Below are 47257 nucleotides of genomic sequence, written 5' to 3'. Positions count from 1 at the left end.
TATTTATTTATTTATTTATTGAAAACTAAAAAAAATACCAGTCGCACCTTTATAAAAATTAGGTTGTCAAGTGCTCAAAATAATCAAACGGTATGGAATAACTCAAAAGATCGTATTTTTTTATGAAAAAAGGAAAAATAGCCTTGGCATCGAGTAAAACGCAACCAATGGCTGTTACCATGCATGTTAATGAGTTCGTAATTGGCGGCAAGGATGTACTAAATTTACAGACGATTATTCTGCGAATTTGACAGAGCCTAAATTTAGAGACCATATTTCTCTCTTGTTGAACTGTCTGTACTCAATCAGATTAGAAATTTCTCCTTTTTTAACTGATTAAATAATAAATTCTCGCTGTCAATTGACATAAATCAGCAGCTATACTAAGTGTAACGACTTCTAAATCGGACATTTTTTCCTTTCAGCCACCATGAGATTTGTATTCGAAATCACGATTCAAAAAACTTATAAATTCAAAAAACTCTTAAATAATTTTTAACTATATTTGCCACAGATATTAATTTGTATAGTGATTTTAATTTATTAAATTTCAACATATTGATCGATAAGTAATCAATATTTTTTTTACTTTAAATATTCTAACTAATGTTTTTGCTTGAGCCTAAAAATTAAGTAATTGAAAATCCTAAATCTTATGGTTTTAGATTGATTTTCGAAACTTGTTTTCGAATTCGTTTTACAATTCCTAGTTTTCTTTTCTCATCCAAATATAAGTAGTGTTTTTGGATTATGATACGGAATGTTTTTGACCAGTATATTATTCCAAATGATTATTCTTAAGTTTTCGAACTGTAGTACTTATTGTTGCTACTTTTCCTTTTCTGAAATTTATTATACAAGAAAAATCTCTCAAAGGAGTCAATTCCTTTAAATTTCCTATTTCATTTGCGGAATTTCTTAGAGCTATTTTTAAATGATTACTTCCTTTAAGGACTCTAATACTCACCTCTCCATATTTTTTTTGCTTGGAGCAAGACAAAGCCAACTAGCAAAACATTTTATCATCGGATTTTTCATACTCCTTTTAAGCCTGCTTCGACCTAGTGTTTTTTGTTGATTCTTTTTGTGTACTTTTTGATCAATATAATACTGTTTTTTATTATTGCCATTGTTAATGGTTTCATCAAGTATTGTTAAGATTTCTTGGTCACACTTTTCGATTTTATCTTGTAATTGATTGTAAATTCCAAATTCTTCTTTTATAAGGAAAAAGATAATCTTTTTTATCATTGATTTGAAATGCTTTTATAATTTCATCCTCAGATTTTTTTTGCAATTACGTTTCTAAGAGCTGCTAACTTTTCAGAATTGATCTCTCACTCACAAATCGTTTCTATGATATTAAAACCTGTGAGTTCACATATCTTTTACAACAACGTCTAGTCGAAGATTAATCAGATGCAAATATTGTTGCATTTTTTCTAAAGTATCGGCTGCAGCACCAGACTAAACTGCTTCTGTAGCGGCAATAAGTTGAAGTTAATCAGTTTGGAAATCGGACCAAAAACTTCCAGATAACAATCCAATGCTATGCTGTTTTTGAATCCATTGACAACCTTGAAGATCCGTTTTTCATTCTTTTCATATTCTTAGTGAATTCCCCATTGCAATTGTTCTCATTTGTCTATACGTTTGATTTTTCAAATTAATAAATACGCTCTAAAAGGAAATTCTTTCGGATAAACAAAATATTCTAAACTGGGTCCAATAAACGCCTCCACAAGTATCATCATACATCTCTCAACCAGAATCACACTCGTGCTATTATGCAACAGTTTACGAATCGGCCTTGCAAAGAGCGGATCTAATTTACACATTTTTCATGTGTTGTAATCGTTAGCTAAAGGAGTCAATTTGGGCGTGAATATGGGGAATTACACCCAACGTGTTAAAATAATTCTTATTAAGACAAGCCACTTACTGTCAAATAATCCCACCTACTGCCACTTTATTATAACACTTCAATTTCTAAAACACCTTTGTCAAGAAAACCCACATGATGTGGGAAAAGAACAACAATTAAAAGTGTTTAATCATGGAGAAACAAAGAAAAAAAAGTTTGCTGGCAGCATTGGTAATGCTGTCGACTTGTGGAGCTTTTGCTCAAGGTAACGGTACGGCAGGTATTAATGAAGCTACTCAAATGGTCACATCTTATTTCGATCCCGCTACCCAGCTTATTTATGCCATTGGAGCCGTCGTGGGTCTCATCGGCGGGGTAAAAGTATATAATAAATTCAGCAGTGGCGATCCCGATACCAGTAAAACCGCAGCGAGTTGGTTTGGGGCATGTATTTTCCTTATTGTCGCTGCCACCATTCTTCGTTCATTCTTCCTTTAATAATTGATATATGAACAATTATAATATCAATAAAGGGATTGGAAACACAGTCGAATTTAAAGGGCTCAAAGCTCAATATTTATTCATTTTTGCAGGCGGTTTGTTAGGTATTCTTGTCCTGGTAATGATCCTGTATATCTTTGGGATCAGTTCGTACATCTGTTTGGGGCTTGGTTTCGGCGGTACATCATTTATTATCTGGCAGACTTTTTCACTAAATAATAAGTATGGAGAACACGGACTGATGAAAGTGGGTGCACGAAAAAGACACCCTAGCTATATTCTATGTCGTAAACCAATCTACCGTTACGTTTCATCTGTAAAAAACAAGCAAATATGAGAAATACCTCCAAAGCCACCACATTGGAAAGTAAATTTCCTTTACTGGCAGTTGAAAATCATTGTATCCTTTCCAAAGATGCAGATATAACAGCTTGTTTTCAGGTGCATTTGCCGGAGCTTTTTACAGTAGCTTCAGCGGAATATGAAGCCATCCATTCTGCTTGGCACAAAGCAATCAAAACACTTCCGGATTATACAGTAGTGCATAAACAAGACTGGTTCATAAAAGAAGATTATGCTCCAAAAATAGATCAAGAAGAACTGAGCTTTTTAGGAAAATCTTATCAACAACATTTCAACGAACGTTCGTTTTTGAATCATTACTGCTATCTTTTTTTGACCAAGACCACAAAAGAAAGAATGCGCACGCAGAGTAATTTTTCTTCTTTATGTAAAGGATCATTAATACCTAAAGAAATTCGGGATAAAGAAACCATTCATCGCTTTATGGAAGCCGTATCTCAATTTGAAAGAATCCTTAATGATTCAGTATTTGTAAAATTGAGCCGCCTGAATGAAGAAGAAATCATAGGAACAGATCAGAAACAGGGATTGTTGGAGCAGTACTTTACGCTGTCAAGGGAAGCAGGAACACCTATGCAGGATTTAGCATTAGGAGCTGAAGAAGTTCGTATTGGAAACAAACGACTGTGCCTGCATACGCTTTCTGATACAAACGACCTACCCAGTAGTGTATCCGCAGACACACGCTATGAAAAGCTATCAACAGACCGCAGCGACTGCCGCTTGTCTTTTGCAGCACCAGCCGGATTATTATTGAATTGCAACCACATTTACAACCAATACCTGTTTTTAGATAACAGTGATGAGAACCTAATAAAATTTGAAAAGTCTGCAAGGAATATGCATTCCCTGGCTCGCTACAGCCGAAGCAATCAAATAAACAAAGAGTGGATTGAGCGTTACCTGAACGAGGCGCATTCCTTCGGACTTTCTTCAATACGCGCTCATTTCAATGTCATGACATGGTCAGACGACCACATTGAATTAAAACAACTTAAGAATGATACTGGTAGCGCTCTGGCGCTTATGGAATGTAAGCCAAGACATAACACTGTCGATGTAGCAACATTGTATTGGGCTGGAATTCCTGGCAATGCAGCAGATTTTCCAAGTGAAGAAAGTTTTTACACCTTCATCGAACCCGCTTTATGCTTTTTCACCCAAGAAACCAATTATCAGAATTCACCATCGCCTTTCGGGATCAAGATGGCTGACCGTCTGACTGGTAATCCAATCCATTTGGATATTTCTGATCTGCCGATGAAAAAGGGAATTATTACCAATCGTAACAAATTCATATTAGGTCCTTCTGGCAGCGGGAAATCTTTCTTTACCAACCATATGGTGCGACAGTATTACGAACAGGGTGCGCATGTGCTTTTAGTTGATACCGGAAATAGCTATCAGGGATTATGTGAACTTATCAACGGTAAAACCAAAGGCGAAGATGGGGTATATTTTACGTACACAGAAGATAATCCTATTGCTTTTAACCCTTTCTATACTGATGATGGTGTATTTGATATTGAAAAAAGAGAAAGTATCAAAACACTGATCTTAACGCTCTGGAAAAGGGATGACGAGCCGCCAACACGTTCGGAAGAAGTAGCACTTTCCAATGCCGTAAGTGGTTATATCGAAAGAATCAAACTGGAGAATGTCCAGCCCTCATTCAATAGTTTCTATGATTATGTACGAACCGATTACCGCAAGGTATTGGAAGAAAAAAAGGTCAGAGAAAAAGATTTTGATTTAGCAAATTTTCTAAACGTACTCGAACCTTACTACAAAGGAGGTGAATACGATTACTTGCTCAATTCAGAAAAACAGCTTGACTTATTGTCCAAACGTTTTATCGTGTTTGAGATTGATGCTATTAAGGACCACAAAATCCTTTTTCCAATAGTAACCATCATCATTATGGAGGTTTTCATCAATAAAATGCGAAGACTAAAAGGTATCCGAAAACTAATATTGATTGAAGAAGCTTGGAAGGCGATTGCAAAAGAAGGTATGGCTGAATACATTAAATACCTCTTCAAAACAGTCCGTAAATTTTTTGGGGAAGCAATCGTAGTTACTCAGGAAGTTGATGATATCATTCAGTCACCGATTGTCAAGGAAAGTATCATCAACAATTCAGATTGCAAGATACTACTGGATCAACGCAAGTACATGAACAAGTTTGACGATATACAGGCAATGCTTGGCCTAACTGAAAAGGAAAAAGCGCAGGTATTATCCATCAATATGAACAATGACCCTTCGCGAATGTACAAAGAAGTCTGGATTGGACTCGGTGGAACCCACTCTGCCGTCTATGCCACTGAAGTTTCTCTTAAGGAATATTTGGCTTATACTACTGAAGAAACTGAAAAACTTGAAGTAATGCAGCTTGCCCAAGAGTTAGGCGGTAATGTAGAACAAGCGATTAAACGCATTGCATCTCAAAGAAGGGAAAAAGAAAAATAATTAGTAATCCTTAAAATTTAAAAAACAATGAAACAATTAATGCAATTGGTGTGTGTGACTATGTTATTGGTCGTTGCACCGGCAAAAGCCCAATTTGTGGTTACCGATCCTGTTAACTTGGCACAAAGTATTCTCAATACAGCGCAGGAAATAGTACAGACTTCCTCAACAGTGTCCAATGTGATCAAAAACTTCAAGGAAGTAGAGAAAGTTTATAAGCAAGGAAAAGAATATTATGACAAACTAAAGGCGGTAAACAATTTGGTCAAAGATGCTCGTAAAGTACAACAGACGGTATTATTGGTTGGTGATATTTCTGAGATGTATGTTTCCAATTTTAACAAGATGATGAACGATCCCAATTTCTCATCGCAGGAACTTACATCCATTGCCTTTGGCTATTCCAAACTGCTCAATGAAAGTTCAGAACTATTAAAAGAGCTTAAACAGATTGTAAATACTTCAACTCTTTCGCTCAACGATAAGGAACGTATGGAAATCATAGACAGGGTTTACAAAGAGGTAAAAGACTATCATAATCTGGTACGCTACTATACCAACAAAAATATTTCTGTGAGTTTTCTTAGAGCAAAAAAGCAAAACGATGCCCAGCGTGTACTGCAACTCTATGGAACTGCTAATCAAAAATACTGGTAAAACGAACGCTTATGTTATTAGTTGAATTTAATAATCTTCATGAGGTATTACGCTCGTTGTATGACGAAATGTTACCACTATCTGCTGATATGGCTGGTGTAGCTAAAGGTGTTGCCGGACTCGGGGCTCTGTTTTATGTAGCATTAAAAGTCTGGCAAGCCCTTGGCCACGCAGAACCGATTGATATGTATCCGCTATTACGCCCGTTTGCCGTAGGTCTCTGTATCATGTTCTTTCCCACCATCGTACTGGGAACTATCAACGGGGTATTAAGTCCTGTTGTAACCGGTACACACAGTATATTGGAAGGACAGGTAATGGATCTAAATGTGCTGCAACAACAAAAGGATCTTTTGGAACGTGAAGCCATGCTTCGGAATCCTGAAACAGCTTATCTCGCAACAAACGAAGCCTTCGATGAAAAACTAGAAGAACTGGGCTGGTCACCTGCAGACCTGGCAACGATGTCAGGAATGTACATCGAACGGGGAATGTACCAATTGGAAAAAAGTATGAAAGATTCCTTTAGGGAACTATTGGAAATCCTCTTTCGGGCAGCAGCGCTGGTTGTTGATACTATAAGAACCTTTTTTCTAATTGTTCTTTCCATTCTGGGGCCTATCGCCTTTGCAATTTCAGTCTGGGATGGCTTCCAATCGACATTAACCCAGTGGCTCACTCGATATGTAAGTGTGTACCTATGGCTCCCTGTTGCCGATCTGTTCAGTTCTATGCTAGCAAAAATCCAATCACTCATTTTAGAAAAGGATATTGAAAGCTTATCTGACCCAAATTTCATTCCCGACAGTTCCAATACGGTGTATATCATTTTTATGATTATAGGAATCATTGGTTATTTCACCATTCCAACGGTAACAGGATGGATCATCCAAACCGGCGGTATTGGCAATTTTAACCGTAATGTAAATCAGACGGCACAAAAAGCAGGAAATATTGCTGGTGCTGGTACAGGTTCCACTGTGGGAAATATTGGCGGACAGCTTTTAAAGAAATAATTAACCTTAAAGATAAAAAATAATGGAATTTAAGACCCTCCGAAATATCGAAAACAGTTTTAAGCAGATCAGACTCTTCACTATACTATTTATAGTATTGTGCGCTGGAATCACAGGGTATTCTCTTTGGAAATCCTACTCATTTGCCGAAAAACAAAGAGAGAAAGTATATGTATTGGACAATGGTAAGTCGTTAATGCTTGCCCTTTCTCAAGATGCTTCTATAAACAGACCTGTAGAAGCCCGTGAACATGTGCGCCGTTTTCATGAACTCTTTTTCACACTGGCACCGGACAAAAATGCAATCGAGAGCAATATGAAAAGGGCATTTAATCTAGCTGATAGAAGCGCATTCGATTATTATAAAGACTTATCTGAAAAAGGATATTACAACCGTATCATTTCAGGTAATGTACAACAGCGCATTGAAGTGGATAGCGTGCAATGCAACTTTGACCACTATCCATATGCAGTTCAAACCTATGCAAAACAATTTATCATACGCTCGAGTAATGTAACACAAAGAAACCTTGTGACCTCTTGTTTTCTACTTAATTCGGTCCGTTCAGACAATAATCCCCAAGGGTTTAATATTGAGAAATTCAGTGTACTTGAAAACAAGGATATAGAAATTATCGAACGCTAAAGAAAGTAGTAGAGATGAAAAACATAAGAACATCAATAAGCAATTGGGAAGAGCGATTAGAAGATCGTTGGGTTGCAACCCCACGCAAAGGTCAAAGGAAAATTATCCTGTATTCCTTTATTGTCTATATCCTGATAACGATAGCTGCAATTGTTCAGGTATGGTATGAGGTACGTAAATCTGCAAAGGATATTCAAATTGAACATATAAGCCCGTTGCCAAAAAAGAAAAGACCTATTACAGTTCCGACAAATAAAATAATAAACAATTTTAAAACCAAAGTATTATGAAAGAAAATGAAAAAAAGAAGCCTGATGTTTTGATTACAGAAAGTAGTCATAAATCAGACCTCGACACGCTAAATGATAATTCCACTATTAGAATGGAGCGTTTTAAAAAACCGCTTATCTTCTCACTATTAGGTATCGTCTTTTTAGGATCTATGTACTTAATTTTTACTCCATCTTCCTCCAATAAGGTAAAAAAAGAAGATTTCGGGCTTAATGAAGATGTTCCACAGGCTAGTGATAAAGGGCTGCAATCCGATAAGCAAAAAGCCTATGAGGAGGAGATTTTAAAAGAAAAAGAGCAAGAAAAACAGACCGCTCTTACATCGCTATCTGATTACTGGAATGCTGAAAATAGTGGCTCAAAACCTTCCGATACTCTTAAAGGAGAAGAAGAAATGACAAATAATACCGGTAGTCCTGCACAAGCAAAAACAAATCCGGCACTAACCAGTTACCGTAATATCCAAAGTACATTAGGTGGATTTTATCAGGACAACAATAGTCAAAGTAGTACTCTTCGTAAGGAGTTGGAAGAATTAAAAAAACAGTTGGCAATGAAAGAATCCGTCCCTGTAAATCCGGTGGAAACACAATTAGCATTAATGGAGAAATCTTACCAAATGGCATCGCGATATTTTCCAAAACCATCTCAAGATGATTCATCTCAAAAGGAATCAAAACAAAAAAGTGCGACTGCAAGCCCGAAGCAAAAATCTTTTGTTGCTTTTCTCCCTTTAAAAAAGGATGTAGTATCGGAACTGTACAGAGAACCAACTGATGCTGAGTTTTTGAAGAATTGGAGGGAAAAGAGAAACAGGGGATTTATAGACTCCGACACGATAAGTGAAGTAATTCAACCCAAAAACAGTATCCGTGCCTGTATACACGAAACACAGACAGTTACCTTGGAAAGTAATGTCCGTTTACGATTACTGGAAGATGCAACTACGCCAGATAGAACAATTCCCAAAGGAACGCTATTAACAGCAATGGTTAAATTTAAAGAGGGGCGCCTACAGCTTCAGGTAATTTCTATGGAATTGGAGGGCAATATTATTCCTGTGGATATTACAGTGTATGATCTGGATGGACAGCAAGGTCTTTATGTGCCTTATTCAGCAGAGATGAGTGCCTTAACAGAAATGGCAGCCAATATGGGCACTACAACCGGAACGAATCTGATGCTCACTTCTTCTGCCGGTCAGCAAATAGCAGCAGATATGAGTAAAGGGGTAATTCAAGGGGTTTCAAGCTATTTTTCGAAGAAAGTGAAAACTCCTAAAATAACGCTAAAAGCAGACCATCTATTATTTCTGGTGTCCAAAAAATAAATCAATTAATCTCAAAAAATAAATACAATATGAAACACTTTTTAAAATCAATCCTAGCCTTAGCCTTAATTACAGGTTTTTCCATTAAATCTTATGCCCAAGACAATGATTCTATCCCACTGGCATTGGGAAAAATAAATCCTTATCAGATGGTAGTTACCTATGATAAAACCTCCCATCTGATTTTTCCTTCAGCTATCCGTTATGTGGATTTGGGGAGCAGCTATCTGATTGCAGGTAAAGCAGAAGATGCAGGAAATGTATTGCGTATAAAAGCGGCTGTACGTGATTTTGAGCCGGAAACAAATTTTTCAGTTATTACTGATGACGGTAGTTTCTATAATTTTAACGTCTTATATGATTCTTGTCCCAATACCCTGAATTACGACTTGCTAAAGATGCAGAAGTCTATAGAAAGGGAAAATGCAAACGATGTCCTGTTTGAAGAACTTGGTGGCAGTACGCCAACCCTAACCACATTGCTGCTCGAAACAATTTATAAGAAAGATAAAAGGATTGTTAAGCATATCGGCTCAAAAAGCTTTGGCATTGAATTTTTACTCAAAGGGATTTATATCCATAATGGGAAATATTATTTCCATACACAGCTCCGAAATAGCAGTAACGTTCCGTTTCAAATTGATTTTGTGAATTTCAAGGTAGTGGATAAAAAAGTTGCCAAACGTACAGTGTCACAGGAAAGATTACTGATTCCTCTAAGAATGTACAAGTCACTGGATGCCATAATTGAAAATACAAACGAGCAGAATGTCTTTCTACTGAATCAGTTTACCATAGCTGATGACAAAGTACTTCAGATCGAAATCTTCGAACAAAACGGTGGCAGGCATCAGATTCTAAAGGTAGAAAATAGCGATTTGATAAATGCAAAGCTTGTAAATAATATGCTTTTAAAAATATAGTAATTCAAATAAAACAGTAAATGAAAAAATATCTATTTACAGTGATGTTTGTGTTAACTGGCATCACTATTCTACAGGCACAACGAATGCTCCCAAAGCAAAAGGGACTGGAAATAAATACAGGAACCTTATTCAGTGACAGTCCGGTCAGGAATTCTTACCTCAACATAGGTTTAATTATAAATGGCAGAAACGGCAATTACCAATTATGGTCACTGGAATATACGCATCAGTATTCAGAATATAAAGAACTGAGAATACCGGAGGAAACCTACAGTATTGAAACAGGTTACAGTTTCTGCCTGTTGGGTGATAGAAATAAAACTATTTCCCTCAATACAGCCATCATTGGGCTTATCGGTTATGAAACGATCAACCGTGGAAATGATGTACTATATGACGGAGCAAAGATCCTTAATAAAGAGAGCTTTATCTATGGTGCAGGAGGAAAACTGTCTTTGGAAACCTATTTATCGGATCATTTTGTATTTCTGGTTCATGCAAGAGCAAAAGTATTATGGGGAACATCACTGGAACAACTTCGATCGTCTGCAGGTCTAGGTTTGAGATATAACTTTTAAAAACATGAATTATGAAACCATTAATCAATTATAACAACATCTGTTTTACAGCACATTTTAAATATATATGGACACTTCTTGCTACGATAGCAAGTCTATGCCTGCTTTCTTCGTGTGATAAGGATAATTTAGAAATTCAAAAGGGCTTTCCATTTGAGGTGAGTGTAATGCCAGTTCCTAAGGAAATTTCTAATAGACAAACCATTGAAATAAGGCTTATGATTAAAAGAGCAGAAAACTACATTGGTACTCAGTATTTTATACGTTATTTTCAATATGACGGTCAGGGTACACTGCAATATTATAATGAGTTGCCTTATCTTCCCAATGACCTGTATCCATTACCAGCTGAGCAGTTCCGGTTGTATTATACTTCACAGGCAAATGTGACACATTCTTTCACTATTTGGATTTCTGATAACTTTGGCAACGAGAAACAACTGAATTTTCAAATAAACACCATAAATCGATAAAATTAGTAACGATTACTATAAAGTAAATTGACCTGCTAAAATATAGCAGGTCAATTTTTTATGATTTGGTTTTTCTGTTTTAAATCTTTAATTTTCAGACTAAAATACTACGATATGGATTATACATTACTTATAATGGGGATTCTGACACTGTCAACAGGACTGTTTTTATGGCATTGGATCAATAAAAAACAATTCAACAGACGTAACTCCAATGGTGTTGAAGGCTTTACAAGCTATGAAAAAGCAGTAGTTATTCGTTTTTTGGAACGAATCGGCCGCTGGCTGGCTTTTATATTAATTATAGCCGGACTGGTATTCTTATGGGGTTTTTCCAAAGAAAAAAAGAAGATTGAACAGCAGGCTGTGACAGATAAGCAATAATTGACTGATAGAAAATAAACTTTTGAAAAAATAATCATATAACTTAAGTAGCTGACACTATTGGAACAAGTTCTATATTCTAAAACTAAATTCAGTTACACTATTAAAATCAAATTTACTACATACAATGGATATAACAACAATAGCAGATTTACTTAATGAATTTGTTTCTGCTGAAACAGAAATTCTCAATAAACAGGATATTAAACATCCGACAACTATCGGAACGATGTTTGAAGGACTTACAGAAACTGTATTGAAAAAATCAGTTTTTAAAGGTCTAAATTTGCGAGTAATCAAAAATAGTTTTATCTCTGGTTGTGACACGGAGTTCGATGTTATGTTAGTTGAAGGCGATGGAGAACAAATTCCATATACTGACAGATATAAATATATGCCAGAACAAATAATAGCAGTTATTCAGGTAAAAAAAAATTTATATTCAAAAGATATAAAAGAAGGCTTCAGTAATTTACAATTTCTAATAGATAATTTTGAACCAAAAACTTCAGAAAAATTTATAGGAAGGTTATTTAGAGATGGATTTAGGGCTACTTGCAGAAAAGACATTACAGCTGACAAAGCAGGTGAGCTCACAGAAAATGAAGATTGTATTTTCCATACTTTGAGAATTGAAGCATTCCTGCCTGTTAGAATAATTTGGGGATATAACGGTTTTGCAAGTGAATTTAGTTTTAGAGAATCATTTTTTGAATATTTGAAAGCAAATCTGACCACTGACTTGAACAATAAAATTCCTGGATTTGGGCCACATAATTTTCCAAACTTAATTTTTTGTGGACAGTATTCTATGATAAAGCAAAACGGTATGCCGTTTAGCTGTCCCATACAAATAGAAAATTGGTGGCCATTTTATACTTCATCTTCTTATAACCCAACAAAGTTTTTTCTTGAAGCAATTTGGACAAGACTATCATATAAGTTTGAACAACTTCCAATGGACATATTTGGGGAAGACCTAACGATGGAGCCTGTAAATCGATTTCTGGATTGCCGAATAAAAGAATATGAAGGAAATTATGGCTGGGAATACAATTATTTTACAATGAGTAAGAAATCATTAAAAGAACATATTGACGCAGCTGAATGGCAACCAGTAGAATTAGATATGATACAAAACGTAATTGTTAGCGTTTTATGCAAGAAGGAAGAAATTGATTTGACTACAGACACAAAACTTGAGTCATTTGTAATGGAAGAAGGTTTATACAAATCACTCTCTGACTTTGTAGAAAAACTAAAAAGTACCGGGCTTGTATTTGTTGAAAACAACAAGTTAAAATTGCTGACTGACCAATGTCAATGTGCTATTTTGCCAAATGGAAAATTTGTAGCCGGAGAAAATAAAAGTGGGCGGTTTACAAATTGGTTTATGAGGGAAATTGCAAAGTCCAAGAATAAAAAAACGGAACCTTCAAATGAAACTTTATAAGTGCTTAATCAACAATTCCATAAGAAACATTAAAGAATTTATAACGAAGATAAAAAAGGCCTAACTCATTCATTTTATGCGACAGATATTGAATATGTTCATATTGACTTATCAGACTATGAAAATTAAACGGTATAAAACTAAATTGTTTACTATTCAATATAAAAATTTAAACCTGCATAAATTAGAATAATTAAATACAAAACATTTGAACAGACTTCTTTGTTACTTTCTTTCTCGATAAACTCAAGAAAAAGAAAGAAAGAAAGAAAGAAAGAAAGAAAGAAAGAAAGAAAGAAAGAAAAATGATACCTCCAAAGCGACCTTCTTTTGCTTCTTTTCTTTGGTCGCCTGACAGAAGAAAGAAAAGAAGTCCACAATTTATTTTAGGGATGTGTATTCCTAACGAAATTATGGCAGCCTTTTTGGTAAAATATAAGAAAGAAATTTATTGATTGACATGTTTTACCAATGTGACTGCTCCGATTTTAAGCAAAAAGACTGTCCCGACCATCGGAAGGGTCTGTCTTTTTGCCGCCCGAAATTGATTTTCATACTATTTTTATAGGCTGTGCACGAAAATCCTTCAGATTGAGAAAAAATCCCCTTGTATTAGTCATTCCATTACGAAACACCCCCCATAATAAAGAACAACCCATTTGTGCCAATGCAGAATTAATAAACAAATCCTGTTTTCCCAACGCTTCAGCCAAAGAACAGCTTGGCGTATCATCAGTAGATTCGCTTTCTTTAAGCAATTCGCCAAATTCTTCGGTAATAAATGGCAGGCTTGCTACCGTTTCATATTTTTCAGAATTGGGTTGCCTGATATTACTGATAGTAGATAATATGACTTGTCCCATATGCTGACTGTTACCGAAATCGAGCCAGTATTTAGGCTCATTTCTGTTTCCCTTGCCGTTGTTTAGTTCTTTAAGTATCCCTGCAATTTCAAACCTTGCTCCTACACTGTCCACGCATGAAACATAAATACTTGCTTGTGCGTCTTTAGGCAATTTTTTCAATTCGTTTTTTTCAAATTTGATACTTTCCGCTTTCCAATTTGTCCCAAAGAAACGGTTTACTCGATTGATTAAAGTAACAGATTTATACAGTCCCAATTCACACTCGGCAAATAGCTGTCTGCCTAAATTGGCTTGTGTTACGGTGTCATCATCCCAAAGCCTTACGGTTACTCCTGCGTGGTTGAGTTCGTTTAATGCGTGGTTCATCCGTGCTAAAGCGCTCAGCACCTGAGAGCCTGTGCCACCTGCACCGATAAGATTAACTTCAATGGGATTGGTTGGACTTATCAAATAATTATCTGTAAAATGAACTTTCATTTTTTCGGTATTCATGGTAGTAAGTTTTTAAGTTTTTTGTTGTTTTTAATTAGTACTTCACTAGGAAAGGCTTCATGGGTAGTAACGAGTTTTTTCCAAAGGGTTACACAGTTTTCTTTTACAGGGTTATGCCCCTGCATTAAATGGCTGAAATAAGAATTAAAGAAATAGTTTTCCCATGCTGATATAAATTCTTCTAATGATGTGGATTTTTTGATATTGACATCTACCGTTCCCATACACACATTGCCATTTTCATATACGTTGAAAAATGGTGCGTGATAAAGAAAGCTCTGTTCTTTTGGTCTTCCGTTATTGGCAAGGGCAAATAAATACAAGTGTTGTTTATCAGCATGCCATAACAAAGTTGGTATTTTTGCCTTTGCGCTTGGGATCCCTAATGTTTTAACAAAAAACAGTTCTTTTTCCTGTGCTTTGCTGTACCATAATACTTTGCCGTTTTCAGACGGATTAAAGTGCAATATATTGGTGGGGACAATTCCCTTGGGGCTTAAAAATGCTTTATCTACTACCCTTTCGGTCTGCAATGACTTTGCCAATGCATTGGCTTCCCGTTCTGTCAGTGGATGGGCATTGACAGGATTGCCGTTTTTGTCCATATCAAAATGCTCCACGTATACATCGTTATCCGTTCTGGCTTGATAGAAAACCAAAGCGGATTTTGGGTAGTACAAAGTCCCAAAACTTGCGGTTATATCGTTTGTGTTTTTCATTTTCTCGTCGTTTCATAGTTATACAATAAACTGCATATATCGTCCAATAGGGTAAATAATCGGTTCTCAAAATCAAGATTGGTATTCGTTACATCTTTGCCGCCAAAGCATTTGCAAATGGTCGGTTCGTTCATTCCTCCATACTCGTTAAACTCGTTGTTGATGCTATCGGAAATACTCTCGTACAGCCATCCTTTGGTGTGCGATATAAAAGAAATGTACTTTTCCATACCAATGGTTTCGTTTCCGTCCTCTTCATTGTCGGGGTCATCGTTTATTTGTGCGTTTCGGAAAATGCTTTCTTGTGGGTACTCCGTGTATAAAGCCAAGGCAGTACAAGCTACCTTCCAACACTCATGGTCGAAAGTACCACGGTTTTTAAAAGCATTTAAACGCTGTTCAAATACCTGTAGATTAATACGGCTAAAAATCTTTTGTCCTATGCAATCCCCAATCAATTCCGCTTTGCTAAATTCAGATTGATACGTTTCTGCTTCGTCTGTTTCATCGTCCTGTTCTGCCCATTCCCTGTGCATTTCATACATCCAATACAGATAACTGTCTTCCCGTCTGTAATAGGGAATATCCGCAATGTGATATAGGTAAGAGCAAACGGAAATAAGCAGTTGGGCATTCCTTTTCTGTTTGGGGTCGTGTAACATCTGGTAAAGCGGTTCAATCGGAATATAATACAGGGTTGTGCCTGTGTTGTATTTTTCCTTGCTGATAAAATAGGTTTTCTTACTGTCCTGTAGCAAACGTATTTCCTGCCAATTTAAAACACGCTGTTTTAGCTTTTCCTCCATATCCCATATAGCTAATACCATATTGTAGGGATAGTCAAATTGGCTCGTCTGTATTGGTTCTATTTTATAATGTTCAGCAAGTTTGGAAAGCGAGGTATAAAAATCCTTTTCCGTTTTTGCTGTATTCTCACAAGCCTGTAACGTTTTCGTTTCTTTGAGTTTAGGTAGAAAAGAAGTCTTTAGAAAACCATTGGCAACATTTGCGTTGGTACTGATTTGCGTTTGTCTTTCTGAACCTCGTTTGCATCTTTGGTTTTTTGCATCCAATGAGTGAACTCGCCGAGCCGTTGGTACAACTGCCTTTGTCTTTTGTGTTCGGAAGGACTGATTGTTCCCGATATGATATGTTTGTGCATAGTTCATCGCTTTAAGATTTAGTTTAACCTTTAGTACCCATTACACTCTCAAATCGTTACTCGACCGCATCATCCCTGATGGCGGATGCAGATATTTTAGCGGTGGTCAATATGGGGTATGTATTGGCGTAAAAATTCAATACCGCTTCCACGCTCCAACGTGGTTCGGGGTCGGTCAGTCTGATGTCCTGTCCCTTATCTTTGAGTACAAACACTCGTTCCAATTGCGTTGCTAATAACATGATTTCTGAATTTTGTGGTTATACATTCTGATGATGCTCAGTTCCAAAAAGGCTTGGGGCGGAAAACTTATCGGATAGTTCTGTTTTGCGTCTGCGTATCTCTTCTGCCTTTTCGGGAAAATCTGCTATCTCGGGTACCTTCATCCATGCCTCACGGAATTTGCTCTCTTTTTCTAATTCATCCGCTTTTGCCATGCCGTCTTTAAACTTCTTGTCTTTAGCTTCCTGTTCTTTCTTCTTACTATCCGCTTTTTCTTTCTCCATTGAGGATTGTTTTTTGGCTTCTTCCAATTGCTTCATAAACCCTTCCATATCCACCATTAAGCCCGAAGCGGTCTGTATAGGCATAGTTATTTTTTCAAAAAAACCGTTGTCGAGTTCTTCTGCTGTTCCCCGAAGAGTAAGGGGTGGTATGCTATTCTTTGCGTTATCTCCACACTGTTCGTTTTGGAGCATAACTGATACGATTAGGTTGTTTTCTGCTCCCTTTGCGATTGTCAGATGCAAATCACCTACAACTTGCATTTGTGCTATCTGATTGAAAAAATTTGTGTTCATCGTTCTAAAATTTTAAAGTACTATTTAATCGTTCTTTTTTAAGATTACCTACGGTCAACGAAAGACTCAATTTTCAAACCTGCCCTTCTGTTTTGCCAATAGACATATTCAAGAGCTCTTTTCTTGATTCTGAACTTTGCACCGTTTACGTTCCAACGCACCTTTATCCTACGGATAGTCGATGGTGTTCTGAATGCGTCATACGTAATTCCCGTAATTTCTTTCTCTTTTTCAATCTTAACGACTTTTATGTATACTCCCTTTTGTTCTACATGGGGATAGTGTGTTGACAGTAATAGGCTATTGTTTTTGTCAAAGATTTCAAAGTGGAGAAAATCTTTATCATTCAATATAATGTTGAACAGTTCTAATAAGTTGAAATTCCAATTTAGCAGTATCCTTTCCTCGTATTTCCTGTATGTTATAATTCCTATATTCATAGCTGTAGTTGTTAAAGGCTACCACCATTTAAGACGGTAGCCTATGATTATTTAATTGAGGTTTAAGATTTCCGCTCCGTCTGTTGTAAAAGTGGTACACAGTTCAAAAGCCTTTTGGGACTTTAGCTGTGCCGTACCGCCCATTACAATACTCTGTAGCTTGGCTTCGTTGTCTTTATAACTGCGTATATTCTGATAGTAGCCCGTAACAGCATTATAAGCCCCGAATAATGTGCCTTTAGTGGTTTCCATCTGTTGCGTATCGCTTATCATTGCATAGGAAAAGGCATCTTCCACGGTGTTTTTGAACACAGTTGAAATTTCGTCATGGTTTCCTTTTTGGAGATGCTGTAGGGTTTCCTTATTAGGGCATAATGCTAATTCGATAAGTTTTTTAACCTCTTTATCCGTTACTTTCACTTTTGCCCACTCGTTAAAAATGCCTTCCAATTGGGTGCTTAATTGGTTTGCTAATCCCATAACTTTATGAGCATCTTCCAAGCGTTGTTTTGCTCCCGAAGTATGTCGGATACGCACTACATTGGACATCGAACGGAGCGAAGCATTAAGCGTATTTTGACATACTATGCGTATGGGCGTAAATGCCGCTGTTATACTTCCGCTACCATCATGTGAAGTGGTCAGGAAAATATATTTTTCCGTTACATCATCGCCTTTACCTACTCGGATATAATCGGGCAATTTTGCAGTGATAAAAATACGTTCCCCATTACCCAAAGCCCCTGCCGTTTCATAAAGAATACCCTCGCCACCACCTACAATAGTATCAAAAAATGAAAAGGCTTCCTTATTTTGTACAATTTGATAATCCTTGCCAACTACACCTAATACGGCATTATTATCGTTACGGATATTGGCGAAATAATTAGGAACTTTAATTTCATTATCGCCTACCTCTATACTCTCTGCAGTCTGAATAATGCCCGTGCCTTTAGTATAAAGAGAGGTTTTAATAACTTCATAGTCTAGCCCTGCTTGTTTGATGGCTTGTGCACTAGTGGGATATTCTGAAACGATTTGCCCTAAACCGTGCCATGCTTTTTGCTGTACACTGAAAAATGAGTACTTCCCTGTTTTTTCGTTGAAATTTAAATTATGTGCCATGATAATAAATTTTAAAAGTTTGAAATGAATTAATAATTAGCCTTAGAATGGAAATGGCAGGTCGATTTCTTTTTCGTCTTGTATCTCCTTATTGCCTTCTGATTTGGTAGCAATTTGACCTGTTTCCGCTTTCCTACTCCCTCCATGAAGTTTAATTTGTGAGGTATGGAAGTTCAGCCCTGCATGAAGCTGACCGTCATTTCCTACCCATGCTCTTGCATTTGCCCTTCCTGTGAGCTCTACTAAAGCGCCTTTGATTAATAATTTCTTAACATTGACACTAATCCAATAAGAGCAATCAAAATAGGTAGTCTGCTCAACACGTTCACCCTGTTTGTTGCGATAACTCTCATTGATAGCGATAGAAAAATTGACTACCTGTTTCTCATTTGACAATGTACGTACTTCCGCATCCTTTGTCAGTCTTCCGATAATGTTCATAATCTGTTTTTTAATGTTGTACAATCCTGTTATCTTTTTCTCTTAACCTGCCTGCCTCAAAAAGCATTTTTCCAAAAGAAAAAGGGAAAAAAGAAAGCCATAAAAAGGTATGGACAACGCGGAAAGCCAAAAGGAAACGGAATAATTGGAGGGGTACCCTTTAGGGGAGGAAACCGTTTATGCCGTAGTCTTTTGGTGGATGGTGCGGCTGGTGTCAATAATACCTTAGCTGCCTTTTTATCCTTTTCGTATTGGGAAATGTTCCGGTAGGATAATTCTATTATTTTGCGCATAGGTGCACAAATAGCAAAGCTTTTTTTAGTATAAATAAAAAGTTGGAGTGTATTTGATAATACTACTAATAAAGGATGAAGATCGATTTTTTTGTTAGATCTAAAGGGTCTGACCTTGCAATTACCTCCAGAATATGGAGTTACCTTTGCATCAAAAATGAAACAAAAACATAAAGGTTATAAAAAAAATAATGAAGAGAAGTAATCAAGGATTGTATTAGGCAAATACAAATATGATTAGAATAATACATCTGTCTTGACGGGGATGAAATATTCAAATTCAATCGTAACCTTCAATTGAATTTTACATAACCAATCCTACAAGTCAGTACTGATTACTTTTATAGTGTCGAAGAGCTTTAAAATAATAATTGCATCCACAAAATGATTGAATTAATATTGTAGGTTTGTACTAAACTATACGATTATTATAGATGAATTTACACCACTTAAGACAAGCTCAGGCTAGGTATATAAAAAGAATCGACCGTATTATTGAAGAACGAGAAAAACTTCATAAAATTCGCTTTGAATTCGTCAGACACTTCAAATACAGCTATATTCAGAGTATGGATATAGATGAATATGTTCTTGATAAGACGGTCCAGAAAGGCAGTTACAATTTTTGTTATACTCTTGAGCGGGAATTGGATGGCTTAGGGAGAATCATCGGTGCGAATGCATTTAAATTTGGTGTGTACTATGGAAGGACTAAATCCGACCCGAAAATTGAATATCGCTTTGCAAAAAAATTTGGGAATAACAGTATTGCTGCATTTGAAAATGTACGTAAAAAAATCCTTGAGCTTCTAGATGCAGGAGCTACTGGGGACTTAGCTGCGATAGCCAAGAATAATATCTCCCCAATGTTTAAAGGAAAAATTCTTTCTACTTATTATCCAAATGTTTACTTGAATGTATTTTCTCCGGAGCACTTAAATTATTTTTTAATTAAATTGGATTTAGACACGGAGTGGCTCATTGAAGCTGATGCAATTTACAAAAGAGCGACATTAGTCGAATTTAAAAATCAGGACCTAATCATGAGGGATTGGTCTATAGATATATTTTCAGACTTTCTTTATACAGAATATCCGGGACGTCCTATTAAAAATAATAATAATAATAATAATAATAATAATATATGGGAAGAACCATCGATCTTGGATGATTATAAAAATCTTGAATTTCCTCCAAATCCATTAGCATCATTCATTGAATTAAATATGTTTTCCTCATCTGAATTTATTGGCGTAGCACCAATAAATAGAAAAAAGGAAAAAGGAAAAATTAACTATGAACTGGAAGCTCGAAAACTTCGAACGTTAGGTGACCGCGGAGAAAAGATTGTAATGGATTTGGAAGCTAAGCGATTACGAGACGGTAATAGAGAAGATTTAATAGCGGGAATTGACAGAGTATCTCTTAAGTCCGATTCTTATGGGTATGATATTCTATCGTTTGAGCTTGACGGAAGTGAAAGATACATAGAGGTCAAAGCTACAACTAGGAAGGTAGGTAATGCTAACTTTTTTCTTTCTGCTAACGAGCTACGAGAAGCAGAAGAATCCGAAAATTATTTTATTTACATGGTTTACGACGTAACTTCAGAATCACCAAAGGTTTGGCCTATTCGAAACCCATTTAAGTTGGAAAATGAGGGTGTAAAGAAGACTACTGTTAGTTATTATATAAATATTAATGCATCAAGGAAATAGTTATAAATGAGATTCTATAATCTTTTTGCGGATATTATCCGCCGTTCCAGCAGCTCCATTATCCTGATTGATAATTATGAAGATAATACGGTACTGACCTTGCTGGGTAAGCGAAATAACAATGTTACCGCAACAATCTAAACTAAGAATTTCAGCAAATCAGTTAATACCAGATATACAGCTGTATAACAGTCACTATCCTCCGGTTGAACTTGAAATATTTTCCGATGTACATGACCGATTTCTGATTATTGACAGTACAGAACTATACCATATCTACATCACTAAAGACCTTGTGAAAAATGGTTTGCCTTTTCGAGAATGAACATCGAGGTTGGCAGAATGTTCCAAATTTTGGATAAACAATAAGCCCTCTGAAAATTCAGAGGGCTTATTTCATCAGATCAATCCCCGTCTTAAATCGGTTCAGATGTAAACACCACTCCAATTAAATGTGATTTAATCCTAATTCTTTTAAAAATTCATTGTGTCTCTCTGTATTCTCCTTTATGCTTTGATTAATTGAAGTTAATTTTTTGTTTACCTCTTTTAAGTCAATTTGTATTTCGTCAAGAGATGTGCTTACATACCTTGAAATATTCAAATTATAGCCGTTCTTTTCAATTTCTTCCATAGAAACCCTACGAGCATATCTTTCTACATTTTCTGGTCGATATTTATATGTATCTATGATATTTTGAATATCATTGGCTTCATCGCCATCACCTTCTCTTAATGTATTTTGTCGTTTTCCTTTTTCAAAACGCTCGCTGGCATTGATAAACAAAACATCATCTTGCTTTTTGCATTTTTTCAAAACTAAAATACAAACGGGAATACCGGTTGAATAGAACAGATTAGAAGGTAAACCAATTACAGTGTCAATATGATTGTCTTTTAATAATTTAGTACGAATTCTTTCTTCTGCACCACCACGAAATAATACACCGTGCGGTAATATGATTGCCATTGTTCCTTCTTTTCCTAAGAAATGAAAACCGTGCAATAAGAAAGCAAAGTCGGCTGCTGATTTTGGAGCGAGACCATAACTTTTGAAACGAAAATCATCAGCCAAGGTGTCGTTTGGTTCCCAACGTAAACTAAAAGGAGGATTAGCTACGATAGCATCAAACTCTATCTTTTTTGTTGGATTCATTTCATTTAATAAGTCCCATTGATTGAGTAAGGTATCCCCGTGAAATATCTCAAATTCGGTATCTTTCATACCGTGCAATAGCATATTCATTCGAGCTAAGTTGTAGGTAGTGATATTTTTTTCTTGTCCAAATATTTTACCAATACTACCACCATTATCCTTTATCCTTGTTCGCACATTTAGCAATAATGAACCTGAACCACAAGCAAAATCCAATACTTTGTCCAATTTATTTTTTTTACCCATTGTTGGGTCTTGGCTGTCTAGGGTTACGATTTCAGATAAGATCGTTGAGATTTGTTGTGGCGTATAAAACTCTCCTGCTTTTTTGCCCGAACCTGCTGCAAACTGACCGATCAAATACTCATAAGCATCACCGAGAGTATCAGAATCTGCTGAAAAATCAGCTATTCCTTCTGAAATTTTCTGAATAATGGTACAGAGTTTTTTGTTTCTTTCGCTAGAAGTTTTACCTAATTTTTCAGAATTTAAATTAATTTCAGAAAACAAACCTTGAAATGCACTTTCAAACGATTCGTTTTCAATATATCGGAAACCATCTTCTAAGGTTACTAATAAATCTGCATTTTGTGTACGTGCCAATTCGGTGATATTGCTCCACAAGTGTTTGGGTTGTATCACATAATGAACTTTACGTCGCATTTGTTTTTCAAAATCTTCAACATCATTAGAATTTTCTATATACCAAATTTCTAAAGGAGTATTCACTTTAAGTTTAGACATAACATCCTTTGGCGTATCTTCAGGATAGTCCTTTCCTAATTCTTTTTTTGCTGATTCTTCGTAGTTAAATGATAAATATCTAAGGAATAGGAACGAAAGCATATAATCACGAAAATCATCTGCATTCATTGCTCCTCTCAAATTATCCGCGATATCCCAAAGGGTTTTACCCAGTTGTTGTTGTTCTTTTTGTGTCATTCTGTTTTTGTTTGAATTTCTTCATTAAATATTTCAGGAAAATAAAATTCATATTTAGTAAGAAACCCGTTTAAAATTCGTTTAAAAAGCTCTTTAGTATCATCACCCATTTCCACTGGATCAAAAATTGAATATTTACCGTGACTAAATAACTGTAATGCCCTTTCAAAAAGAACTTCTTCCTCTTCTAAACCATGGATGCATTTATCAATTCTATCGTAGCCAAAAAAACTTGTGGTTTTTTCCATTATACTTCTCAACGCATTGAAATGATAGGTGTAAATTTTATTTGATTCAGCAACTTTCTTTAGCTCGCTAAGCGTTGCGATGTGGTGGAAAAAAGGCGTGTCAACTGTGTCTTGTAAAGCATAACTGTTAGCTTCTTTGTAATGTAAAAAATAACGTTTGTTCTTTATTTTTCTACCAAACTCATTATACAATACATTAAAAAATAAACTATGATGTGTTGAAATTACTGTTTTAATTTCGTTATCTTCTCTGGTAACCAAATTGGCTAAATCACAGGCTACAGCTATGGCATTATTTTCATCGAGTGATGAGATTGGGTCATCAATATATATGTACTTTATATCTCTATATGCTGGATCTTTATCAATTGTTAATTCACAAATGGCAAGAAAAAAACACCAAATAAATAAATTTTCCTCTCCCCTTGAAATTTTTATGTTTTCCACTCTTTGTTCATCACCATCTACAATTATACTTCTTGAAAAACTAACAGTTGAAGTCGTATAATTAATGTCAAATTGTAAGTCAACATAATTATGAAAAAAAGATTCAATTTTAACACTCAAATCTAATTCATGTAGTCCATTGAAGAATGCAGAATCTGCATTAAGCTTAATAAATCTTGTTGTATCGTTCTCTAGGTCGTTGTTCCACGAAAATAAATCTTCTGTAAAAGCATTGAAATATAAAGTATCTCTGCTATCATCCGTTTTACCTAATTCTTTGAACTCCATTGACAACCTTGTCTTACCTGTGCCGTTGTGAGCAAACAATAATATTAAATTCTTTTCTGGTCGATGATCACCTGTTAAATCTTTTCGGAAATGTTGCCCAATCTCTTTCAGATTATTAAAATTTTGTAGTGTACTCATAATTTTAATCAATTATTTTTGGAAATAACCCCTGCATCAATCCCTTTTTATGTAATTTCAATTGCTCTATTTTCTCTGTTTGCCCTGTGATTAAGGCATCCAATGAAGAAAGACAATCTGCTACTTTTTGTTGTTCTTTTTTACTTGGTAACCTAATAGGCATTTCTGTAATCATTGCCATTCTAACAGAATCAACTGAATTTTTAGCACTCATCCTCATAACTCTTTCATCGAAATGTTGAGAAAAAAACATATAGACAAATTTACCACATACTTCCTTTGAAAAATTATATATGCAATACACTCGCTGATGAAAGTCAAACTTATCAACGACATAGTGAAAGTTTTTACCTACACCAACGCCATCTCCTGAAGTTAAAATTGCCTCTCCATCATAAGAATATGAATTAATTCGTTCCACCGTTTGTGAACGTACAAAAAATGGATATAAACCATTATTTACTTTGTTTTGTGTATCCTTCTTCCCAGTAGTAACTTGTGCGACTTGTTCAATTGTTTTCTCCCTCCACTCCCCATCATTCGCAAACTCCGGAAAACGATATTTAGGCTCCCTTTCGCCTTTTTGCGGGAAAAGGTTCTGCAGCAATCCTTTTTTGTGCTCATTTAGAGATTCTAATTTTTTGCTATCGGCTTTAATTACTTCATCTATTGAAGAAAGGCAGACAGCAATTTTTTTTTGTTCAAAATAGGAAGGTTTTCCAATAGCAATTGGCTCAAGGTTTACATAGTATAGGTTTTTTACATTTTGTCCTTCAACAACCTCGGCAAATTGTTTAATCAATGTTCTGAAATAATAGGCGTAGAAAATCGGGTATTCTTTCGTTTCATAAACACTAATCATTTCACCAATCGCAATATTTTCAAACGGAAGATAACAACAGTTTTTTGCAAAATCCTGTGGAACTTCACCAACTCGCGGCACAAGAATTTCTCCACCTTTACTGAATTTCAAATTGCTTGGATCAATATTTGTTCGTGAAATTATTTCGGAGATAATCGTATCAAATTTGGTGTATAGTTCTCCGTATCTAACACAAAGAGTCGGTGCATCATTAGATAAAGACCATTTTGGTGCACTTTTTCCATAATAAAATTTACCTATTTCGCCAATAGTAGTTAGTTGCCAATTCCCATCCTTTTGAAACTCAGTAAAGCGGATTTCAGGTATCAATTTATTTATCTTCTTAATCATATGCTGTTAATCCTGAAATTTCACGCCCTTCGGCAATTTTATTTAATTGAGGCACTAAGTCTTCCATCAATGCCAGTTCTTTTAATCTGCGTTCTTTCCAACTTAGTTCTAGTGGTTCTAAAAGGTCTGTCAGTTTTTCACCATCAAAAATCATTCGGCTCATTATAGTATCCACAAAGACCTTCAAGTCAGTTGTTTGTACACCGTGTTTATTGGCAATGGTAGCCAGTTCTTTTTCGTTTTTATCAATTTTAAAAGTTTCGTAGCCTTTGGTTAAAGCATGTACATCTTGTCCGCTGTTCCAGTCTAAGTTATTAATGTATTCCGCTAAATCTTCCTGTTCGTCCATTAGGTTGGCATTGGCGCTCAGTAAACTAATTACCTGTGCTTTGGTCATTTTTTGCTTGGCAGGTTTCTTTTGTGTACTGTCGGCAATCAAGCCCATTATATAATCATAGTCAATCACAGCTGAGGCAAAAAGAACAAATTCAAAATCGAGTTGTTGCACTTCGTCTGGTGCATCCTCACCTTCCTCTTGTTGTATTTTTCTTAATTTCTTAGCAGTTTCTATGTACGAACTTCTATACTCTTGCAAGGTCTCAGTTGGCAAGATAGTTTCAATTTTCAGCTTTTGTTCTTCGGTTATGTCCGTATATTGGTCTAATTCGACTTTTAATTTTTGAACCGCTTTAAACTTTTTTACAAAATCAATTCGTGCAGCATCGCCTCTTAGGTTGTACACTTCTTGAGGTTCATTAACCAAACTGTTGTCCTGCATAAAAATGCCCAATGCTTCTACAGCTTTTTGGTAATTTTCAATCACCACAGGAGCAGGGTCAACCAACCATATTTCTTTTGCTTTTCCACTGTTTTCACCAGAGAAAAGGGCAATGGCTAGGTTTACTGCCTCTTGTTGAGAGCGAAAGTCTAGAATATTGCCATAAGGCTTTGTATCGTTAAGTACACGGTTGGTTCTAGAAAAAGCTTGTATCAAGCCGTGGTATTTCAAATTTTTATCTACATACAAGGTATTAAGGTATTTAGAATCAAAACCCGTGAGTAGCATATCAACTACAATTGTAATGTCGATTTTATCTTTATGAGGAACTTCTTTATTAGTGTATTTCTGGTCTTTAATGCGTCGTTGCACATCTTGGTAATACAAATCAAATTCGTTTATAGAATGATTCGTTCTAAACTGCAAATTGTAGTCGCTAATAATTTCTATTAACGCTCTTTTCTTTTCTTCAGGATTTTGTTTGTTGTCTTCTTTTTCCTGAGTTAGATCTTCTTGTAATTGTTTTATATCTGCTGCATTCTTTTGACTTTGTTGGTCCCCTTCTTTTGCAATTAGTTGTGATGGTGGTGAGAACACACAAGAAATATTTAGAGGAACATAATCCTCGTTTTCAGCTTTCTTTTGCTTTTGAATGGTTTTGAATAACTGATAATATTCTATAGCGTTATTTATTGAAGCCGTCGCCAATGTGGCATTGAAACGTCTAGAAGCTGTTGCTGCATTGTGTTTGTCAAGAATAGCTTCAACTACCGCTTGTTGCGCAATAACTTCTCCTGGTTTGGCATTTAAAGTACCTTTACCTTTAAAGTAGTCAATATGAAACTTCAGTACGTTTCTATCGTCTATAGCGTGGGTAATGGTATAAGCGTGTAGCCTTTGTTGAAATATATCCTCTGTGGTTTTATAAGAAGCTTCTTCGCCTTCTCTTATTTGATAAGTGGCATTTTCATCAAAAATAGGCGTACCTGTAAAACCAAATAATTGAGCATTTGGAAAAAACTCTTTTATGGCTTTGTGATTGTCTCCAAACTGTGAACGGTGGCATTCGTCAAAAATGAATACCACACGTTTTTTGCTCAAAGGTTCTAAGCGTTCTTTGTAGTTTTTCTTACTTGTACCGTCTAATGCCAAACCTAATTTTTGAATGGTTGTAACAATTACTTTGTCGGCATAGTCGATAGATAATAAACGCCTTACCAATGTTTCAGTATTGGTATTTTCTTCTACACTGCCTTCTTGAAATTTATTAAATTCTTCTCGAGTCTGGCGGTCAAGGTCTTTTCGATCCACCACAAAAAGGCATTTTTCAATATCTGGATTGTCTCTCAATAGCGTAGATGCCTTGAAAGAGGTTAAGGTTTTACCACTTCCCGTAGTGTGCCATATATAACCATTACCTCGGTTTTGGTGAATGCAATCAACAATAGCTTTTACTGCATATATTTGATAAGGTCGCATTACTAACAATTTCTGTTCGCTTTCTACTAAAACCATATACTTGCTTATCATTTCACCAAGTGTACATTTTTTAAGAAATTTATCAGTAAACTCTTCTAAGTAATTAATTTTCTTATTGCTTTCGTCTGCTAATTCATAAATTGGCAAAAACTGTTCATCAGCATTAAAACTGAAATGTTGGTTTTTATTATTAGCAAAATAATAGGTTCTATTGCTGTTACTCACAATGAATAACTGCATAAAACACATTAATGTGTTGTTGTATCCGTTTCCAGAATCATTTTTGTAATCCACGATTTGCTGCATTGCTTTTCGTGGGGAAATTTCTAACTTTTTTAATTCAATTTGCACAACAGGCAAGCCATTAATCAACAAAATAATGTCGTAACGGTGATTACTGTTCTCTGTATTGATACGTAACTGATTTATAACCTCATAATCATTTTTACACCAGTCCTTTATATTTACTAATGTGTAATGTAAAGGAGTTCCATCTTCGCGTTGGAAGTAATTTTTTTCACGCAATAGCTTAGAAGCTGCAAATACATCAGTATTAATGATTTCCTCTCGTAAACGTATAAATTCACTTTCTGTTAAATGAACACGATTCAATGCTTCAAATTTGGTTTTGAAATTTTGTTCTAATGTTTTTCTGTCAATAATATCTTTTCGATAACTATATTTCAGATCTATTAGTTGCTTAATTAGATTTTCTTCTATTTGTGATTCTTTGGTCATTCTTCTTTCAATAGATCTTTAGTATTAACTTCAAGAATTTTTGTAATTCGGTGCAAACATTTGATACTAGGTTGTTTCACATTTCGGGCTTACTCATTAACTGCGTTATAACTTTTGTCTAATTTTTTCGCAAGCCAAGTTTGTGAGATAGCTTTCTCTTTCAGAACGTCTTTAGTCCAGTTTATTAAAAGCCTAGTTAAATTTATAGCGTCAAATATAGTAAAAATGCACTAGCAAAGGGTGTAAATAATCATTGTATGTTGTGAAATTGGTGAATGGCAACAACTAATTTTGGTAATTGATTACAAATCTACCTTATTATTCTACTCCCCTTTTGTATTTCAATTTTGGGAATTTCAAAATTAAAAAAAATTAAAAGTAAAGCAGAGAAAACTCCACTTTTCACTTGTGACTTCAAGCTGAAAAATATTAATTTGACATAACAAGCCAAATAATTCCAAAAAAAGACATTCTTTATAAGTATGTATAGTACTTAATTAATTTTATTGCAAAACCAAAATAAATTAGCAATTGCAAAATTTAATTTAAAAAGAGGTAGATGATGAGTGATATTGTAACAAAGGATGATTTACGGCAATTTGGCTTGCTGTTGATAAATGACATCCGGAAGATAATGGAAGATGCTCAACTGGGCGACAAAGAAAATATTCACCCTAAATGGCTCAAAAGCCGAGCAGTTAGAAAATTGATGGATATGTCCCCAGGATCATTGCAAAATTTGCGAGTAACTGGCAAAGTACGGTTCAAGAAAGTATTGGGTTCCTATTACTATAATAAAGAGGATTTAAGTAACCTGTTTAGCAAAGACTAATAGTTATGGACATAAATGAGTTATTGGATTATCTGGCTGTTTTTGAAAATGACAGCAGGTTGAATGTCTGGCATTTTGCCCTTTTAAGCGCTATCCTGTATCTGGGATATAAGCAAGGTGATAATAAAATAATCAGGGTAAGCAGGAGCAAAATCATGTCGCTGTCTCATATAAGTACTCTGCCAACCTACCATAAATATTTTAAGCAATTACAAGAAATGGGATATATCAGATATACACCTTCTTATCATCCAGGTTACAAAAGTAAAGTTGAATTATTAATAGAGCCATAAGATCAATTAAACAGATTTTATGGCTTTTTGAATAAACGTAAAACCATTATTATCTTCTTACAAAATTTCGCAATTCAGTACCAATAGATTCAAGCTGCACACTAGGAGATGGTTCAGCAACAATATTTTTACTACAAGCTAAACTAAGTTTTTCCTTCATGCCCAAAATTTCTTTTCAAGTCCAGTAATTGGTAAATAAAAAAGATGAAAAATATTTTAGTATTGTTTTTTTTAATTTCATTTGGAACTTATGCACAAAAAATAAGACCTTTTGTCGGAGTTTTAGCATACATTGATACTGATTTTGATAAATCAGTCTTTGGAGATTTTAAATTGGGAGCTGATTATAAATTAGTCTATTATTTGAACCCAGAAATAGAAATTAATTATATGTATGGTGTTCTTGAGAAACTTACAAATAGAGATGATACGGGACTTGTTTTGTCTGAATATTCAAAAAAAGTATCTGCTGTAAATTATAGTTTTTGCCCTAAAATTATTTTAGGCAATAAAAATGGTGATGGTTCCGGTTATTTACAGATTCTCCCAAAATATACTTATTCAAGCATTGAAGCTTCAGTATATCGAGTATCTAGAAACCCCAGTGATTTATCAAAACCTATTGAGGAAAAAGAAAAAATTTCTGATAATCAACATTCTTTTGGAATCGGCTTGGGGTATGTTGTTGATTTTTCAGATGAAAACTCCCAGTCTTTAGCATTAAATATTTATTTCAATAATATAGACTTAGGGAACGCATTAAATATGTTGAAATAAGATAGGAGATTTAATACTCGAAATGTAATTGGTTTTGGAGTAAACTATTACTTTAGTTTCAAAAAGAAAACTATATAAAAAGCATCGACAAAATGTAAAAAAACCCTGTATTTACTTACAGGGCTTTTAAAAAACAGTGAAAAACGAATTCCAAATAATCTGTCTTTCGATAATTACATATTAACTTACTACGCTCTCCTTTACTTTTGATACAATTTTATCAACTCTATTGTTCCATTGTTCACTGTTTTTGAAATTCCCTGGAATTTTTGATATTTTTTCCTGGAATATTTTAGTAGCTAATTTATTAAGTTCATTTGGCGTGTCAAAATTCTCTTTTTTCTCAAAAGTCCTCATTGCAACAATAAGAATTTTTATATCAAACTCTAAATTTATTGCAATTTGAACCAAGGCAGTTATTGTAATATCTTGCTCGGTTGGTGATCCAGCAGCAACTAAAATAATTGTACCATTAACTTCAATTAAATATGTTCCGTTAAATATTTCAACTGTCACTTCAACTTCAATAAATATTCCTTCAGAGTTAAGTTCCCATACCTTTCTTGGTTTAAGTCTTTTACAAACTTCATTTATTGTTGTAGATTTTCCGTTTTCACTAGCACCGATTATTAAAGCATATTTTATTTCTATTAAAGGTTTATCTACGATGATTCTGACAAAGTTACGTATAATTACTGCATTTTATTGTCTCGTAAAATAATGAATCAAGGGTGAAAATGAAAAATCGTTAGATTATTGTTCATCTAAATTAGTGACAAACCAAATTAGGCTGTTTAGAGATTAAAATTAAAGTCTATTTTTCAAAGGAAATTTTGCGATAATTACTAATATTTAGTATTTGGAAAAGTACAATTTATAAAGAATTAATAAATTCTAAAAGCTCGCTACGTTCTAATGCTGTCAATTTTTTAAATTTATCCTTAGCAGATTTGGCTTCTCCACCATGCCATAAAATCGCTTCGGTAACGCTTTTGGCTCTACCGTCGTGCATTAAATTAGTATGATTATTGACCGTTTTAATTAGACCAATTCCCCATAAAGGTTGTGTTCTCCATTCTTTACCTGTGGCTTCAAAATCGGGGGTATTATCTGCTAAATCAGTTCCCATATCATGTAATAACAAATCAGTATAGGGACGGATCGTTTGGTTTCTCAAAGCTGCAATAGAATGATTATTTCCTGTTTGCATTTTTGGGATGTGACAACTGACACAACCTATAGTCTCAAATTTTTTTTTCCCTTTTAATACGTTTTGCTCCGTATAATTTCTTCTTGCTGGAACAGCTAGTGTACTAGAATACAGCACTACTCGCTCAAAATTTAAATCCGATATCTCTGGAGTTCCTCCATTAGCAATAGCGGTAAGATCTACACCAAAAGGCGCATTTTCATTTGGAAACAAACTCGTAGTAATTCCCATGTCTCCCAGAAAAGCCCCCGCAACTTGCTGACGTACGCTTGGCTGATTGGCTTTCCATCCAAAACGACCAACTTTTTTTGAGTTAGATGCTACATCATGAACATAATTTAATTTCCCTGAAATACCATCTTTATTAATATCATTTTCATCGGCAAAACCAAGCAACGTACTCTCTGGTATAGCTTCTAATAATCCCATTCCTATCATCTGATTAGCAACTCTTGGAGAAACTTGAAGATTACTGGCTAATGGACCATGGCCCAAAGTGTTAATTTGATACGATGGCTTTTGCAAAACAACAATAGTTCCATCGGCAAAAGTTTCTGTTATGGATTGGTAAACAATAGAAATTTTGCCCTCAATAGTTTGCCCAAGAACGGCACCGTCTTGCAATTGTCCGCCGTAAATAGGATCTGGCAAATTGCCTCCATTGCCGTCAATACCAGGAATACTCAATCGTAGCAACAAACCATGACCTGTTTCTCCAGCTACCAAAGGCGCTCTTCCTCGACCGTCTTTAAAATGACAACTCGAACAGGAAATAGCATTAAAGAAAGGCCCCACACCGTCTCTTGCTGTAGTAGAAGCAGGAGCCGTTACCCAATTTTGCCTAAAAAAAGAATTGCCAATTGCAAAATCAGCATCCTCTTCAAAAGTTAGATTAAGAGCCGAAAAACCAAAAGCTTCTTCAGACTTGTTAAAAACTGTTGTTTCTCCACCTGAAAATTGTTCACCTTCTTCAGCGGTTAGAAGGATATAATGCTCCTCGTCATTTTTACTGCAACTCAAAATGAGAACACCAACCAAAACAACTAATACTTTTATATAATTTTTCATTTCTAAACAGAAAAAAGTGTCCTTGTAATAAGAACACTTAGTTATACTTTATTTTGAAGCTTTTTAACTATTTACAATAATTCCAATTTTGGTTGCTCCCGCCAATAAATTAGCGCCAAATGTTTTTAATTCAGTAACCGCAACGCTCACTTTTTTTCCCTCTACAGAATCTGTACCACCAGAAATTGCTACATCAAAAGGAGTAATAATCGCTGCAACTTTAGCCAAGGAATTTTTTATCGACGCATCTGTAGCGGTATAAAATTCGGTGTTGGTTTGTTTAACTAAGTCTTCAAGTGATGCTCCGTCAATTGAACCATATTTTCCTTGGTATATATTGATAACACTTTGTAAATTTAAAGCAATATCTCTATGCGTATTGTCGCTGAAACAAGAATGCTCTTCTTCTTGATCCATCTTACCAAGAGCAGTAATCATACGTTCATCTGGTAATTCTGCTGAAATTAATGTTGTAATTCCTAAATACATATTTTTTATAGCTTCATCTTCTTTCATTGCCAAGAAAGCTGTTCTGTATGTCCCCCCCACTTTCCATTGGTTCACTACTTCCAATAAATGATCCGTCAATAAATCAGCACACACTTTTAAGTATGTTGCTCTTCTAGCTTGATTTGATTTAGTTCCTCCAGTTGTTAAATAATCGGTATAAGGTCTTTGTCCTGGTTTGTTAGCTGATGGCGCCGTTAAATCTTGTCCCCAAAGTAAAAATTCTATGGCGTGATAACCTACAGTCACGTATTTCTCATTTTCTCCTTTTCCATTTTCTCCTACCAAAACCTCTTTGGTTATAGCAGGAAAAATCGTGGGATCATTAATAATTCCAGATGTCTCAGCACCATCAGTATAGTCAATAAAATTTTCGTCTAAAGGCCAAGAATTGACGAAACCTTCTGGTCCTTTTGCATATTTTGGATCTTCATTATCTATTGGACCATTTGCAAAACGAAAGCCCTCTGTAGTACCATAACTTTCTCTAGATTTCAACCAAGCTGATTTGGTAACCACAAAGTTAGCCTCTGTTGGTGTTGTGGTAAAAGTACTGATAGCCGCTTCTAAAATTACGGCATCATCATAAGCTTTTTTGTAATTGGCGTAAGCAATATTAGCATAATTTTCTATGACTTGTCTTTTGGAAACCGTTGAGCTTTTATCATCATCATTATTATTACAAGAAGTAATAACAAATACCGTAAGTAAAAGAAAGCATAACGTTTGAACTATTTTTTTCATTTTGTTTTTATTTAGAATAATTAATAATAATGCAAAATTATTCGTTTTTTTATTACAAAACAAATTGTTTAGAATTATTTTAAATAATAATTAACATTTACCAATTTGATTAATTAAGATAAATTTTAAGTGTCTGATTGATCTACTTTGGATTAGTGATGAAGTTTACATTTAGCTCAATCACGATCATATAAAAGACTTAATCCAATAATAAATTGTTCATAAATAATATGACAGAAATAATGCCGTATTTGACTTTAGGCACAATCTCTATAGTTATTGAGAGTTAAACATTATAAAACACAACAATATATCGTTCCTGTTTCTTACAACTAGTTTGCCAAATGCAAATATTCTACTTGTTTTTAATTATTCTAAATAAATACTTGTTTTGTAAACTTCTACAAAATACCTTTGTCTAAATTTATTAACCACAAACAAAGAAATAATGAACTTTAAAAAATTCTCTCTTTACATATTGCCAATTCTTGCATTAGCATTTACTTCTTGTACTAAAAATGAGGATGAAGATGAAACTTTCAACTACACTGTTCCTGTAACATACAAATTTGAAAGAAACTTGGTAACATCTGTAGATTATTCAGGTCAATCAAACCGTTTATTAATGCTTGATGAAATGGGAAACTATTATAAAACCGCAGCAACAAACGGGACTATAGTAGATGATGTTGTTCTTTCTCAAATGTACAGCAACATAAACAATCGTTTTACTGGGGCTGGTTTAAATGCCTCTGGAAAACTATTAAAAGATAAAACAGCAGCTTCAAAAGATTATTTCTCTTTATATCTTGGTGGCGGATCTACTACTGAACAAGTTAGCGTTCGTGATCTTTTTGAAACCCAATTTAAAAATGGGAATACTGCAAGTAAAGGTACAATTGCGGCTCCCGGTGTAGCTGGTATCTATTTAGACGGAACAAGCAAACGATTATTCGCTGCAAATGGATTAGAACCTCAACAAGTATTATTAAAAGGTATGATGGGGGCTTGTTTTATGGATCAAATATCAAACAATTACTTAAGCCTAAATAAATTAGACGAAGCAACTAATAAAATTGATAACACTAATAAAGTTTTAGTAACAGGAAAATCATACACTACAATGGAACACCTTTGGGACGAAGCTTATGGTTATGTATATGGCGCAGATAATTTAACTGTTACTCCGAATGTTTTTAAATTTTGGAGTAGCTATATAAACCAAGTTAATACTGATAGTGATTTCAACACTGTTAAAGCTGATATTGAATTAGCTTTTCGCAAAGGTAGAGCAGCTATAGTAGCTAATGATTATAAAATTCGTGATGCTCAAATTGACATTATCAAAACAAAATTAGCAACAACATCAGCGGTAAGAGCAGTATATTATTTGCAAGAGGGTAAAGCAAAGTTAGCAACTGGAGATGCTGGAGCAAAATCTCTACACGCATTATCAGAAGGATATGGTTTTATTATATCATTGCGTTACACAAATAAACCAGGTACAAACAGTCCTTATTTCACAAAAGTAGAAGTAGATACAATGTTAGCTTCTATCTTAAGCGGAACAAATGGTCTGTGGGCTATCGATACTTTAGGAGCAAAATTAGATGCTATATCTACACAGATAGCGACTAAATTTGGCTTTACCGTTGCCCAAGCTGCAACAGTAAATTAATTTAGAATAAATATAAATAATTATAAATTGCTTTTGTAATTTTGATGAAAATTTGAAAAAATGAAGAAAAAAGCACTAATTCTAGGCTTTGTTATTGCCTTAGTAGCCTGCTCCTCTAATAGTGGAGACGATACAGTTAAAAGCAATAGTTTTGATCGTACTACACTTTTGACCAATTGGGCAGATAATATTATTATTCCCAGTTATACCAATTATCAAAGTAAGTTACAGTCATTGACAACAAGTACAAATACTTTTGTGGCAACACCTACTGAAAGCAATTTGAAAGCATTGCGAGCCTCTTGGCTCGAAAGCTATAAAGCCTACCAATATATTTCGATGTATAATTTCGGTAAAGCTGAAGAAATCAATCTCAATATGGCTGCCAATACCTATCCAACAGATGCTGCTGGAATTGAGACAAACATTTCTAATGGAGTTTATAATTTGTCTTTGTTATCACAATTTAGCCGACAAGGTTTTCCAGGAATGGATTATTTAATAAACGGTTTAGGTACAACAGATGCGTCTATTGTCACTTTTTACAGTTCGAATGCTAATGCGACGAATTACAAAAAATACTTAACTGATATAACTTCAAAATTAAAAGCAAATGCAGATGCTGTTGTAATCGACTGGAATTCTGGATACAGAGTAAGTTATATCACTAATAACGGAACGAGCGTAACTAGCGCCGTAAATAAAACGACAAATGCTTTTGTAAAAAATCTTGAAAAAGACATTCGCACTGGCAAATTAGGAATTCCTGCTGGATTATTTTCAAATGGTGTTAAATATCCCGAAAAAGTTGAAGCTTTCTACAAAAAAGACATTTCTAAAGAGTTGTTAGTGTCAGCGTTACAAGCCCAACAAGATTTTTTTAATGGAAAACATTTTAATAGTCCCGCAACAGGAGCAAGCTTAAAATCGTATTTGGATTTCTTGAATGTCGTTAGAGATACTAAAAAACTAAGTGATATCATCAATGCACAATTTGCTGCAATTACAGTTTCTAATAATGCGTTAAGCAACAATTTTTCCGAGCAAATAACAACTGATAATGCAAAGATGATTGCTGCATACAGTACTTTGCAACAAAATGTAATTTACACCAAGTTAGATATGATGCAGGCCTTAAACATTACAATTGATTATGTAGATGGTGATGGAGATTAATCATGAATCTAGACTACAAAAATATCTGAATGCCTATTCAGAGTCTTCAACACTAGCCTTTTTTAGGCTAGCGTTTGGTTTTATGATGTTTTTTAGTCTCATTCGTTTTGTGAGTTATGGTTGGATTGAGCAATTTTATATCCAACCCCAATTTCATTTTACGTATTATGGTTTTGAGTGGATAAAACCATTGGGGAATTGTACCTATTTGTTGTTCCTCTTTGCGGGAATAGCCGCCTTGTTTGTTGCCATTGGCTACCAATACAAATTAGCTATTATTACTTTTTTTCTGAGTTTTACCTATATCGAATTCATGGATAAAACTACGTATTTGAATCACTATTACTTTATTACGGTTTTGAGTTTTATTATGATATTTCTACCTGCAAACGCTAATTTTTCGGTAGATGCGTATCGAAGTCCAAAAATGGCGTACCAAAAAATTCCACGCTGGACGGTTGATATTCTAAAACTTTTATTGGGAATTGTTTATTTCTATGCAGGACTTGCTAAACTCAATTCGGATTGGCTATTTAAAGCGATGCCTCTAAGAATTTGGTTGCCAAACAACTCTAATTTACCTATAATTGGAACTTTCTTGAATGCCAACTGGGTGCATTTCGCCTTTAGTTGGACAGGAATGATTTACGATTTGACTATTCCTTTTTTACTGCTTTACAAAAGAACAAGAACCTTCGCATTTGTATTAGTAGTTTTTTTTCATATTTTGACAAAAATCCTATTCCCGATTGGCGTTTTTCCGTACGTAATGATCGTTTGTTCTTTATTATTTTTCGAAAGTCCTTTTCATAAGAAAGTATTGGAATATATTACGAAATTGCTTCGTTTGAATATTCTTGTTTTTGAAAACGGAAAAGAGAAAATCCAGAATTTAAATGCTATTTACAAAACGAAATTAGTTGTAATAACTTGTTTTCTAGTATTTCAAATTGTATTTCCCTTCCGATATTTATTGTACAAAGACGAACTGTTTTGGACAGAAGAAGGATTCCGATTTTCGTGGCGTGTCATGCTGATGGAAAAAGCAGGTTACACCCAATTTACAGTTACCGATGCCAAGACCAAAGAAACAATAATGGTTAACAACCGTAATTTTCTGACCATTTTTCAGGAAAAACAAATGGCTTTTCAACCCGATTTCATTCTGGAATACGCTCATTATTTACACGATTATTACCAAGAACTAGGCTACGTAAATCCCGAAGTTCGAGTAGAAAGCTACGTTGCCATCAACGGAAGGCTGAGTAAACCCTACATTGACCCAAAAATAAATCTCGCCAAAGAATATGAATCTTTCCAACACAAAAACTGGATATTACCATTTAACGATGAAATTAAAGGACTTTAGTACTCTATTTTTTTTAGTAATTTTTCTAAATGCTTTCTCCCAAAACAAAATTTCTGGGGTTATCAAAACCGATTCAGGCGAAACTATTTCGTTGGTATCCGTTTACAATAAAACCATCGAAACAAAAACGGTCTCGAACAAAAATGGCGAATTTGAAATTGAAAGAAGTGCAACTGGTAATTCAGAATTGGTGTTTTATAAAGAAAATTATTCCTTACTGGAGCAAACAATCCCAGCTTCTGAAACAAAGACAACAATCATTTTAAGCAGAATAACCAATTTATCCGAAGTGGTAATCAATAAACAAAGAGATAAAGTTTTTGCCATAAATAAATTAAATGACATAGACGAAACGGCTATTTATGCAGGAAAAAAAACAGAGGTTATCTCGATTAACAAATTAACAGCAAACAAAGCCACCAATAATGCCCGTCAGATATTTGCACAAGTTGTGGGACTAACCTTCAACGAAAGTTCAGATGGAGGTTTGCAATTGAGTATTGGAGGTCGTGGATTAAATCCCAATAGAACTTCTAATTTCAATACGCGTCAAAATGGTTATGATATCAGTGCCGATGTTTTGGGTTATCCCGAAAGTTATTATGCCACGCCAACCGAAGCATTAGAGGAAATTCAAGTGATACGTGGTGCGGCCTCGTTGCAATACGGAACGCAATTTGGCGGATTAGTCAATTTTAAAACCAAAACTCCAAGTACAAAAACAATAGAATTTGTTACTAGAAACACTCTTGGATCTTATAATTTATACACCAATTTCAGTTCATTAAGCGGAATCAACGGAAAATTCAGTTATTACACCTTTTATAATTTTAAGAAAGGAGATGGTTTCAGACCCAATTCTGAATTTAAAAGCAACAATTATTTCGCCAATTTAAACTACCAATTCACTCCCAAAACGTCCTTGCATTTTGATTACACTTATTTCAATTATCTGGCACAACAAGCGGGTGGTTTAACTGATAAAATGTTTCTTGGCGACCCAACCCAAAGCAATAGATCCCGAAACTGGTTTGCCGTAAACTGGAATTTATTTACGTTGCGCTTCAAGCATAAATTTAAAAATAATGCAGATTTCTCCTTGCAATTATTTGGTTTGGATGCGAGTCGTAAGGCGGTAGGATTCCGTTCGAATCGAGTTTCAAATCCAGATATAGAAGAAACTGTGCGAGATCTAATTGTAGGTGATTTTCTCAATTGGGGGGCTGAAGCACGCTATTTAAAACAATATAAAATCAACAATAACACGAGTGCACTCTTAATTGGAGCCAAATATTACCAATCTAGAAACACAGGAATACAAGGCCCTGGAAGCTCTGGTAGTAATGCTGATTTTAATCTAGCTAACAAGGAATTTCCATTCTATGCCAATCAATCGGATTATACTTTTCCGAATTTGAATTATGCCGTTTTTGGAGAAAACATTTTCAAAATAACGTCTCATTTTTCGATAACACCTGGTTTTCGATTCGAAAAAATAAAAACACAGGCCGTTGGTTCCTATCGAAAAATAAATTTAGATTTAGCGGGAAATGTGATTTTGGATCAAACGATATTCGAAGACAATATCAAAGACAGAAACATTGTTTTATTGGGCATTGGAATGAGCTACAAACCTCAAAACCGAATCGAGTTTTACGGTAATCTGTCACAAAATTATCGTTCGATAACCTTCAATGACATCAGAACCGTTTCGCCAAGTCAAGTGATCGACCCCAATATTACAGACGAAAAAGGTTTTTCCTCCGATGTTGGAATTCGAGGACAAATAAGCGATAAAGTAACTTTTGACGCTAGTGCTTATACTTTGTATTACGATGATAAAATAGGCGAATACGAAACGAAGAATCCAAATGGCTCCGCGGCAATTGTACGCTATAGATCCAATATAGGAACGGCAATAACATATGGTTTTGAAACGATGTTGGATTGGAGTATCAGCAAAACTTTTTTTGAAGAAGAAGCCTTTATTTGGAATATCTTCTCGAATGTTACACTCACGGGTTCTGAATACCTAAAATCCGATGCTCTAAATATTAAAGGAAACAAAGTAGAATTTGTACCACTTTACAATGTCAAATCGGGAACAAGTATTGGGTATAAAAACTTTATGACAAGTTTACAATTTACCTATGTTTCTTCACAATTTACAGAAGCGAATAACAGTAAAACTGATGTAAATGACAATACTTATGGAATTTTTGGACAAATTCCTTCTTATTATGTAGCTGATATTTCGGCTTCTTACAAATGGAAAAAATTTAAACTGGAAGCTGGAATTACCAACTTTACAAACAACAGCTATTTTACCCGAAGAGCCACCGGTTATCCTGGCCCTGGAATTATTCCGTCCGACCAGAAATCTTTTTATACGACTTTGGAATTTATTTTTTAGTATTAATATTTTTTTAAATTTTAAAATCACAACCTGTCAAATAAGTTTTGGTATCAGTTTCATATAGACATTTAACCAATTCAATTATTAAAACCTTCAAGATTATATTTTTTTTTATAGTTTGACTGCTCTTATATGAGGGCATAAGGTGTTTAATACTAATGCTTTTAGTTGTTTTTTTGTTTAGAAAATTAGTATTGTGATTTCATATTAAAGCGTATTATTTTTTTACCCCAAAATAAGCCTACCATGAACCATTCAGCAGTCGCTCCATCTCATATTGGATTGTATACGACAAAAAAAGGTTGTTTTAGATGTCATAGGAGCAAAACAGCAAAGATCGTAACTGTAAAAATTCGTCTTGCTGCGGAACAACTTCAAATACTTATAATTCAAATTGTTATAATAAGTAGGATAATACAACAAATAGAGTTTTGCAACTGTGCATCAAAAGTGCTTAATTGGACACTTGTATGTATATTTGACATCGGTGTTTTAATTAAGCATTTGTGCTTCTAACTCATCACATACAAAACTCAAAACATTGTGAACCATTTCAGAGAGAATCTTATGTACATCGAGAAAGTAATAGAAGCTATAAGTACTAACTACGTTACATTAACAGATGAATGAAAAGATGATTTGAAAATAGGGTCAAAAGTTTTGAGACTTGACAAAGAGACTAAATTTGTAAAAGAAGGTCAATTTGCTGATAAACTATATTTTGTAATTAGCGGCAGTGCAAGAGCCTATTATACAAAAAACGGTAAGGACATTACAGATTGGTTTGCATTTGAGGGTGATTTTGTAAGTGCTATTGATAGCTTTTTCCGAGACAGCCAAACTATATACAATATCGAATTGCTTGAACCCACAATTTTATTGCAAATTTCAAGAGAAACGGTATTGGCATTGAGCGATAAACATCACTGTTTTGAGAAATTAGGAAGAATTGCAGTAACCAAAACAATGCTTAAATTGCAGGAAAGAGTTGTTTCTATACAATTTGAGAGTGCTTTGCAGAAATATAAAAGTCTATTAAATACGCGCCTCGATATTATTCAACGAGTACAATTAACACACATTGCTTCTTATATTGGTGTTACGCTTGAAACTTTGAGCCGGATTCGCAACCCAAAAAATCGAATTTGATTTAGATCAAATGGATTTTGAATAAGTTGATTAAACTTTGTAGAAATCAAAGAGATGATACGAATTCATTATATTTCCGGACTAACAATTACAGTTTTTATTGGACTACATCTATTGAATCGTTTTTGCAGCATTTTTGGCGAAGAGACCTACATCACAATAATGGATACTTTACGACTATTTTATCGCAATCCTTTTGTTGAGACAATTTTAGTAGTGGCAGTTCTTGTTCAAATTGTATCAGGAATTAATCTTTTTAAGATGAGCAGGAAAATCACAACATCCCATTTTGAGAAACTACAAATTTGGACAGGGCTTTACCTGGCTTTTTTTCTAATTATTCACGTGAGTGCTGTTTTCATCGCTCGCCTCTTTTTACATCTCGATACCAATTTTTATTTTGGAGTGGCAGGGCTTAATACCTTTCCTTTTTATTTGTTTTTTGTTCCGTATTACGGACTTGCAATTCTTTCTTTTTTCGGGCATATTGCTTCAGTCCATAACAAAAAAATGAAAAACAATATTCTAAGTTTAACCCCAGAGTAACAAGCAGAATTAATTCTTATATTTGGATTTGTTTTAACAGTCACAATATTTTATGGATTGACAAACCATTTTGATGGAGTAACAATACCAAATGAATACAAAACATTAATAGGAAAAATAAATAAAATATGATTAACAAAAGAAATGTTTATTGGTTATTTGCAGGAATAATCAATTTGTTTACGGCATTGCTTCATGCCATTAGCGGGCAAATTAGTTTAGTGAATCCCCTATTGGGAAGTAATCTTATAATGCAAGCAAAAGCAGAGTGGATTGGTGTTTGGCATATGATAACAACTATTTTAGTCGCAACCTCATACATGTTGATTAAAAACGGATTAGATACAAAGGAGAATAAACAAACCGAATTTGTAAAGTATATTGGCTATCTATACATGATATTCTCCGTCCCTTTTATTGTTACAAGTATAATGTACAATCTTTTGGCACCACAATGGATTCTACTTCTGCCAATTGGTTTACTAGCCTGTTTAGGAACTAAAAAATAGAATTATGCTAAAACTAGCGGGATATATCAATATTTTAATTGCAATCGGACGCATTTTTGGATTAATTTGGGCTGACCAGATGTTTGAAATTACGGGAATTGGAAAAGAAATGGCAACACTTGCTCAAAAACATGGTGCTTTGCCTTATTTAATAACAATTATTGTCGCTATTGTGTTTTTCATTTTCGGTCTATACGGACTTTCGGCAGCTAATAAATTTAGAAAACTTCCCTTCCTAAAACCGGTTGTATTTTTAATTGCCGGAATGTATTTGCTACGTTGAGCTGGAGAATTAATTACCGACAAAATACAGGAAACAAACTCAATATCTGAAACAATGTATTCCTTATTGGCAATAATAATCGGGCATTTATTTCTAATTGGCGGGTTCCAGAAATGGAGAGCGAAAAATAACATTGCTTTATGAAAGTAATCAATTTACATACAAGAATAATTAATCAGCCTAAAATCCTGACAATTATATTCAATCTCAATTTACAGGACTATTTGCCTATCAAAGAATCAAAAACATATTAATAGGTTCTTACTATAAATTCTATTTTACCCACGATAATAAAATATTACATTTTTGTTGCAGATGGACAGGATGTTTTTGAGAAATGGCAATTTGAAATACATTATCTTTCTGAGGGAAAATATTATGAGTTCGATTTATGACAATCTTAAATAATAGATGCTAAGTCAATTAAAAAGGATCCATCAACTTTCACGAGAGTATTCTTTCTGTTTTTCTACCAATTGATTTATAGCTGGTCTAAGAATGTTTGATAATAGTTATTAATTGACTTTTGAATTAAGCTGTTCCCTCAGATCTTGGATTTCTTTTTCAAGCCTTTCCAAAATTAATAGGCTATCCTCAGGTTCGAAGGATACTTTTTTATTAAGTTTATTTCTTAATTCAATCATCTGCCGACCAACTGTCTGCTGCTGGGTTATTGCATATTCTTCAGTCTGTTGTACAGATCGGTGTCCGAGCATTTCTTTCACAATATGAATAGGTACATCATTAGCAAGTGTAACTGTGCTACCAAAAGTCCGCCTTGCCTTATGGGTATTTAACACACCAGTAATCCCACACAGATCAGCAATTTCTTTTAGGTAAGCATTCATTTTTTGATTTGACTTCACTGGAAGGACACTTCTTCTACTAAGACAAAGCGGATGGTCTTTGTATTTTTCTATAATTTCAAGAGCCTTGGGCAATAAAGGAATATTTGTTTCCGATTCTGTTTTTTGGCGTTCGGACATAATCCAGTATTCACCATCAATACCAATCTTGATGTCTTCTTTTGTAAGTTGGAAAGCATCAATGTAAGCAAGACCGGTGTAACATTGGAAAATAAATACATCGCGTATAACGCTCAATCTTGGGGTAGAAAAAGAATGACTCTCAATCTTATGTAATTCCATTGCTGTAAGTGGTTTTTTCTTTGTTTTTGTTTTTTTTCCTTTAAATTTCTTGAAAGGGTCTTCCTTAATAATCTCCTTATCAAGTGCCCGCCTCACAATTTTTCTGAAATTTGTAATGTACTTTAATGTGGTATTGTTATTACAACTCTTTACTGTCTTAAGATAAAACTCATAGTCCTTTATAAATTCATAATTTAAGTCTCGGAATTCCATGTCTTCCAAGTTGAATTTGAACAATAGAAATTCTTTTATATGTTTTTTGGATATTTCAAAACGTTCATGTGTTCCAATGGCATATTCTCCTTTATCAACAAGGGCGCGTAATTCGTTATTATGATTAAGGAATTCTTCAAGCACTTTTACTTTTGGGGTTAGTCGTCCCATAATAAAGTCAATTATTTTTTGAGATGTAATAGAATGTTCCGCATAAACTAAATCATTTCTGTACTGGTTAACTTTAGTTTCAACTGTGGTAAGAAAAAAATTAATAGTCCTAGCATCTTCTTTTGTACCAATAGCTCTTTCAGCTTTTTGATCCCATCTGGTAATATCCCATCTACGCTTAGTAGATGTTTCCTTAGGGATTCCATCAACGGTAATTCTTATGTAAATATACCTAAGATTGCTTTTTTTTCGTGGGACCTTCAAAAAGAAGGTTAATCCAAAACCACTTTCTAACATAATTCAAAATTTTAAATGAGTAAATATCGAATTATAGCGTCTTAAAATCAAGTCGTTAACGTGTTTTACATGTTGATTATCAATTGATTGATGTTTATTTTGTGGCGCATTTTTTCTAAATTTAAAAGTGCCATAAAAATGCCATGTAATTTTGAGCGTTTTTGAAAATTTTGGATAAAATAGGTATAAATAAAAATACCTGCAAATCCAAAATTTGCAGGTATTCTTTAAGATTGTGGAATTTTATACTATTACTCCTGAAATAGGTAGTGGGCGATGAGGGGTTCGAACCCCCGACCCCCTCGGTGTAAACGAGGTGCTCTGAACCAGCTGAGCTAATCGCCCTATTTTACTAGGCTGCTATCATTTCGTGATTGCGAGTGCAAATATACAGCTAGATTTCGTATTTGCAAGCATATTTTCAAAAAAAATGAAATATTTTTTTGCTTTTATATTTACCACTCTATTTTTCAGCTTTTTAAACAAAACATAAAAAGCACCGTTTTCTTACTATTTAGTTAAAAAACAAAATCTGAATGTCTAATTTATAATAACACTTTGTATTCGCTTGCTATAGTCATACATTTGCATTACTTTAATTGTATATACAAATGGCAAGATTTCAAGAAAACGATTTACCTAAAGCTAAATTAGACTCTAATTCTCTTCAAAAAGCACTCAGAATTTTTAAATACGGTAAAAACCATAAATGGAAATTTTTTCTAGGCTTAATTTTTCTACTACTAACCAGCGCCACTGCCCTCGCCTTTCCTAAATTAATGGGAATGCTAGTAGATTGCGTTACTAATAAAGATTTAAATAGAGCCAATGAAATCGCCATAGCATTAATGGTTATATTAACACTACAAGCGATATTCTCATTTTTCAGGATTTCACTTTTCGTAAACTTTACCGAAAACTCATTATCTAATATTCGTTTTGCTTTATATGAAAATTTGGTTAAGCTGCCGATGTCATTCTTTTCGCAAAAACGCGTTGGCGAATTAAACAGCCGAATAAGTGCTGATATATCGCAATTGCAAGATACTTTCACCACAACAATTGCTGAATTTTTACGTCAGCTGATATTGATTATTGGAGGTTTTATAATATTAGGAAGCATTAGCCCGAAATTAACCCTTATGATGCTTGCAATTGTACCAATTGTGGCGGTAGCAGCTGTTGTATTCGGAAGATTTATTCGCAAATACGGAAAGAAAACTCAGGATAAAGTTGCCGAAAGTCAGGTAATTGTCGAAGAAACATTACAGGGAATAAGCAATGTAAAAGCTTTTGCCAACGAATGGTATGAAATTCAGCGTTACAAAAATAAAATCAAAGAAATAGTAAAAATTGCCATCAAAGGCGGGCAATATAGAGGTTACTTCGCTTCGTTTATTATATTATGCCTTTTTGGATGCGTAGTAGCCGTAGTTTGGTACGGTATTACATTAACGATTAAAGGAGAAGTTGAAGGCGTTGGAGATTTAATATCTTTTGTGCTTTATACTACTTTTATTGGTGCTTCTTTTGGAGGAATTGCCGAAATGTATGCACAAATTCAAAAAGCAGTTGGAGCAACGGAACGTGTTTTTGAGTTATTAGAAGAAAAACCAGAAGAGATTAATGCAAAACCAAATGCATCAACTTTAGAAAAAATAAAAGGAAATGTTACTTTTAAAAATGTAGCATTCAGTTATCCTTCTCGCAAAGAAGTTCAGGTTCTTAAAGATGTCAATTTCTCTGCTGCTTTTGGACAAAAAATTGCAATAGTAGGTCCGAGCGGCGCAGGAAAATCAACAATCTCCTCTTTGCTTCTTCGTTTTTACGATATTACTTCGGGAGAAATTACAGTTGATGGAAAAAACATTTATGATTACGATTTAGAAAACCTTCGCGGCAATATGAGTATCGTACCTCAGGACGTAATATTATTTGGAGGAACCATAAGAGAAAACATTGCTTATGGTAAACCAAATGCTTCTGAGGAAGAAATCGTAGCAGCAGCAAAACAAGCAAACGCTTTCAATTTTGTGGATGGTTTCCCAGAGAAGTTTGAGACTTTAGTTGGAGAACGAGGCGTTAAATTATCAGGAGGACAACGTCAGCGTATTGCGATTGCAAGAGCATTGCTTAAAAATCCAAGTATTTTAATTTTAGACGAAGCAACTTCATCATTAGACAGTGAAAGCGAAAAACTGGTTCAAGAAGCTTTAGAGGTTTTAATGGAAGGAAGAACAAGTATCATCATCGCTCACCGACTTTCGACAATCAGAAATGCAGATAAAATTTTGGTATTAGACAATGGTATAATTACTGAAGAAGGTACACATCAGGAATTGATAAATTTAGAAAACGGAATTTACAAAAACCTTAGTAATCTTCAATTTAGCAATTCTTAATTTATAAAATTCAATAAAAAAATAAGCCGTCT

At 34.6% G+C, this 47257-nt stretch carries 43 protein-coding genes and 1 tRNA gene; 26 read left to right on the top strand and 18 right to left on the bottom strand.

Annotated elements, in window-relative coordinates; genetic code table 11:
* Positions 1–963: 963 nt before the first annotated feature.
* Positions 964–1251 (bottom strand): hypothetical protein, encoded by a 288-nt coding sequence (locus B0A75_RS12185; protein WP_089054548.1) that lies wholly within the window; start codon positions 1249–1251, stop codon positions 964–966.
* 805 nt (positions 1252–2056) lie between these two features.
* Here B0A75_RS12185 and B0A75_RS12180 point away from each other — a divergent pair.
* From B0A75_RS12180 to B0A75_RS12120, 13 genes are all read left to right on the top strand, one after another.
* Positions 2057–2362, top strand: a complete 306-nt coding sequence (locus B0A75_RS12180; protein ID WP_089054547.1) for a DUF4134 domain-containing protein — start codon at positions 2057–2059, stop codon at positions 2360–2362.
* Between the two features lie 10 nt (positions 2363–2372).
* On the top strand, positions 2373–2702 hold the full coding sequence (locus tag B0A75_RS12175) for a DUF4133 domain-containing protein (protein ID WP_089054546.1): 330 nt from the start codon (positions 2373–2375) through the stop codon (positions 2700–2702).
* On the top strand, positions 2699–5200 hold the full coding sequence (locus B0A75_RS12170; RefSeq protein WP_089054545.1) for a TraG family conjugative transposon ATPase: 2502 nt from the start codon (positions 2699–2701) through the stop codon (positions 5198–5200). The genes B0A75_RS12175 and B0A75_RS12170 overlap by 4 nt, the downstream gene beginning before the upstream one ends.
* Positions 5201–5227: 27 nt before the next feature.
* The gene (locus tag B0A75_RS12165) at positions 5228–5857 is read left to right on the top strand and encodes a DUF4141 domain-containing protein (RefSeq protein WP_089054544.1); all 630 of its coding nucleotides are present in this window, start codon (positions 5228–5230) and stop codon (positions 5855–5857) included.
* Between the two features lie 11 nt (positions 5858–5868).
* Positions 5869–6873 carry a conjugative transposon protein TraJ gene (gene traJ / locus B0A75_RS12160; RefSeq protein WP_089054543.1) on the top strand — a complete coding sequence of 335 codons (1005 nt, stop codon included), beginning with the start codon at positions 5869–5871 and terminating at the stop codon, positions 6871–6873.
* A gap of 22 nt (positions 6874–6895) precedes the next feature.
* Positions 6896–7519 carry a conjugative transposon protein TraK gene (traK, locus tag B0A75_RS12155; protein ID WP_089054542.1) on the top strand — a complete coding sequence of 208 codons (624 nt, stop codon included), beginning with the start codon at positions 6896–6898 and terminating at the stop codon, positions 7517–7519.
* Between the two features lie 14 nt (positions 7520–7533).
* Entirely contained in the window at positions 7534–7809 is a 276-nt protein-coding gene (locus tag B0A75_RS12150) for a nitrogen regulatory IIA protein (RefSeq protein WP_089054541.1), read from the top strand.
* On the top strand, positions 7806–9140 hold the full coding sequence (traM, locus tag B0A75_RS12145; protein ID WP_089054540.1) for a conjugative transposon protein TraM: 1335 nt from the start codon (positions 7806–7808) through the stop codon (positions 9138–9140). The genes B0A75_RS12150 and traM overlap by 4 nt, the downstream gene beginning before the upstream one ends.
* A 29-nt stretch (positions 9141–9169) precedes the next feature.
* Complete coding sequence (traN, locus tag B0A75_RS12140) at positions 9170–10063, top strand: conjugative transposon protein TraN (RefSeq protein WP_089054539.1); 894 nt, start codon at positions 9170–9172, stop codon at positions 10061–10063.
* A 20-nt stretch (positions 10064–10083) separates the two neighbouring features.
* Positions 10084–10644: a conjugal transfer protein TraO gene (locus B0A75_RS12135; protein WP_089054538.1), complete on the top strand. Its 561-nt coding sequence runs from the start codon at positions 10084–10086 to the stop codon at positions 10642–10644.
* A gap of 11 nt (positions 10645–10655) precedes the next feature.
* Positions 10656–11117 carry a DUF3872 domain-containing protein gene (locus B0A75_RS12130; RefSeq protein WP_089054537.1) on the top strand — a complete coding sequence of 154 codons (462 nt, stop codon included), beginning with the start codon at positions 10656–10658 and terminating at the stop codon, positions 11115–11117.
* A 114-nt stretch (positions 11118–11231) separates the two neighbouring features.
* A complete protein-coding gene (locus B0A75_RS12125) occupies positions 11232–11501 on the top strand; it encodes a molybdenum ABC transporter permease (RefSeq protein ID WP_089054536.1) in 270 nt (89 codons plus the stop codon).
* 127 nt (positions 11502–11628) lie between these two features.
* Positions 11629–12954, top strand: a complete 1326-nt coding sequence (locus B0A75_RS12120) for a DUF6602 domain-containing protein (protein WP_089054535.1) — start codon at positions 11629–11631, stop codon at positions 12952–12954.
* Between the two features lie 551 nt (positions 12955–13505).
* Here B0A75_RS12120 and B0A75_RS12115 read toward each other — a convergent pair.
* Genes B0A75_RS12115 through B0A75_RS12080 form a run of 8 tightly spaced genes read right to left on the bottom strand, consistent with a single transcriptional unit; the run spans position 13506 to position 18999 of the window.
* Positions 13506–14312 (bottom strand): PRTRC system ThiF family protein, encoded by an 807-nt coding sequence (locus B0A75_RS12115; protein WP_089054534.1) that lies wholly within the window; start codon positions 14310–14312, stop codon positions 13506–13508.
* Positions 14309–15031 carry a PRTRC system protein B gene (locus tag B0A75_RS12110; RefSeq protein ID WP_089054533.1) on the bottom strand — a complete coding sequence of 241 codons (723 nt, stop codon included), beginning with the start codon at positions 15029–15031 and terminating at the stop codon, positions 14309–14311. Before B0A75_RS12110 ends, B0A75_RS12115 begins: the two co-directional genes overlap by 4 nt.
* Complete coding sequence (locus B0A75_RS12105; RefSeq protein ID WP_089054532.1) at positions 15028–16200, bottom strand: hypothetical protein; 1173 nt, start codon at positions 16198–16200, stop codon at positions 15028–15030. The genes B0A75_RS12110 and B0A75_RS12105 overlap by 4 nt, the downstream gene beginning before the upstream one ends.
* Positions 16201–16249: 49 nt before the next feature.
* Positions 16250–16435, bottom strand: coding sequence for a PRTRC system protein C (locus B0A75_RS12100; protein ID WP_089054531.1), 186 nt, complete (start codon positions 16433–16435; stop codon positions 16250–16252).
* An 18-nt stretch (positions 16436–16453) separates the two neighbouring features.
* On the bottom strand, positions 16454–16993 hold the full coding sequence (locus tag B0A75_RS12095) for a PRTRC system protein E (RefSeq protein WP_089054530.1): 540 nt from the start codon (positions 16991–16993) through the stop codon (positions 16454–16456).
* Positions 16994–17037: 44 nt separating this feature from the next.
* On the bottom strand, positions 17038–17433 hold the full coding sequence (locus tag B0A75_RS12090; RefSeq protein WP_089054529.1) for a hypothetical protein: 396 nt from the start codon (positions 17431–17433) through the stop codon (positions 17038–17040).
* A gap of 51 nt (positions 17434–17484) precedes the next feature.
* Positions 17485–18558 (bottom strand): DUF932 domain-containing protein, encoded by a 1074-nt coding sequence (locus B0A75_RS12085; RefSeq protein WP_089054528.1) that lies wholly within the window; start codon positions 18556–18558, stop codon positions 17485–17487.
* Between the two features lie 42 nt (positions 18559–18600).
* The gene (locus B0A75_RS12080) at positions 18601–18999 is read right to left on the bottom strand and encodes a single-stranded DNA-binding protein (protein WP_089054527.1); all 399 of its coding nucleotides are present in this window, start codon (positions 18997–18999) and stop codon (positions 18601–18603) included.
* A gap of 727 nt (positions 19000–19726) precedes the next feature.
* Between B0A75_RS12080 and B0A75_RS20610 the strand changes: the two genes are divergently transcribed.
* On the top strand, positions 19727–21010 hold the full coding sequence (locus B0A75_RS20610; protein ID WP_208861267.1) for a DUF3883 domain-containing protein: 1284 nt from the start codon (positions 19727–19729) through the stop codon (positions 21008–21010).
* 448 nt (positions 21011–21458) lie between these two features.
* Here B0A75_RS20610 and B0A75_RS12060 read toward each other — a convergent pair whose 3' ends face one another.
* From B0A75_RS12060 to B0A75_RS12045, 4 genes are read right to left on the bottom strand one after another with little or no spacing between them, the layout of a single operon-like run.
* On the bottom strand, positions 21459–23108 hold the full coding sequence (locus B0A75_RS12060) for a type I restriction-modification system subunit M (RefSeq protein ID WP_089054525.1): 1650 nt from the start codon (positions 23106–23108) through the stop codon (positions 21459–21461).
* Positions 23105–24229, bottom strand: coding sequence for an AAA family ATPase (locus B0A75_RS12055; RefSeq protein WP_089054551.1), 1125 nt, complete (start codon positions 24227–24229; stop codon positions 23105–23107). Before B0A75_RS12055 ends, B0A75_RS12060 begins: the two co-directional genes overlap by 4 nt.
* A gap of 4 nt (positions 24230–24233) precedes the next feature.
* Positions 24234–25442, bottom strand: a complete 1209-nt coding sequence (locus B0A75_RS12050) for a restriction endonuclease subunit S (RefSeq protein WP_089054524.1) — start codon at positions 25440–25442, stop codon at positions 24234–24236.
* Positions 25435–28437, bottom strand: a complete 3003-nt coding sequence (locus B0A75_RS12045) for a type I restriction endonuclease subunit R (protein ID WP_089054523.1) — start codon at positions 28435–28437, stop codon at positions 25435–25437. Before B0A75_RS12045 ends, B0A75_RS12050 begins: the two co-directional genes overlap by 8 nt.
* A 559-nt stretch (positions 28438–28996) precedes the next feature.
* Between B0A75_RS12045 and B0A75_RS12035 the strand changes: the two genes are divergently transcribed.
* The 3 genes from B0A75_RS12035 to B0A75_RS12025 all read left to right on the top strand — a co-directional run bounded on the left by B0A75_RS12035 (position 28997) and on the right by B0A75_RS12025 (position 30339).
* A complete protein-coding gene (locus tag B0A75_RS12035) occupies positions 28997–29269 on the top strand; it encodes a DNA-binding protein (protein WP_244284390.1) in 273 nt (90 codons plus the stop codon).
* A 5-nt stretch (positions 29270–29274) separates the two neighbouring features.
* Positions 29275–29562 (top strand): hypothetical protein, encoded by a 288-nt coding sequence (locus B0A75_RS12030; RefSeq protein ID WP_089054522.1) that lies wholly within the window; start codon positions 29275–29277, stop codon positions 29560–29562.
* 204 nt (positions 29563–29766) lie between these two features.
* The gene (locus B0A75_RS12025; protein WP_089054521.1) at positions 29767–30339 is read left to right on the top strand and encodes a hypothetical protein; all 573 of its coding nucleotides are present in this window, start codon (positions 29767–29769) and stop codon (positions 30337–30339) included.
* A 180-nt stretch (positions 30340–30519) separates the two neighbouring features.
* Here B0A75_RS12025 and B0A75_RS12020 read toward each other — a convergent pair whose 3' ends face one another.
* The 3 genes from B0A75_RS12020 to B0A75_RS12010 form a co-directional block, all read right to left on the bottom strand.
* Positions 30520–30855: a hypothetical protein gene (locus tag B0A75_RS12020; RefSeq protein ID WP_089054520.1), complete on the bottom strand. Its 336-nt coding sequence runs from the start codon at positions 30853–30855 to the stop codon at positions 30520–30522.
* Between the two features lie 358 nt (positions 30856–31213).
* On the bottom strand, positions 31214–32617 hold the full coding sequence (locus B0A75_RS12015; RefSeq protein WP_089054519.1) for a di-heme oxidoreductase family protein: 1404 nt from the start codon (positions 32615–32617) through the stop codon (positions 31214–31216).
* Positions 32618–32680: 63 nt separating this feature from the next.
* The gene (locus B0A75_RS12010) at positions 32681–33868 is read right to left on the bottom strand and encodes an imelysin family protein (protein ID WP_089054518.1); all 1188 of its coding nucleotides are present in this window, start codon (positions 33866–33868) and stop codon (positions 32681–32683) included.
* Positions 33869–34316: 448 nt separating this feature from the next.
* Between B0A75_RS12010 and B0A75_RS12005 the strand changes: the two genes are divergently transcribed.
* From B0A75_RS12005 to B0A75_RS11965, 8 genes are all read left to right on the top strand, one after another.
* Entirely contained in the window at positions 34317–35546 is a 1230-nt protein-coding gene (locus B0A75_RS12005; RefSeq protein ID WP_089054517.1) for a DUF4856 domain-containing protein, read from the top strand.
* A 60-nt stretch (positions 35547–35606) separates the two neighbouring features.
* Entirely contained in the window at positions 35607–36722 is a 1116-nt protein-coding gene (locus tag B0A75_RS12000; RefSeq protein ID WP_089054516.1) for an imelysin family protein, read from the top strand.
* Positions 36712–38091 (top strand): HTTM domain-containing protein, encoded by a 1380-nt coding sequence (locus B0A75_RS11995; RefSeq protein ID WP_089054515.1) that lies wholly within the window; start codon positions 36712–36714, stop codon positions 38089–38091. Before B0A75_RS12000 ends, B0A75_RS11995 begins: the two co-directional genes overlap by 11 nt.
* A complete protein-coding gene (locus tag B0A75_RS11990; protein ID WP_394335286.1) occupies positions 38030–40504 on the top strand; it encodes a TonB-dependent receptor domain-containing protein in 2475 nt (824 codons plus the stop codon). Before B0A75_RS11995 ends, B0A75_RS11990 begins: the two co-directional genes overlap by 62 nt.
* A 642-nt stretch (positions 40505–41146) precedes the next feature.
* The gene (locus B0A75_RS11980) at positions 41147–41656 is read left to right on the top strand and encodes a Crp/Fnr family transcriptional regulator (protein ID WP_089054512.1); all 510 of its coding nucleotides are present in this window, start codon (positions 41147–41149) and stop codon (positions 41654–41656) included.
* 54 nt (positions 41657–41710) lie between these two features.
* Positions 41711–42202, top strand: a complete 492-nt coding sequence (locus B0A75_RS11975; RefSeq protein WP_208861266.1) for a hypothetical protein — start codon at positions 41711–41713, stop codon at positions 42200–42202.
* Positions 42203–42330: 128 nt separating this feature from the next.
* Entirely contained in the window at positions 42331–42711 is a 381-nt protein-coding gene (locus tag B0A75_RS11970; protein ID WP_089054511.1) for a hypothetical protein, read from the top strand.
* A gap of 4 nt (positions 42712–42715) precedes the next feature.
* Positions 42716–42994: a hypothetical protein gene (locus B0A75_RS11965; RefSeq protein ID WP_208861265.1), complete on the top strand. Its 279-nt coding sequence runs from the start codon at positions 42716–42718 to the stop codon at positions 42992–42994.
* 515 nt (positions 42995–43509) lie between these two features.
* Here B0A75_RS11965 and B0A75_RS11960 read toward each other — a convergent pair.
* Together B0A75_RS11960 and B0A75_RS11955 are read right to left on the bottom strand one after the other, a co-directional pair.
* The gene (locus B0A75_RS11960; RefSeq protein WP_089054510.1) at positions 43510–44823 is read right to left on the bottom strand and encodes a site-specific integrase; all 1314 of its coding nucleotides are present in this window, start codon (positions 44821–44823) and stop codon (positions 43510–43512) included.
* A gap of 270 nt (positions 44824–45093) precedes the next feature.
* A tRNA-Val gene (locus B0A75_RS11955) sits at positions 45094–45168 on the bottom strand.
* A gap of 266 nt (positions 45169–45434) precedes the next feature.
* Between B0A75_RS11955 and B0A75_RS11950 the strand changes: the two genes are divergently transcribed.
* A complete protein-coding gene (locus tag B0A75_RS11950) occupies positions 45435–47225 on the top strand; it encodes an ABC transporter ATP-binding protein (protein WP_089054509.1) in 1791 nt (596 codons plus the stop codon).
* The last annotated feature ends 32 nt before the right edge of the window (positions 47226–47257 follow it).

The organism is Flavobacterium oncorhynchi, assembly GCF_002217355.1.
Lineage (GTDB): Bacteria > Bacteroidota > Bacteroidia > Flavobacteriales > Flavobacteriaceae > Flavobacterium > Flavobacterium oncorhynchi.
This window is presented reverse-complemented; position numbering and strand designations above follow the sequence as displayed.

What these genes read in the sequence shown, in the direction of transcription:
- B0A75_RS12185 (WP_089054548.1), bottom strand. Translation starts at nt 1,251, where the DNA reads ATGATAAAAAAGATTATCTTTTTCCTTATAAAAGAAGAATTTGGAATT.
- B0A75_RS12180 (WP_089054547.1), top strand. Translation starts at nt 2,057, where the DNA reads ATGGAGAAACAAAGAAAAAAAAGTTTGCTGGCAGCATTGGTAATGCTG.
- B0A75_RS12175 (WP_089054546.1), top strand. Translation starts at nt 2,373, where the DNA reads ATGAACAATTATAATATCAATAAAGGGATTGGAAACACAGTCGAATTT.
- B0A75_RS12170 (WP_089054545.1), top strand. Translation starts at nt 2,699, where the DNA reads ATGAGAAATACCTCCAAAGCCACCACATTGGAAAGTAAATTTCCTTTA.
- B0A75_RS12165 (WP_089054544.1), top strand. Translation starts at nt 5,228, where the DNA reads ATGAAACAATTAATGCAATTGGTGTGTGTGACTATGTTATTGGTCGTT.
- traJ (WP_089054543.1), top strand. Translation starts at nt 5,869, where the DNA reads ATGTTATTAGTTGAATTTAATAATCTTCATGAGGTATTACGCTCGTTG.
- traK (WP_089054542.1), top strand. Translation starts at nt 6,896, where the DNA reads ATGGAATTTAAGACCCTCCGAAATATCGAAAACAGTTTTAAGCAGATC.
- B0A75_RS12150 (WP_089054541.1), top strand. Translation starts at nt 7,534, where the DNA reads ATGAAAAACATAAGAACATCAATAAGCAATTGGGAAGAGCGATTAGAA.
- traM (WP_089054540.1), top strand. Translation starts at nt 7,806, where the DNA reads ATGAAAGAAAATGAAAAAAAGAAGCCTGATGTTTTGATTACAGAAAGT.
- traN (WP_089054539.1), top strand. Translation starts at nt 9,170, where the DNA reads ATGAAACACTTTTTAAAATCAATCCTAGCCTTAGCCTTAATTACAGGT.
- B0A75_RS12135 (WP_089054538.1), top strand. Translation starts at nt 10,084, where the DNA reads ATGAAAAAATATCTATTTACAGTGATGTTTGTGTTAACTGGCATCACT.
- B0A75_RS12130 (WP_089054537.1), top strand. Translation starts at nt 10,656, where the DNA reads ATGAAACCATTAATCAATTATAACAACATCTGTTTTACAGCACATTTT.
- B0A75_RS12125 (WP_089054536.1), top strand. Translation starts at nt 11,232, where the DNA reads ATGGATTATACATTACTTATAATGGGGATTCTGACACTGTCAACAGGA.
- B0A75_RS12120 (WP_089054535.1), top strand. Translation starts at nt 11,629, where the DNA reads ATGGATATAACAACAATAGCAGATTTACTTAATGAATTTGTTTCTGCT.
- B0A75_RS12115 (WP_089054534.1), bottom strand. Translation starts at nt 14,312, where the DNA reads ATGAATACCGAAAAAATGAAAGTTCATTTTACAGATAATTATTTGATA.
- B0A75_RS12110 (WP_089054533.1), bottom strand. Translation starts at nt 15,031, where the DNA reads ATGAAAAACACAAACGATATAACCGCAAGTTTTGGGACTTTGTACTAC.
- B0A75_RS12105 (WP_089054532.1), bottom strand. Translation starts at nt 16,200, where the DNA reads ATGAACTATGCACAAACATATCATATCGGGAACAATCAGTCCTTCCGA.
- B0A75_RS12100 (WP_089054531.1), bottom strand. Translation starts at nt 16,435, where the DNA reads ATGTTATTAGCAACGCAATTGGAACGAGTGTTTGTACTCAAAGATAAG.
- B0A75_RS12095 (WP_089054530.1), bottom strand. Translation starts at nt 16,993, where the DNA reads ATGAACACAAATTTTTTCAATCAGATAGCACAAATGCAAGTTGTAGGT.
- B0A75_RS12090 (WP_089054529.1), bottom strand. Translation starts at nt 17,433, where the DNA reads ATGAATATAGGAATTATAACATACAGGAAATACGAGGAAAGGATACTG.
- B0A75_RS12085 (WP_089054528.1), bottom strand. Translation starts at nt 18,558, where the DNA reads ATGGCACATAATTTAAATTTCAACGAAAAAACAGGGAAGTACTCATTT.
- B0A75_RS12080 (WP_089054527.1), bottom strand. Translation starts at nt 18,999, where the DNA reads ATGAACATTATCGGAAGACTGACAAAGGATGCGGAAGTACGTACATTG.
- B0A75_RS20610 (WP_208861267.1), top strand. Translation starts at nt 19,727, where the DNA reads ATGAATTTACACCACTTAAGACAAGCTCAGGCTAGGTATATAAAAAGA.
- B0A75_RS12060 (WP_089054525.1), bottom strand. Translation starts at nt 23,108, where the DNA reads ATGACACAAAAAGAACAACAACAACTGGGTAAAACCCTTTGGGATATC.
- B0A75_RS12055 (WP_089054551.1), bottom strand. Translation starts at nt 24,229, where the DNA reads ATGAGTACACTACAAAATTTTAATAATCTGAAAGAGATTGGGCAACAT.
- B0A75_RS12050 (WP_089054524.1), bottom strand. Translation starts at nt 25,442, where the DNA reads ATGATTAAGAAGATAAATAAATTGATACCTGAAATCCGCTTTACTGAG.
- B0A75_RS12045 (WP_089054523.1), bottom strand. Translation starts at nt 28,437, where the DNA reads ATGACCAAAGAATCACAAATAGAAGAAAATCTAATTAAGCAACTAATA.
- B0A75_RS12035 (WP_244284390.1), top strand. Translation starts at nt 28,997, where the DNA reads ATGATGAGTGATATTGTAACAAAGGATGATTTACGGCAATTTGGCTTG.
- B0A75_RS12030 (WP_089054522.1), top strand. Translation starts at nt 29,275, where the DNA reads ATGGACATAAATGAGTTATTGGATTATCTGGCTGTTTTTGAAAATGAC.
- B0A75_RS12025 (WP_089054521.1), top strand. Translation starts at nt 29,767, where the DNA reads ATGAAAAATATTTTAGTATTGTTTTTTTTAATTTCATTTGGAACTTAT.
- B0A75_RS12015 (WP_089054519.1), bottom strand. Translation starts at nt 32,617, where the DNA reads ATGAAAAATTATATAAAAGTATTAGTTGTTTTGGTTGGTGTTCTCATT.
- B0A75_RS12010 (WP_089054518.1), bottom strand. Translation starts at nt 33,868, where the DNA reads ATGAAAAAAATAGTTCAAACGTTATGCTTTCTTTTACTTACGGTATTT.
- B0A75_RS12005 (WP_089054517.1), top strand. Translation starts at nt 34,317, where the DNA reads ATGAACTTTAAAAAATTCTCTCTTTACATATTGCCAATTCTTGCATTA.
- B0A75_RS12000 (WP_089054516.1), top strand. Translation starts at nt 35,607, where the DNA reads ATGAAGAAAAAAGCACTAATTCTAGGCTTTGTTATTGCCTTAGTAGCC.
- B0A75_RS11995 (WP_089054515.1), top strand. Translation starts at nt 36,712, where the DNA reads ATGGAGATTAATCATGAATCTAGACTACAAAAATATCTGAATGCCTAT.
- B0A75_RS11990 (WP_394335286.1), top strand. Translation starts at nt 38,030, where the DNA reads ATGAATCTTTCCAACACAAAAACTGGATATTACCATTTAACGATGAAA.
- B0A75_RS11975 (WP_208861266.1), top strand. Translation starts at nt 41,711, where the DNA reads ATGATACGAATTCATTATATTTCCGGACTAACAATTACAGTTTTTATT.
- B0A75_RS11970 (WP_089054511.1), top strand. Translation starts at nt 42,331, where the DNA reads ATGATTAACAAAAGAAATGTTTATTGGTTATTTGCAGGAATAATCAAT.
- B0A75_RS11965 (WP_208861265.1), top strand. Translation starts at nt 42,716, where the DNA reads ATGCTAAAACTAGCGGGATATATCAATATTTTAATTGCAATCGGACGC.
- B0A75_RS11960 (WP_089054510.1), bottom strand. Translation starts at nt 44,823, where the DNA reads ATGTTAGAAAGTGGTTTTGGATTAACCTTCTTTTTGAAGGTCCCACGA.
- B0A75_RS11950 (WP_089054509.1), top strand. Translation starts at nt 45,435, where the DNA reads ATGGCAAGATTTCAAGAAAACGATTTACCTAAAGCTAAATTAGACTCT.